Genomic DNA, 56,640 nt, shown 5'->3' with positions numbered 1-56,640 from the left:
GGCTCGTTGGTCTGCAGGACGATGTCGGGATCCAGGCCTGCGCGCCGGAACGCCTCCTGGGTCTCGAACTGCTGGTTCCCCTCCGTGGTGCTGCCGATCGTGATGATCCGGTGTGCAGCGACCTCGGCGAGGCCCACCCGGTCCCGCCCACTCAACGGGTGTCCCTGTGCCGGTACGACCGCCACAAGGGGCTCCTCCCACAGCACGTGGGACGACAGCGGTTCGACGGGGGCCGGGAGGACCGGACGGAGCGCGAGTTCGACCTTGCCCTCGCGCAGCGCCCGCCCCAGCAGCGTCGTCGGCGCTTCCAGCAGCGAGACCGTGACGTCCGGGTGCTTCCGGGTGAACTCGCGCAGGAGCCGAGGCACGAACGCTGCGCCGACACTCGGGTAGAAACCCAGGCTGACGCTGCCGCGCAGGAGGTCGAGGACCGCGGCGACGTCGAGTTCGCCCGCTTCGAGGTGCCGGAGCACCGCGCGCGCGTGCGTCAGGAAGGCGGCGCCCGCCGCCGTGAGTTTCACCGGACGCTCGTGCCGGTCGATCACGGTGGCTCCGAGCCGTCGCTCGAGCTCGGCGATGTGCGTGCTCACCCGCGGCTGCGACCGGTAGGTGGCGTTCGCCGCCGCGGCGAAGCCGCCGTTGTCGACGACCGCGACGAAACTCGTGAGCCATTCCAGCCTCATGCGACCGACCGTCCGCCCTCGCCCCGGCCGGCGGCCGGAATGGTGGCTGCCATGGTTGCGCTCCTCACTGAGCGTTCGCATCTGGCGCGGTCGACTTCCGCCGACCCGGTGACGCTCACCATGCGAGCAGCAGATCTGCACACGCAAGGCGCAGATCTCCACGGCGCTGTGCACAATCGCACGCGTGGTGTCTGCTGACGATCTCCGGTACTTCCTCGCCGTCGCGAGGCGCGGTCGGTTGACGCTGGCCGCTGCCCAGTTGGGCGTGGACCACACCACCGTGGGCCGCCGGGTCGTCGCCCTCGAGCGCGCGCTCGGACAGCGGCTGTTCGACCGCGCAGCGCACGGCTGGCAGCTCACGGAGAGCGGGCACCGGCTGCTCGGTCCGGCAGAGCTGGTCGCGACCGCAGTCGCATCCGCCGAGGAGCTCCTGGGGGGACGGGGCCAGTCGCTGACCGGCGCGGTCCGCATCGTATGCCCCGACGGCTTCGGAGCCTTCCTCCTCGCCCCCGCACTGGGTGCGCTGCAACGGGACCATCCCGCATTGACCGTGGAGCTCATCACCGCCAGCCCGCACGTCGCGCACACGCTGCAGGAGTTCGACCTGGCGGTGATCCAACGCGTACCCAGCTCGCGCAGGGTGGTCCGGCAGCACCTCACGGACTTCTACCTGCGCCTCTACGCCACCCCCGACTACCTGAGCAGCCACCCGAGGGTGCGCTCGGCCGCGGACCTCGCCGACCACGTCGTCATCTGGCACATCGACGACATGCTGGACGTGCCGCCACTGAGCGCACTGCACGCGCTGCTGCCGTCGCGGATCGCCATTCAGTCCACCAACCTCGTCGCGCACTGGCAGGCCGCCGCGGCGGGTGTGGGCATCGCACCCCTACCCCAGTACATCGCCGCACACGACCCGCGCCTGGTCCCGGTGCTCCCCGAGCTCCAGTTCCGCGGCACCTACTGGCTCGCGCTGCGCCGCGAGCACGCGCGGCTCACCCGGGTCCGGGCGGTGGAGGTGCTGATGCAGGAGATCGTCGCCGCTCGTCAGGACGATCTCCTGGGGCCGATCCGCGGTCCACTGCCGCCGCGCTGAACCCGCCTCCGGCCGGGCCTGGAGCGGCCGCCACCGACCCTTGACTCAGACGCAGCGGCTCCTTACAGTTCGCTGCGCAATCGGTTGCGCTATCGATTGCGTAACCGTCCGAGATCGCAGGACGCGTCCTCACACCCACCCCCCACTCGCACTGGCGCGGCGCAGGGAGGAAACCCACATGCCCCTCAGGACACGGGTGCTCGCAACCGGAGCTCTCGCCACCGCACTGCTGGCCGTTGCCGCGTGCGGAGGACAGGGCCCGGCCGGCGGCGGCACCGCAGAGCTGACGTTCGCCTACGAGGGCCCGCTCGGCACGGGGCACGAGCTCGCCGCCGAGATCTTCGAGGACAGCCTCGACGAGGTGTCGAACGGCGCCTTCGAGCTGCAGATGTTCCCGGCTGCGCAGCTCGGCGGCGAACCGGCGCTGCTGGAGTCCGTCCGCAGCGGAGACATCGACTTCGTCCTCTCCTCGACGGCGAACGCCGCGGCGATCGCTCCCGAGTCGGGCGTGCTGTCGCTGCACTACCTCTTCGACGGACCGGACGACGTGATCGCGACCGTCGGCAGCCCCGAGGTCAACGAGGCGTACCAGGCCATGGCCGCGGAGCGCGTCCAGGGCGCGCGGCCGCTGACGCTCTTCACCCTCGACCTGCGCAACATGTACGGCGACTCCCCGGTGCGCTCCGTGCAGGACCTCCAGGGCAGCGCGGTCCGGGTCCAGGCCACCGCCACGGAGGACACCATCTTCAGCGCGTACGGGGCGCAGCCGGTGCACATGGCGTTCCCCGAGCTCTACACCGCGCTGCAGACGGGCACCGTCGACGCGGCCGAGAACGCCGTGACCTACTACGGGCTCAACCGGCACTACGAGGTGGCGCCGGTCATGTCGATGACCGAGCACGCCGGCAACGTGCAGGTCCTCTGGGTCTCGCAGCGCACGTGGGACGGGTTCACGCCCGAACAGCAGACCGCGGTCACGGAGGCGGCCATGCGGGTGCGCGACGAGCAGCCGCGGGCGGCCTTCGAGCTCCAGCAGGAGCTCCAGACGGAGTACCGCGAGCTCGGCGTGCAGTTCGTCGAGGACGTCGACAAGGAGAGCTTCCGCCAGCGCTCGGTCCCCCTCCAGGACCAGGTGGCCGAGGGCCTCGGCCCGCACGCCGTCACCATCCTCGACGCGGTCCGCTCGGTGACGCGGAATGGCTGACGCACGGCGCGGCGACGTGTTCGACCTGGACGGCGCCGTCGCAGTCGTCACCGGCGCGGCCCGCGGCATCGGGTTCGCGGCGTCCCGCGCGATGGCCCGGCGGGGAGCGGTCGTCGTGATGTTCGACCTGCTCGCCGCCGAGCTCGAGGACGCTGCCACCGCGATCCGCGCCGACGGCAGCGAGGTCGTCGCGGTCGCCGGCAGCGTCACCGACGAGGCCGACCTCGACCGGCTCGTCGAGGAGGCCACCGACCGCGGACCCGTCTCCGTGGTCGCGAACTGCGCCGGCGTCATCCGCCGCACCCCGATCGACGAGCTGACGCTCGCGGACCTGCAGGTCATGTGGGACGTGAACGTCGGCGGCACCGTCGGCGTCACCCAGCGGTTCCTGCCCACGATGATCGAGCAGCGCTACGGCAAGGTCATCAACGTCGGGTCGCTCGGCTCGGTCACCGGCCTGGAGCGGCGCACGGCCTACGCCACGACGAAGGGCGCGGTGTCCCAGTACACCGTCAGCCTGGCCTCGGAGGTCGGCGTCCACGGGATCCGCGCGAACGTCGTCGCCCCGGGCTACGTCGACACGGCGATGACCGGCCCCTACATCTGGGGCGAGCCGGCCCGGACCGAGGAGCTGCTCGGGCGGATCCCGCTCGGACGCTTCGCGAAGCCCGAGGACCTCGAAGGGCTGTTCGTGTTCCTCGCCAGCCCGGCCTCCGACTACATCACCGGCCAGGTGCTCGTCATCGACGGCGGATGGCGGGCCCGGTGACCGGCGTGGAAGGAACCCCGGCGACGACACCGTCGGTCGACGTCTCGTCGCACGGCCCGGTCGCGGTCGTCCGGGTCTCGAACCCGCCGTTGAACCTGCTCACCTCGCAGCTGCGCGGCGATCTGCACAGGATCGCGGACGACATCCGCGACGACCGGTCGGTGCGCGCGGTGGTGCTCACCGGCGCCGGCGAGCGCGCGTTCTCGGTGGGGTCGGACATCCGCGAGTTCCCCGTCGACGCGGCCGCGGGCCGGCGCCGCGCGCAGCACGAGCACGCCTGCTACGACGCGATCGCCGGCCTCCCCCAGCCCGTCGTGGCGGCCCTGACCGGCCACGTGCTCGGCGGCGGGCTCGAGCTGGCCCTCGCGTGCGACCTGCGGGTGGCCGACGCCGGCGCCCGGCTCGGCCTCCCCGAGGTCAAGCTGGGCGTGTTCCCCTCGGGCGGCGGAACCTCCCGGCTCCCCCGCCTCATCGCTCCGTCCCAGGCCAAGCGCCTGATGCTCCTCGGCGAGACCGTCGACGCCGAGCGGGCGGCAGCGCTCGGGCTCGTCGACGAGGTCGCGCCGGCCGGCACCGCCGAGGACGTCGCCCTGCAGCTGGCCGGGCGGATCGCGCAGCTGCCCGCCATGGCGGTCCAGGCGATCAAACGGGCCGTGGACCACGGGCTCGCCCACGGCGCCCGTGCCGGCCAGGAGCTGGAGGCGGAGCTCATCGCCGGGCTGTTCGGCACCGCGGACGCACAGGAGGGTGTCCGCGCCTTCCTCGACTCCCGCCCACCCCGGTTCGCGCACCGATGACACCACGAGACCCCGACGCGGAAGGACCCCACCGGTGAACCAGGACTGGTCCGACTACCTGGCGGCAGCCCGACGCGAAGAGCGGCGGACCCGCCGGCACCCCGATCGGCACTACCCCCACTGCAGCGAGAAGGGTGCATGGGAGCTGCTCGACGCCTCGGCGGTCAGTTCGTGGGACGGCGCGAGCTACGAACACGGCAACTGGACCGCCGGGTTCTGGTTCGGGACGATGTGGCTCGCGGCTCGCGGGCTGCAGGACGACGCGCCCGCCGACCGCGCCCGGGCCAAGCTGATCGACCTGCGCGAGCGCGCGTGCGACCACACCACGCACGACCTCGGGTTCCTCTTCCATTCCAGCCTCGCCCTCGGCTACCAGTGCGGCTTCCTGGACGAGAAGGACGTCGCACCCGCCCTCGACGCCGCGCGGATGACGGTGCGACGGTTCAACGAGCCCGGCCGCTACATCCAGGCCTTCGGTCCGGTCGGCGAGCTGCGCGGGGCCGGGACCAGCACCATCGACACGCTGATGAACCTGCCGCTGCTGTGGTGGGCCCACGACCTGACGGGGGACCCCCGCCTCCTCGAGGTCGCCCGGCAGCACGCCCGCACCTCGGCCCGCCTGCTCGTGCGGCCCGACGGCTCGACCGTGCACCTCATGGATCTCGACCCGGTCTCCGGCGCCTTCCTGGCCGAGTCGACGCTGCAGGGCGCGTCGCCGGCCTCCGCGTGGTCGCGCGGCTCCGGCTGGGCGATCTGCGGGCTGGCCTGGGCCTACGCGGCCTGCGGCGAGCCGGAGCTGCTGGCCGCCGCGGAGCGTGCCGCTGCCTACTACGAGCGGATGAGCCCGCTCGACGCCGTTCCCCCGTGGGACTTCGCCGACCGCTCGGCCGAGGCGCCTCCGGACGCGAGCGCGGGCGCCGCCGTCGCTCTCGGGTACCTGATCCTCGGCACCCACCACCCGGACCCGGCGGCCCGCGACCGGTTCGACACCTCCGCACGGCAGCTGCTCGCCACCCTCACCCGATCCGCCCTAAACCGGCAGGACGACGTCGACGGCGTGCTGCTGCACTCGTGCTACTCGGTGCCGCACGGCCGGGGCGTCGACGGCGCCACGGCGTGGGGCGACTTCTACTACGCGCTGGCGATGGCCGTGGCGCACGGGGCGCTGCCCCTGGCCACGGTGCTCGGCGGGCGGGCCGACCGGTGCACCGCACCCGCCGACGCAGCAGGGCGGGGGTGACGCAGGTGGTTACCGTCGCGGAGTTCCTCGCCGGCAACAGCCTGATCTCCCAGGAGGAGCGCCACCTCAAGGTGCGCGCGCTCGACGCGGTCGAGCTCGTCCTCCTGTGCGTGTGCGGGCTGCTCCTGTTCACGTTCACCTGCACCGTCCTGCTCGACGTGCTCACCCGCACGCTCGGCGCACCGTGGTTGTGGCTGCAGGAGGCCACGCTCATCGCCTTCGTGTGGGGCCTGTTCCTCGGCGCCGCGGTGGCCCTGCGCCGCAACGAGCACATCTACCTCACGTCCGTCACGACCTCGATGGCCGGACGCCGCAGGCTCGCCATGGAGACGTTCAACAGCCTGGTGATGATCGGCATCACGGTGACCGTGGCCGTCACCGGGTTCCGCGTCTTCCAGCAGGGTTTCGGCAACCTGCTCCCGGTCACCGGGCTCCCGCTGGCGTACCTCACGGGGGCCGTCCCGGTCTTCGCCGTCCTGTCCGCGGTCTTCGCCGTCGAGCGACTCGTGAAGGGCTGGCGCACGGGCTTCGAGGGCGCCACGCACGACCCCCGCGAGCAGGCGCTGCGCGCCGCCGAACTCGACGGCCCGGTCTCATGAGCAACGACGTCGTCATCCTCGTGATGCTGGGGCTCTTCCTCGGCCTGTCCTTCCTCGGCACGCCCGTCGCGTTCGCGCTGATCGGGGCGGTCCTCGTCGGCACCGCGCTGTCCGGGGCGGGCTTCGAGGCCGTCGTCTCGCAGCTGTTCAACGGCGTCAACAGCGTCCCGCTCCTGGCACTGCCCTTCTTCCTGCTCGTGGCCGAGCTCATGCACTCCACGGACGTCACTGCGAAGATCATCCGGTTCGTGCAGTCCCTGGTGGGCCACATCCGCAGCAGCCTCGCCCAGGTGGACTCCCTGTTCAGCATCCTGTTCGCCGGGGTGTCGGGCTCCTCGACCGCCGATGTCGCCGCCAACGCGAAGGTCCTCCTGCCTGCCATGCGCAAGGAGGGCTACGACATGGCGAGCGCGGCGGCGCTGATCGCCGCCTCGTCGACGATCGCCAACATGATCCCGCCGAGCATCCTCGCGGTCGTCTACGGCGCGGCGGGCGGCGTGTCGATCGCCGGGCTGTTCCTCGGTGGCGCCGTTCCCGGACTCATGATCGGTGCCGGCCTGATGCTGTACGCCTACTTCTTCGTGCACGCGGGCGAGCCCCGGCCACGGGCGTCGTTCCGTGAGATCGCGGGTGCCGCGAAGGGCAGCGCGCTGCCGATGATGATCCCGCTGATCATCATGGGCGGCATCCTGGGCGGGGCCTTCACCCCCACCGAGGCCGGCATGATCGCTGCCGTCTTCGTGATCATCGTGCTGATCCCGCTGACCGCGCGCAAGCACCTCCCCCGGCTCCCGCGGGACTTCGTCAACGCCGCCGTCCTCTACGCGCTCCCGCTCATCGCGGTCGCCGCGGCCTCCGCGTTCGCCTGGCTGTTCACCTACCTCGGCGGGGCCGAGGCCGTGTCCGACGTCGTGCTCGCTGTCGCGGGCGAGGAGTCGATCGGCATCCTGCTCACGGTCGTGGTGATGCTCGTCGTCATCGGACAGTTCGTCGACGCCATCCCCGCGATCATCGTGCTGATGCCGATCATTGCGACGCTGCAGGAACAGGGCGACGTCAACCCGATCCACATGGGCGTGGTCGTCATCGTCACACTCGCGCTGGGCCTGATCACCCCGCCCTACGGCCTCTCGCTGCTGCTCTCCACGTACTTCGCGAAGGTCAGCTTCTACTCCGGGGTGCGGCGATCGGTGCCGCTGTACGGCATCTTCTTCGGCGTCATCGCACTGCTGGTGTTCTTCCCGGAGATCTCGCTGTGGCTGCCGCGCCTGCTCACCCCGCAGGCCGCGGGCTGCTTCCCCGCACCGGGCGGCGATGGCTTCATCTGCCCTTGACGTCGACGACAGGTAGCGAACGGTAGTGAGGAACACATGAAGCTGAGCGGAGTCATCCCGGCGTGCATCCTGCCGATGCACCCCGACGGGAGCATCGACGAGACGGCCTACGCCGCCCACCTGGAGCAGCTCGTCTCCACGCCCGGCGTCCGCGGGCTGACCTGCAACGGGCACGCGGCGGAGGTCTCGACCCTGAGCCGGGGGGAGCGGCGGCGGGCCGTGGACATCGCCGTCGCGACGGTGGCCGGGCGGGTGCCCGTCATCTGCGGCATCCACGCCCGCGACCACCGCGAGGCGGCGGCGTACGCGGGCGACGCGCGCGCAGCGGGCGCCGACGCGCTGCTGGTGCTCCCCCCGGACTCGCTCGCCCACGACGCCGATCCGGCGGCAGCACTGCGCCATTTCGAGCACGTCGCGAGCACGGTCCCGCTGCCGCTGGTCGCCTTCGTCTACCCCGACTTCACGGGGATGCAGTACGGCGCGCAGCTGCTGGAGCGGATCTGCACCCTCGACGCCGTGGTGGCGATCAAGGAGTGGAGCCTGGACATCCGCGTGTACGAGCGCAACCTCGGCATCGCGCGGTCGGCGGGCCACGAGGTCACCATGCTGAGCAGCTTCAGCACGAACCTGCTGCCGACGCTGGCGCTCGGCGCGGACGGCATCCTGTCCGGTCACGGCAGCGTGGTCGCCGGGCTGCAGGCGCAGCTGTACGAGAGGGTCGCCGCAGGTGACCTCGCCGGCGCGCGGGAGGTCTACGGTCGGCTCCAGACGCTCACCGCAGTGGTCTACCGGGACCCGATGCCCAACATGTACGCGCGCATGAAGGAGCAGCTCGTCATGCTCGGCGCCGAGCTCACGACCACCGTGCGGGCGCCGCTGGTCCCGGTCACCGAGGCCGAACGCGCCGACCTGCGGCGGGCGCTCTCCGAAGCCGGTCTGCTCCCGGCCGGTGTCCGGTCGTGACCGATCCCGCACCGGACGCCCCCGCGAAGGGTGCCAAGGCGGTCGCGCAGCGGGCCGGGGTGTCGGTCACCACCGTCTCCCGGGTGCTGCGCGGTCAGGACGTCGCGATCTCCGAGGCCACGAAGCAGCGCGTGCTGGCGGCGGCGAAGGACCTGCGGTACCGCCCGAACTCGCTCGCCGTGGCGCTGCGCAAGGGCCACACGCGGGCGATCGGCCTGCTGGTTCCCGACATCGCCGATGCCTACTTCCACCAGCTCGCCCGCGGTCTGGAGGACGCGGCGCAGGAGGCCGGCTACACCGTCGTGCTGTGCAACACCGACCGCCAGCCGGCGAAGGAACGCTCCTACGTCGAGCTGCTGGCCGACCAGCAGGTGGAGGCGATCGTGTTCGCCGGCGGCGGGATCGACGAGGACGCCCACCTCACCGACTTCCCCTGGCACGGCATCCACGTCGTCGCGATCGGCCCGCACCGCCTGGACTGCCCGTCGGTCCGCGTCGACGACGCCGGCACGATCGAGCTGGCCGTCGACCACCTCGTCGAGCAGGGCAGCACCCGGATCCTGTGCCTCGCCGGGCGGCCCACCTGGCTCATCAACAAGGAGCGCCTGCGCGGGTACCGCCAGGCCGTCGAGCGGCACGGGCTGGAGCTCGACCCGCGGCTCGTGCGGACGGGTGACTTCTCGGTCGAGGCCGGCTACTCCTCGACCCGGGCCGCCCTCGGCGAGGGCGTGGAGTTCGACGGGGTGATGGCCTTCAACGACTACACCGCGATCGGGGCGGTGCAGGCGGTGACCGAGCACGGGCGGCGGGTGCCCGAGGACGTGGTGGTGGTCGGCTGCGACGACATCCCCATCTCGTCGCTGGTCTCGCCGCGGCTGACCTCCGTCAGCTTCCCCCAGTACGAGTTCGGGCGCGCGGCGATGGAGGTCATCCTCGAGATGGCGACCGGAGAGGTCGCCGCGCCCGTCCGGCAGTTCGCCTACCACCTCGAGGTGCGGGAGAGCAGCCGGCGCCCCTGAGGCCGGGCGTCCCGCCCCACCGTCATCGCACGTCGCCCGACGGGTGACGTCTGCCCATCGACCGAGAAGAAGGAGCACAACGTGCAGCAGCCAACAGTCGGGATGGAAACGACCTTCAGCAAGACCGTCGGAGAGGCCGACGTCTACGGCTTCGCCGGGATCAGCGGCGACCTCAGCCCCAACCACGTCGACGAGCAGTACATGAGCGGCACCCGGTACGGGAAGCGCATCGCGCACGGCGTGCTGTCCATCGCCTTCATGTCGACGTGCTCGTCGAAGCTCATCGAGAGCCTGGGCAACCCCCCGACCGTCTCCTACGGCTACGACCGGGTGCGCTTCATCAAGCCGGTGTTCATCGGCGACACCCTGACCGTGCGCTACACCGTCGCCGACGTCGACGAGCAGGAGCAGCGGTGCACGTCCGACGTCAAGGTGTTCAACCAGGACGGGGAGCTCGTCTCCGCCGCCACCCACATCCTGAAGCGGGTCTGACGTGGCGTCTTCCGCGTTCCTGACCGAGGACCAGCGCAGCGCGCGCGACCTCGCCCGGCGGTTCGCCACCGAGCGCGTCGCGAGGCGGGCCGCCGAGATCGACCGGGACGACGCCTTCCCGTGGGACCTCTACGGCGAGATGGCCGAGATCGGCCTGCTCGGCATCACCCTGCCCGAGGAGTTCGGCGGCGCGGGCATGGACGAGGTCTCGATGTGCCTCGTGCTCGAGGAGCTCGCCGCGGCCTCGGGCACCGTGGCCAACGCGGTGCTGCTGGCGAAGCTGCAGAGCGAGCTGATCACGCGCGCCGGCGACGACGAGCAGCGTCGCAGGCTCGTGCCCGCGATCGCCGCGGGCAGGCGCATCTGCCTCATCGCGGTGACCGAGCCGAACGCTGGCACCGACGTAAGCGGGATCGGGACGAATGCCGAGCGCGACGGCGACGGTTGGGTGATCAGCGGGACGAAGGCCTTCATGACCGCAGGCGCGGTCGGCGACGTGGCGGTCGTGCTCGCCAGGACCGACCCCGCGGCGGGCAAGCGCGGCTTCACCACCTTCCTCGTGGAGAAGAGCCCCGACGGCGACCCCTCCCGGGGATTCGTCGTCGGGCACAAGGACGAGCTGATGGGCATGCGGGGCCTCGCCACCGCCGGCATCGTCCTCGACGGGACGCGCGTCCCGGAGTCCGCCGTGCTGGGCGTCCCCGGGGAAGGCCTCCCCAGCGTGCTGCGCTCGTTCAGCAACGGGCGGATCGTCATCGCGTCCCTCGCCCTCGGCCTCGCGACCGGGGCGATGCAGGCCTCCCTCGCGTACGCGCAGGAGCGGGAGGCCTTCGGGCGGCCGATCGGCGACCAGCAGGCCGTGCAGATGATGCTGGCGGACATGGCGACCGAGACCGGGGCCGCCCGCCTGCTCATCCACCACGCCGCGCGGCTCAAGGACCAGGGCCTGCCCTTCGCCGCCGAGGCGTCGATGGCCAAGCTCTTCGCCTCCGATGTCGCCGTCCGCACCGCGAGCAACGCCGTTCAGGTGCACGGAGGGTTCGGCTACACGAAGGAGTCCACGGTCGAGCGGGTCTACCGCGACTCCAAGCTGACCCAGATCTACGAGGGCACCAACCAGATCCAGCGCGTCATCATCGCGCGCGACGCCCTCGGGGCCCGCCGACCCAGCCCTGCCGCCGACCGACCGTCCGTCAGCTCCTGAGGAGGACCAGTGGACCAGTCCCTGAAGCTGCTCGAGGGTGTGCGCATCATCGCCTTCACGCAGTTCCTGCTCGGGCCGGCGGCGGTGCAGTACCTCGCCGACATGGGCGCCGACGTCGTCAAGATCGAACCGCCTGCCGGACCGTACGAGCGGCGGTGGGCGGGCGCGGACGCCTACGTCAACGGGGTCAGCAGCTTCTTCATGCTGGCCCACCGCAACGTCCGCAGCATCAGCCTCGACCTGAAGCGGCCGGAAGGGCTCGAGGTGGCCCGCGAGCTCTGCCGCGGTGCCGACGTGGTCGTGTCGAACTTCCGACCGCGGGTCATGGAGAAGCTCGGGCTCGACCACCCGGAGCTGAGCCGGTTGAAGCCGGACCTGGTGTACGCCTGCGCCTCCGGCTACGGGTCGGACAGCCCGTACCGGGACCTGCCGGGGCAGGACCTGCTGCTGCAGGCCACCACCGGCCTCGCCGCGGCGACCGGCCGCAGCGACGGGCCGCCCGTCGCCGCCGGCGCCGCGATCGTCGACCAGCACGGCGCATCGCTGCTCGCCATGGGCATCCTCGCCGCGCTGCACCACCGGAGGGCGACCGGCGAGGGCCAGCGGGTGGAGGTGACGATGGTGCAGGCCGCTCTCGACCTGCAGCTCGAGCCGTACACCTACCACCTCAACGGCGGGACGGTGGAGCGTCCGACGACGGACCTCGCGTCGTCGTTCCACCAGGCTCCCTACGGCTTCTACGAGGTCGAGGACGGATACGTGGCGCTGTCGGTGTCCCCGATGCGCGCCATCAGCCAGGCACTCGGCGACCCCCAGGAGCTCGCGGACTACCTGGACCCGGAGGTCGCGCTCCCGCAACGCAACGAGATCCACAGCGCGCTCGCCCCCCTGCTCCGCTCCTTCCGCCGGGCCGAGCTGCTCGACCTGCTGCGCGCGCACGGCGTCTGGTGCGCCCCGGTCAACGACTACGACGAGGTGGACCGAGACCCGCTCGTGACCCACCTGAACCCCGTCGAGGAGATCGACCACCCGGAGGCCGGGACGGTGCGCCTGCTGAAGCACCCGATCCGCTACAGCTCGGGAGCGGCCGGAACCCGCCAGGTGCCGCCGGGCCACGGCGAGCACACCGACGAGGTGCTCGGCCAGGCCGGCTACTCCCGTGAGCAGATCGACGAGCTGCGGAAGGTCGGTGCGGTGACGTGAGCCTCGGTCGGACGGAGGTGCCGGCGGTCGACTGGGACGAGGCCCGCGCGCAGGTGCTCGCCCGGATCGACGACATGCTCGGGTCGGAACTTCCCGGCTTCCCGCACTGGGCAGACCCCACGACAGGCGAGTGGTTCTGCACCGAGGACGGCGACTGGACCGGCGGCGCGTGGCCCGGGATGCTCTGGTACGCCGCGGCGCAGACCGGGGACGGCCGCTACCGGGACGCTGCCCGCGCCTGGTGCGCGCGGATGTCGAAACGGGCTGACCGGACCACGGCGTTCAAGGGCTTCGGCTTCTTCCACGGCGTGGCGCTCGGCGACCTGCTCGTGGGCGACGAGCAGGCACGGGAGCTGGCGCTGCGGACCGCCTCGAGTCTCGTGACGATGTACGACGAGCGCCTGGGCCTGCTGCCGCTCGGCGTGCAGGCCGAGGAGTCGCACGCCGTCGGTGCGGCGGCTGCCAGCATCGACTCTCTGCAGGCCACCCCGCTCCTGCTGTGGGCTCATGGGGTGACCGGCGAAGCGCGGTACGCCGACATCGCCAGGGCGCACACCGAGCGGGTGCTCGACCTCCACGTGCGCGAGGACGGATCGGTGGTCCAGTCCAGCGAGCTCGATCCCGCCACCGGCGCCCTGATCCGCACGCACACGCACAAGGGCTACTCCGACACCAGCACGTGGTGCCGCGCCCAGGCCTGGGCGATCCTCTACTCCGCGCTGGCCGCGGCCCGGATGCCGGGAGCGGACGTCTGGTCACCGCACGCGATCCGCGTCGCGGACTGGTGGCTCGAACACGTCCCAGCCGACGGGGTGTCGTACTGGGACTTCGACGACCCCGCCATCCCCGAGACGCACCGCGACACCTCCGGCACTGCGATCGTGGCCAGCGGCCTGCTCCGGCTGGGCAGCGTGCTGGGCGAGCGGGGCGCGCGCTACACCGAAGCCGGCGAGCGCACCGTCGCCGCCCTCGTGGCGCGCCACCTCACGCCGTACCGCCCGGGCAGCGGCACGGCCACCCCAGGTCGGCTGCTCGACGGCTGCTTCAATCCGCGCCCGGAGTCGCGTCCGCAGGACGCGGTGGCGTCGGCCGAGCTGATCTTCGGGTCGTTCTTTCTGCTGGAGTGCCTGCAGATGCTCACCGGGGTCGCGGCGCCCGGCCGGGTCTGACCGGTCGGCACCGCGTCGGCTGCGGCCTCAGTGCTCGTGCAGCACCACGCCCCGGACGTTGCGGCCGTCGTACATGTCCCGGTAGCCCTGCTCGATCTGGTCCACCCGGTAGGTGTTGGTCACCAGCGTGTCGAGGTCGAGCCGCCCGCTTCGGTAGTACTGCAGCAACCGGGGGATGTCGCGGGTCGGGTTGCAGTTGCCGAACAGCGAACCCTTGATCGTCCGCGCGAAGATGGTCACGTCCCACGGCGACAGGTCGATCCCCTTGCCCCACTGACCGACGGCGGTCACCACGCAGGTGCCCATCTTGCTGGTCGCGCGCACCGCCTCCCCGAGCAGCCCGCCGTCCACCCGCCCGACGGTGACGATCAGCTTGTCCGCGCCCTGACCGTTCGTCAGGGCGTGCACGTGTGGCATCGCCTCACCGAGGCTGGGGAACGACGCGGTCGCCCCCAGCTGCTCGGCGACCTCCCGCTTGAGGGCGACCGGGTCGACGGCGACCACGTGCGCCGCGCCGGCCATCGCCGCGCCCTGCACGGCGTTCATGCCGACGCCGCCGGTGCCGAGCACGACGACCACGTCGCCAGCCTCGACCTTCGCGGCGTTGACGGCCGATCCCCAGCCCGTCGCCACTCCACAGGCGACCAGGCACGCGCGGTCGAGAGGGAGGTCGGGGTCGATGCGGATGCACTGCTCCTCGTTCGTCACGAGGTGGTTGGCGAACGTCCCGAGCCGTTGCATTGCGCCGATCCCGCGGCCGTCGCCGAGGTGGAACCGGGGTGTTCCGTCGAGGAGCAACCCCTCGGCCATCCCCTCGCCGTTGTCGCAGACGAACTGCATCCCCCGCGCGCACCAGGGGCACCGCCCGCAGCCCGGGATGAAGGCGGTGACCATGTGATCGCCGGGGGCGACGCGGGTGACCCCCTCCCCGACCGCTTCCACCACCCCGGCACCCTCGTGGCCCATGACGAGCGGCAGCGGCTGGAGGGTGTCGCCGGTGCGCAGGTGCTCGTCGGAGTGGCACATCCCCGACGCGACGACCCGGACCAGCACCTCCCCGGCCTTCGGCTCGTCCAGCCGCAGGTCCTCGACCTGGAACTCACCACCGACCTCGTGCAGCACGGCGCCGTGGACGGACATGGCTCTCCTCTCGTGTCACGTGCGGGACGGGTGGGCGGAGCCGGCGCGAACGACGCCGCGGTCGAGCAGGTCCTGGATCCGCGGCCCGTCGTAGCCGAGCTCGGCGAGCACCTCCCCGGTGTGCTCCCCGAGGCGTGGCGGGTGCCTCCGCACCGGCGGCAGCTCCCCGTCGTAGCGGACCGGGTGCTTCACCACCCGGCCGCTCCAGGAGCCGTCGCCGACCTCCTCGATCAGGCCGTTGTGCACGATCTGGGGGTGCTGCTCGACCTCGTCGTAGCCGAGCACCGGTGCGAACCAGATGCCCGCCCGCGCGAACGCGTCCGCGAGCTCGTCCAGCGTGCGCAGGGCGAGCTGCGCGGCGAGCGCGGCAGCGACCCGGTCCCGGTCGGCAACCGGGTCCAGGGCGACCAGGTCGGCCAGCTCCGGGAAGACCTGGGCCAGCTGGGGCAGCCCGACGAGCGACACCGCGACGTGCGCGTCGAGCGTCGGGTAGATCCCGTAGGGGGCCGGGTGGTACCAGGTGGCGAGCCGGGCGTGCCTGCCGAGCTGCTCCGCCCACGGGCGCTCGTCCCGGTTGAGGTAGAACGTGAACGCCTCCATCTGCAGGTCGACGCCCGCGTTGAGCAGGCTGGCCTCCACCCGGCAGCCGACCCCGCTCGTCGAGCGGCGGATCACCGCGGCGAGCACGCCCATGGCCAGCAGGGCGGCGCCGTGCTGGTCGGCCACCGCCGCACCGGCCGAGGTCGGGCTCGCACCGGACGCCGACGCGAGCCCGGTCAGGGCCTGGACGAGCAGGTCCTGACCGGGCAGGTCGGCCATCGGGCCGGTCGACCCGTACCCGGTGGCCGAGGCGTAGACCAGTCCCGGCCGGGTCGCGCTGAGCTGCTCGTAGGACAGGCCGAGCCGCTCCATGACACCGGGCCGGAAGTTCTCGATGACCACGTCGTAGTCGTCGAGCAGGTCCAGCACCACGCGGGTGCCCGCCGCCGACTTCAGGTCGACGGCGACGCTGCGCTGGTTCCGGTTGGCCGAGACGAACAGCGAGCTGGCCCCGTCCGGCCCGCGGCCGGGCCCGAGCACGCGCCGTTCCGCCGCCCCTTCCAGCGGCTCGATCTTGACGACCTCGGCGCCGAGGTCGGCGAGGTACTGGCAGGCGGCAGGACCCTGCAGCCAATGACAGAAGGACAGGACCCGCACCCCGGCCAGGAGCCGGGGTGCGGCGGACGAACCGTCGGGCATCGAACCTCGTCCAGTCAGTGCTCGTGCAGGACCACGCCGCGGACGTTGCGCCCCTCGCGCAGGTCGTCGTAGGCCTGGTTGATGTCCTGCAGCTGGTATTTGCGGCTGACGAGCTCCTCGAGCCGCAGCTTGCCGGCCTGGTAGTACTTCAGCAGCCGGGGGATGTCGCGGGTGGGGTTGGCGTTCCCGAAGAGCCCGCCGCGAAGCTGCTTGGCGTAGATCGTCAGCTCCAGCGGGTCGATCGGCAGCGGCCCCTCGTTCTGCCCGATCCCGGTCACCACGCAGGTGCCCATCTTGCGGATCGCGCGGAAGGCCTCTCCGATGTGCTCGGGCTCCACCCGCCCGATCGTCACGATCGAGACGTCAGCGCCCTGGCCGTTCGTCTCCCCGTGGATCACCGGCATCGCGTCGGCGATCGAGCCGAAGCTGTGCGTCGCCCCGAGCTCCTCGGCGAGCTCCCGCTTCGCCGCCACCGGGTCGACGGCGACGACGATGCGGGCGCCGGCGTGCGCCGCCCCCTGGATGGCGTTCATCCCGACGCCGCCGGTGCCCATCACGACCACGACGTCGCCGGGGCGAGTGCCGCCGGCGTACACCGCGGACCCCCAGCCGGTGGTCACCCCGCATGCCACCAGGCAGGCGTGCTCGAACGGGATGTCCTTGTCGATCTTGATGCACTCCTGCTCGGGGGCGACCAGGTAGTTGGCGAACGTCCCGAGCCGCTGCATCGCGCCGATCCCACGACCGTCGGCGAGGTGGAACCGCGGCGTGCCGTCGAGCATCATGCCCAGGAACATGTCCTTGCCGCCGTCGCAGATGAACTGCATGCCCTGCGCGCACCAGTCGCAGACGCCGCAGCCCGGGATGTAGGCGGTGGCGATGTGGTCACCCGGCTCGACCCGGGTGACGCCCTCCCCCACCGCGACGACGACGCCGGCGCCCTCGTGCCCGCCGACGAGCGGCAGCGGCTGGTCGAGGTCGCCGGTCGTCAGGTGGTCGTCGGAGTGGCAGAGTCCGGACGCCATCACCTTGACCAGAACTTCGTTCGCCCGGGGCTCCTCCAGCTCCAGCTCCTCGACCGACCACTTCTCACCGACGGCGTGGATGACCGCTCCGTTGATCTTCATCGCTCGAACTCCTTCTCCGGGTTGTGAGATGGTGGCAGCGTTCAGAAACCGGTACCGACGAACTGGGCGACGTTCTCCTTGTTGATCAGCGGCCCCTCCAGGAGGACGCGCTGCGGCAGCTCCTCGCCCAGGCAGGCCTTCGCCGCGGCGGCGATGGCCTCCGGCGCGTCGAGCGGGTAGACGACGCTCGCCTCGTAGTCGCCGGCGTTGACGGCCTCGATGGCGTTCTCCGCCCCGTCGAAGCCGATCACGAACATCTCCGAAGCCCGGCCCGCCTCCTGGATCGCCTGCAGCGCACCGAGGGACATCTCGTCGTTGTGCGTGAACACTGCGTCGATCTCGCCCGGCCCGAACCGCTGCAGGAAGTCCTGCATGACGGTCAGTCCCTGGTCGCGCGCGTAGTCCGCGGTCTGGCTGGCGATGACCTGGATGTTCGGGTGCTGGGAGATGACGTTCTCGAACCCCTGGTGGCGCTCGTTGGTGGCGCTCGCCCCCAGCGTTCCGGTGATCTCGACGATGGTGCCACCGGCGGGGCCGAGTTGGTCGACGATGTACTGACCTGCGGTCTCGCCCGCCTGAACGCTGTCGGCGGCGACGTGCGCGACGACCGGGGCGTTGACCGACCGGTCGTGCGTGATCACCTTGACCCCGGACTCGGTGGCTTCCTTGATCACGGGGGCGAGGGCGTCGCTCTCGAGCGGCGTGATCACCAGGACGTCGATTCCCCGCGTCATCAGGTCCCGCACCTGCGAGGACTGGGTGATGGCGTCGCCCTGCCCATCGGTGGAGAACACCGTCATGTTCGGGAAGTTGCGCTTCGCCGCGTCCTCGAGCGCCGCCTTCTGCGCGACGCCGTACGGGTGGGAGAGGTCGTTCTGGGAGATGCCCACCGTGCAGGCGACGGCGGCCGGGTCACCCTGCACCGTCAACGCCTGCTGGCACTCCGGGCCGCACGCGTTGCTCCACTCGATCGGCTGGGGCGGTCCGCTGCCCTTCGTGCCCTGCGTCGCGCTGTTGGAGCAGCCTGCTGCCGCCAGTGCGGCCACCGCTGCGAAGCCGAGGGCGGCAGTGCGCCACCCAACCGATCTGATCACCATTGATCCTCCTTGGACTGGCCGGTCATCGAGTGCGTGTCCGCCGCCGCATCCGCAGAGCCGTCGACGTGATGACGACGGCGGCGACGATGATCACGCCGCGGACGATCTGCTGGTCGAAGGCATCGACACCGAGCAGATTCAGAAGGTTCGCCAGCACGGCGAGCAGCACGGCGCCCAGGACCGCGCCGGTGACTCCACCGATGCCACCCATCAGGCTCGTGCCGCCGATCACCACTGCGGCGATCGCCTCGAGCTCCATCAAGTTGCCCGCCGTCGGTGCGCCGACACGGAGCCGGGCCGCCGTCATCAGGCCGGCGAGCGCCGCGGTGAGCCCGCTGATCGCGTACACGCTGATCCGGATCCGGTTGACGCGGACGCCCGACAGGCGGGCGACCTCGACGTTGCCCCCGACCGCGTAGACCTTGCGGCCGAACGGCGTGTAGCGCAGCACCACCCAGGCCGCCGCGGCGACCACCAGGAAGATGATCAGGGGCCCGGGGACGGGACCGATCTCCGCGCTCCCGAAGAAGTCCCAGACCGCGCTGTCGATCGTGAACGCCTGCGGCCCACCGCCGGAGATCCGCAGTGCCACACCGCGGGCGATCACCAGCATCGCCAGCGTCATGATGAACGGCTGGACACCGAGGTAGGCGACGCCGAGTCCACTGAGGATCCCGAACGCGAGGCCGATGAGCAGACCGATCAGGAGCACCAGCACCGGCGACATGCCGCTGTCGGCCAGCATCGCGCAGGCCACGCCCACCACCGCGAGGATCGATCCGACGGACAGGTCGATCCCGCCGCTGAGGATCACGAACGTGGCACCGACGGCCACCACGCCGACGATCGCCGCCTGGCGGGCCACGTTGATGAGGTTGTCGAGGCCGAAGAAGTTGGGTGAGAGCACGAAGGTGACGACGAGGAGCACCGCGAAGACGAGCAGCGGGGCGCCACCGGCGAGGACCGTTCGGGCGAGCGCGGTCAGCGCGCTGGGCCGCGGCCCCGTCCCGGGCGCCACGGCCTCGCCCGACCGTCCGCCATCGGGCCCGGACGCATGCGCCCGGGAATCAGTGCTGGTCGTCTGTTCGGTCATGCCGCCACCTCACTCACCATGTGTCGCGCGATGTTCTCCTCGGTGGCCTCCGCGCGGCTCAGCTCTGCGCAGATCCGCCCGCGCTGCATCACCAGGACCCGATCGGAGTTGAGCAGGATCTCGGGCAGCTCCGAGCTGATCAGGAGCACGCCGAGCCCCTGGTCGCAGAGCTGCCGGATGAGCTTGTAGATCTCCCCCTTGGCGCCGACGTCGACGCCTCGCGTCGGCTCGTCGAGGAGCAGCACCTCGACGCCCGCCCCGACCCACTTGGCGATGACGACCTTCTGCTGGTTGCCGCCGGACAACGTGTCCACCCGCGTCGCGGTGTTCGGGGCGCGGACCGAGAGGTCGGCCATCAACCGCTCGGCCGTCGCGCGCTCGGCCCGCCGGGCCAACCACCGCCGTCGGCCGACGGCGACGTCCACCATGGTCATGTTCTGCGCCACCGACATGTTCATCAGCAGGCCCTCGGCCTTGCGGTCCTCGGTCACGAACCCGATGCCCGCCGCGATCGCTTGGTCGGGGCGACCCGGCGGCAGCTCCTGGCCGCGCACGACGACCCGCCCGGCGGCGGAGCGGTCGATGCCGAACACCGCACGCGCGACCTCGGTGCGACCCGCCCCTCGCAGGCCGGCGACCCCGACGACCTCCCCGGCGTGCACGGTGAAGCTGGCGTCGGTGAAGCCCGCCCCGCTGAGCCCCTCGACCCGCAGGAGTTCCGCACCGCGGTCGTGCCCGACATGGGCGATCTCCCGGCGCTCGCTGACGGCCCGCCCGACCATCGCCGTCACCAGCGCATCGCGGTCGGTGTCGGCCACCCGCCCGGCAGCGGTGTGCCGACCGTCCTTGAGGACGAGGTAGGTGTTCGCCACGCCGAAGATCTCGTCGAGCCGGTGGGAGATGAAGATGACGGCGACGCCCCGCTCGCGCAGCGACCTGATGAGGTCGAGCAGCCGGTCGACGTCGTGCCCGCCGAGGACGGCCGTCGGCTCGTCGAGGACGACGATGCGGGCCCGCATGTGCAGGGCCTTCGCGATCTCCAGCATCTGCTGCTCAGCCACGGTCAGGTCCCGGACCGGCCGCCGGGGCTCGAGGTCGACGCCCAGCTCACGCAGGACGGCGACGGCGTCGGCGCGCAGTCGGGACCACGAGAGCGGGCGCCTGCTGACGGCGATGTCGTTGAAGAACAGGTTCTCGGCGACGCTCAGCGCCGGGAAGAGGCTGAACTCCTGGTACACGGTGGCGATGCCGTGTCCGGTCGCGTCCAGCGGGGCCGCGATGTCGATCGCCTCGCCGTCGATGCGAACGGTCCCGGCGTCCGGGCGGACTGCGCCGGAGAGAATCTTGATGAGTGTCGACTTGCCGGCGCCGTTCTCGCCGACCAGGGCGAGTACCTCCCCCGCGCGCACGGTCATGCTCACGCCGTCCAGGGCGCGTACGCCGGGATAGGACTTGCTCACCTTCTGCATCTCCAGGAGGGGTGGCGCCGTCGCCTCGCCGCGCTCGGTCGGGCGCTTCGCGCGGGCGCTGTGTTGATGATCCGCTCGCTGACGCTCGCTCATCTGTCGCTCCTCTTCCGTCAGCGGTCGGTGTGGGTGAGGAACCGGGCCCTGCGCTGCACGCTGTCGGCCCGACCGCGGCACACCGCCATGCCCGCCCGTTCCGCGCCGAAGCCGGCGTCCCGGCCGGCGCGCTGCCCGGCGGCCATCGCCTCCTTCACCGCCCGCGACACCGCGACGGGGGCGGCGGAAAGGCGCGCGATCCACTGCCGGGTGGTCTCCTGGAACAGCTCGTCGTCGGCGACCTCGTCGACGAGACCGAGCCGCAGCGCCTCCGCGGCATTGACCCGCCGCCCGGACAGGAAGAGGCCCAGCGCAGTGGCCCAGCCGACGAGGCCGGGGAGCCGCTGCGTCGCACCCCATGCCGGTAGGTGACCCAGCCCGGACTCCGGCTGCCCGAGGAACGCGGAGCGTGCCGCCAGCCGCACGTCGCAGGCCATCGCCAGCTCGAGGCCGCCGCCCAGCGCGTAGCCGTGCACGCACGCCACCGCGACGAGCGGGCCGGTGGCGATCCGGTCGAAGACCTGCTGCCCCCGGCGGGAGAAGGCATCCCCGCCTGCGTCGTCGAGCCGGTCGATCTCGGCGACGTCCGCACCCGCGCAGAATGCGCGGCCGGCGCCTTCGATCACGAGCACGCCCACCGTGGGCTCGGCGTCGAGGTGGTCGAGCACCGCAGCGAGCTCGGTCAGGGTCTGGCTGCGGATCGCGTTGAGCCGGTCCGGGCGGTCGAGGGTCACGTGTGCGACGCCGTCGACCACGTCGAGACGAACGTCCTGTCCAAAGGCTTGAGGCACCGTTGTCCTGCCTTTTTCTGATGGATGGAATCTTTCATCCGTTCAGTGGAACTGAGGCTATGGCGCGTCGGGTTCGCGTGTCAACGCATCCACGCGTTCCCGCCGACGCCGCCGGCCGGTCGCACCGGCGAGCACGGTCGGCCGCTCGACGCTCATCGCGTCGATCCCGCCCGGCTCGAGCAGCACGCTCGTCAGGGGCCGAGCACGCCCGCGGCGCGCAGCTGCGCGCCGCGGTCCGGCGAGACGCCGAACTCGCGCAGCACCTCGTCGGTGTGCTGGCCGAGCCGGGGCGGGGAGCGGCGAGGATGGCGCGGCACGCCGGACAGGTGCAGTGGGCTCCCGGTGGTCCGCACCGGCCCGGTCGGAGTGTCCAGCTCCCAGATCATGTCGTTGCGCGCCAGCTGGGCGTGGGCGAGCAGCGCGTCGTAGTCGTAGACCGGAGCGCACAGGATGTCCACGGCACCGAGCCGGTCCAGGCAGTCCTGCACCGGGTGCCGGGCGAAGACCGCGTCGAGCAGCGGCATCAGCCGGGCCCGGTTCTCCCGCTCCAGATCGGGCGTGGCGAACTCGGGCCGCAGGCTCAGATCCTCGACGTCGAAGGCGCGGCACACCGTGCGCAGCGGCTGGTCGCGGAACAGCCCGACGAGGGTGAACCACCCGTCAGCGGCCCGGAAGACCCCGGCGAGGTACTGGTTCACCCAGTTCGTCTCGAAGCGCCGCATCGTCCACTGGGTGATCTCCTGCATCTGGGCGGCCACCATGGTGTCCAGCAACGAGACGTGGACGTGCTGTCCGGCACCGGTGCGTTCGCGCTGCAGTAGCGCCAGCAGGATCCCCTGCACGAGCACCATCCCGCTGCAGAAGTCCGCGAGTGGCACCGGATGCAGGGTGGGGCGCCCGCCGTCGTCTCGGGAGTGCATCGCCACCCCGGACACCGACTGGGCGAGCATGTCCTGGCCGCCCCACGACGCCAGCGGCCCGTCGCTGCCGAACCCGGAGCCCGAGGCGTGGACGAGGCGGGGGTGCTCCGCGCACAGCTGCTCGTGCCCCAGCCCCAGCCGCTCCGCGACGCCGGGCCGGAAGTTGTGCACGAGCACGTCGACCTGACCGACCATCTGCTGCACGAGCTCGCGGCCGGCCGCTGCCTTGAGGTCGATCGTGATCGACCGCTTGTTCCGGTTGAGGCACAGGAAGTAGGCGCTCTCACCGCCGTCGGAGTTCGCCAGCTGATCGATGCCGCGGATGATGTCGCCGACCTCCGGGCGCTCCACCTTGATCACGTCGGCGCCGTGGTCGGCGAGGACCTGGGTGGCCGACGGGCCGAGCATCACCTGGGTGAGGTCGAGGACCCGGACACCGGACAGCGGCAACACCAGGGCGGTCATGCGGCCCTTCCCGTTCCCGCCGGCAGGAACTGCAGGATGTGGCGGGCGACCGCCACGGTCTCCCCGTGCTGATTCCTCGCCTCCACAGCAGACACCGCGCGCCGGGCGTCGTCGAGCCGCTCGGTGATCTCGTAGCGGACCGTCACCGTGTCGCCGATGAAGACCGGGCGGACGAACCGCACGCGGTCGTAGCCGTAGGAGACGGCGACGCCGCCCAGCTTGTCGATCATCATCGTGGACGCCGTCGACATGAAGCCCACGGTGAGTACACCGTGCGCGATGCGCCGGCCGTACCGGGTTCCCGCCATCGCCTGCTCGTTGACGTGGATGGCGTTCAGGTCGCCGGTGATCCCGGCGAAGAGGTAGACGTCCGACTCCCCGACCGTCTTGCTGAACAGGACGTGGTCACCGACCGTCACTCGCTCGAAGCTGTCCATGCCTGTCCCTCTCGGTCAGGGCCGCGGCAGCGCTGCCGATAGATGGAAGTTTAATGCCGTATGTTGGAATCGTCAACGCGGTCGGTCACACGAGCAGGCGTGGATACTGGGCGGCGACAGGACGATCCGACGATGCAGACAGGGACGATGTGACGAGCGAGAGCGTGGGCGCGGCGAGGAAGGCGTTCGCCGTGCTGTCCCGGCTGAGCACGTACCGCGACGGGGCGAGCCTCACCGAGCTCGTGACCGCGGTCGGCTACCCGCCCTCGACGATGCACCGGGTGCTCCGCGACCTCGTGGAGGCGGGCTTCGCGATCCAGGACCCGGTGACCAAGCTGTACTGGATCGGGCCGGAGGTCACCCGGATCGCCCGCCGGCGGCCCCAGGACGACCTGCTGCGCGCGATCGCCCGACCGCATCTGCAGCAGCTCGCGGACCGAACCGGCGAGACGGTGTTCATCTCGGTGCTCGGGGGGTTCGAGGTGCTCTCGGTCGACTGCGTGCTGTCCGGGCGCCGGTTGCGCATGTGGGGCGAGCCCGGGTCACGCGGGCCGCTGCACGCCACCGCGCAGGGCAAGGCCATGCTCTCCCGGATGCCCGAGACCGCCCGTGCCCGCGTCATCGCGGCGCTCCCCCTCGACCGGTACACCCGCAACACCATCACGAGGAAGGCCGAGCTGGAAGCCGACGTGGTGGCCGCCGCCGAGCGCGGTTTCGCGATCAACAACGAGGAGCGCGACGAGGGCTCCGTCTCGATCGCGGCCCCGATCGTCCATCCGGCAGGCCGGCTGATCGGCGCCATGTCGATCGGAGCACCGTTGCAGCGGTGGACGCTCGAGGAGATGATCCGCGAGTTCCGGCAGGACCTCCTGGAGACCGCGGCGCAGATCGCCGATCGGATGTCGGCGCTTGCGCACTCGCCGGGCGAGGGCGGGACGATCGAACTCCTGGCCGACGAGCCGACCGCTCGCACACCGACCGCCGGTAGCGGCTGAGGCGTTCACGTCCGGGATCAGGGCATCAGCCGGACCCCGAGCTCGTGCTCGACGACCCCCGGGTACCCGGCGGGCGCGGGCTGGTCGACGATGTCGTCGTAGTGGTTGTCGGCGAGCGGCTCGGAATCCGACGCGGTGAGCGAGAGCCCCACGGCGGCGACGTGCTCGCGGTGGTGCGGGAGCCGGGCGGCCCGCACCATCCCGTCCGGCGGGACGTCGAGCGTGACGGCGTCGGTCTCCCGCCGCCCGTCGTGGCACAGCACGCTCCAGCTGAGCGTCGCTCCCGGCAGGCCGCGCAGCAGGTCGTTGACCACCCGGACGTCCAGTCCGTCGGCGGTGACGTCCAGCAGCACGGCCACCGGTCGGCCGACCTCGCGGAACGCCCGCAGCGCGCCACCCGCCCCGTCGACCTTGGGGCAGCCCCAGTGGTCGAGGACGCCGTACCAGCTCTGCGGGCACGCGTCGATCCACATGAACTGGATGTAGCCCCCGTTCGGCCGCCACCGCTCCAGCCGGCACCGCTCGATGTAGAACTTCGTCAGGCGGTACTGGTAGTCGTGGTGGTCGGTGACGCGGTCGGGCTCCCGGCGCAGGCGCGCGGCGATCGGCCCGTCCGATCCGTACCGGGCCCGCGGCGGCGGCGCGTCCACCCCGAACTCGGTGAGCAGCCGGAACCGGGCGTCCCGCACGTCGGCGTAGGCCCCGCCGGTCAGCGAACCGGCGTAGACGTGCTCGTCGCCGCTACCGGGGTCCTCGGTGTCCCACGAGTTCGCGATCGTCGGCCGGGTCGGGTCCAGGGCCGCCACCACTGCGGCCAGGTGGTGGGCGAGGCGGCGGGTGGGCTCCCGCATCTCCTCCACGAGGATCCCGCCCTCGTTGACGCAGACCCACGCGGCGATGCTCGGATGCTCCCGCAGCGACCGCACCATCGCGCCGACCACGGCGGTGGCGCGATCGACGAACTCCTCGGTGTCCGGCACGACCCAGTTGAGGTCGGAATCCTGCACGACGAGCACGCCCAGCTCGTCGCACACGTCGTAGAAGGCCGGCTGCTCGACGTGCACGTGCACCCGCAGGCAGTTGACGCCCGCGGCGACGGCGGCGCCGACGTCACGCCGGTAGCGGCCCTCGTCCATGCTGCTCAGGTAGAGGTCGGGGAAGTAGCTGGTGCCCCGCAGGTAGTAGGGACGGCCGTTGAGCAGCAGGGCCGTGCGCTCCGGGCCCCGCTCCAGCTCGACCGTCCGGAACCCCACCCGGGACTCGTCGCGGGCGAGCACCTCGCCCCGCTCGCCCACCAGCTCGACGACCACGTCGTAGCGGTCCGGCGCGCCGCGGTCCCACGGCTGCCACAGCCGAGGACGGCTCACCCTCGCCGCTCCCGTCAGCCGGTTGCGGGCCGGGTCCAGGCGTGCGGGCGCCTCCGAGACGATCGCGGGCCGCATGCGGTCGGCCGGCGCGAGCGACACCCGCCACCGGAGGTCGTCGCGGGCACGCACCGACTCGACGTCCCACTCCACCGCGACCTCGCCCGTGGTGAGGTCGTCGGACAGCGTCGCGGTCACCTGCAGTTCGTGCGACCACACCTCGCCGACGCCCAGCTCGAGGACGGCGGGCCGCCAGATCCCGACCGGGTTCACGTCGCGGGGCACCAGCCCGTCCATGTGCTCGTAGGTACCCTTGACCATGGCGCGCTCGACGCCGAAGGCACGCTGGTCCTCCGTGCCCGCCACGATTCGCGCGTCCCACGGGGACGCGACCCGCACGACCAGCACGTTCGGCCGGCCGATCGTGAGCAGCTCCGCCACGTCGAAGTTGAACGGCTCGAAGTAGCCCTCGTGCTCGCCGAGGCGGTGACCGTTGAGCCAGACCGTGGCGTGGTAGTCGACGCCCTCGAACCGCAGCCGCGCGAACCGGAGCCGATCGCCGTCACCGGCGGGATCGACCGGGAAGTCGAGCCGGTACCACCACGCGTGGTCGTTGAACGACCGCAGCTGCCGTCCGCCCGCGTAGGGGTCGTCGGCGAGCAGCAGCTGCAGGTGGCCGAGCTCGGGGATCTCCTCCCAGCCCGACACCCCGTTGGCCGTGGTCGCGGCGAACCCCGGCTCGAAGATCCCGAGCCGCTCCCCGTTGTCGTGGACGTCCTGCAGGACGCGCCACCCGTCGCGCAGCTCGATCGTGCGCCGTCCCCCGACTCCGACGTGCTTCATTCCTGTGCGTCAGCCCTTCAGGGACCCGGCGAGGATCCCGTCGATGAACCGCTTCTGGAAGATCAGGAAGATGACGATGACCGGGAGGGTCCCGAGGAACGATCCGGCCATCAGGCTCCCGTAGTGCTGGCTGTACGGCGAGATCAGCGCCGGCAACCCGAGGCTCACCGTGAACATCGAGGAGCTCGTCACGGTGATCAGCGGCCACAGGTAGTCGTTCCACGAGGCCGTGAAGAAGAGGATCCCCATGACGGCGATGGTCGGCTGCGACAGCGGCACGATGACCCGCCGGAAGATCGCCCACTCGCTCGCGCCGTCGATCCGGGCCGCCTCGATCAGCTCGGTCGGGATCGTCGTCATGTACTGCCGGGCGAGGAACACGCCGATCGCCTGCGCCGTGAACGGCAGCACCAGCGCCCAGTACGTGTCGGTCCAGCCCAGCGTGGACATCATGTTGAACAGGGGGATGAGGATGACGTAGATCGGGAGCGTCAACGTGCCGATGACCAGGGCGAACAGCAGCTTCTTGAACCGGAACTCGAACTTCGCGAACGCGTAGCCTGCGGCGAGGGAGAGCGCGATGGCCAGCACCGTGCGCGCGAGCGCGATGATCGCGCTGTTGACGAACCACTGCACGAACCCGGTCTCCTGCAGCAGGTGCGCGTAATTGCCGAGGTAGACGCCGCTGGGGAGCAGGCGGAACGGCACGCTGAAGATCTCGTCGTTCGACATCAGCGATGCGCTCAGCACGTACAGGAACGGCACGAGCGTCACGACGACCGCCGCGATCAGCCACCCGTTGCCGAGGATGCGGACCAGCAGGGGACCGTCCGCCCGGGGTCTCGAGGTGGTCGTCATCTTCGCTTCCTTTCCGGTCTCAGTCGTCATGGGCCAGCGCGCGGAAGAGGAACAGCTGGATACCGGTGAGCACCAGCGCGATGAGGGCGATCACCCAGCCGATCGCCGACGCGTAGCCCTGGTCGAACTGCACGAACCCGACCTGGTACAGGTAGATCCCCAGCGTCAGCGCGGCGTCGGACGGGCCGCCCCCGGTCAGCAGCCACGGCAGTTCGAAGATCTGGAACGAGAAGATCGTGGCCTGCACCGCCACGAAGAGGATCGTCGGCCGCAGCAGCGGCAGCGTGACCCGGAAGAACGTCGTGCCCCGCCCTGCGCCGTCCAGCGCCGCCGCCTCGTACAGCTCGTTCGGGATGCCCTGCAACCCGGCGAGGAAGTAGAGGCTGTTGAGGCCGAGGTAGGTCCAGACCGCGATCATGATGATGCTGGGGAGCACCATCGCCTCGGACCGCAGCCAGTTCGCCGGCTCGACGCCGATCGCGCCCAGCACGGCGTTGGCCATGCCGAAGCGCGGTTCGAGCAGGAAGCTGAACATGATCGCGATGACGACGAGCGAGGTGACGTTCGGCAGGAACAGCGCGATCCGGTAGAAGCTGCGCAGCCGCTCGGAGCGCAGGACGAACGACTGCAGCGTCACCGCGAGCAACAAGGCCAGCGGCGACAGCACGAAGACGGTGCCGCACGCGTAGAGGGTCGTGTTCAGCAGCGCCCGCCCGAACCGGGCGTCCGACAGCAGCGCCACGAAGTTCTGCAGCCCGACGAACGAGGGCGCTTCGAACCCCGACTTCTCGTACATGCTGGTCTGCAGGGCCGAGAGCACGGGATAGAGCAGGAAGCACGCGTACACCACGAAGAACGGGAGCAGGAACAGGTACGGGGTGGCGCTCCCGCGCGTGCTGCGGCGCGCGACCGGGGGCCGGGCGCGCGGCACTCCCTGCACCGGGGTACCGGTCCGGATGGTCATCGGGGCTCCTTCCTCGGCGGTCGGGCCGGGCTACTGCTGCCGTGCCAGTTCCTCGCGCACCTGGCCCAGCGCGGCGGCGGGTTCGGCCCTGTCGTTCAGCACCGGGGTGATCGCCAGCCGGACGATGGCGTCGACGCCCCTGTAGAGCTGGGGCGACGTGCGCCACGGCGGGATCTGGTCGGCCACCTCCTGGTAGAGCGCGCCGATGTTCTGCCCGCCGTAGTACGCGGTGGGCGCCTGCAGCCACGACTCGGCGAGCGCCGGCTTGTAGGTCGGGAAGACCCCGCGCTGCTCGTACTCGAAGCGGGAGGCGTCCAGCGAGAAGTTGGTGAGCCGGACGATGTCCCAGCAGGCCTCGACGTTGCGGCTCTGCGCGGTGACGGCCTGGCCGGTGCCGCCCGCGAACGCGGTGGGCCTGCTCGCGCCGAGACCGGTCGGCAGGGTCTGCATCCGCCACTTCCCGGCCTGGTCGGGAACGTTCTTCAGCAACCCGGTGAACAGCCACGCCGGGCCGAGGATCGCCGCGTACCGGTTGGCCTGGAACGCCGCCCAGTACTGCGGGCCGTTGTAGTTGTTGTTGGCGTCGGCAGGCGCGATGTCGGCGATCCCGTGCAGGTGGACGAGGTCACGCAGCCAGGTGAGGGCCTGCTCGCCGGCCTCGCTGTCGCCGGCGTACCCGCCGTTCTCGTCGAAGAAGGTGCCGCCCATGATCTGGGTGACCATGTCCCAGTCGAACACCGAGAGGTCGTGGACACCGAACATCTTCATCTGCCCGGACGCGCTGACGACCTTGCCGGCCGCGATCACGTCGTCCCACGTGGCGAACGGCGTGGTGATGCCGAGCGAGCTCATGACATCCTCGCGGTAGGTGAGCGTGACCGCGTTGAGCTCCGTGCCGACGCCGTAGATCTTCCCCTGCCAGGACCACGGATCCACGGCGGCGGACCGGGCGAGGTCGGAGATGCTCGGCCCGATCCGCTCGGTCAAATCGAGGAAGGGCACCTCGCCGCTGCCGATGAACTGCGGGAACCGCTGGATCTCGATGTCGGCCATGTCCGGGGCCCCGCGACCGCTGACGAGCGCCGCGAGCAGCTTGTCGTGCATCTGCGCCCAGGTGAACTGCTGGAAGTCGACCGTGACGTCCGGGTGCAGCTGCGTGAACGCATCGGACTCGACGACGTGCTTGGCGATCGCGACGCGGCCCTCGTCGAAGCTCCAGTAGACGAGGTCCGTCGCCTGACCGCCCCCGGAGCCACCGCTCCCGCAGCCGGCCAGGCCCAGGGCCGCGGTGCCGGACACCGCGAGCGTGCCTGCGAGGAAGCCGCGCCTGGAGAGGGGGTGCGCTCTCGTCGCGGTGGAGGTCCGTCCGCGCTCTGGTGCGCCCATGTCCAACCCCTTCGTCGTCGGGTGCCGTTCCGGCCGTCGTGGATGTCGTGCGGTGTCGCGCTCAGCCGGTCCTGCGCCAGTCGCCGTGCGCGCCGACGGACCATCCGCCGTCGGCGACACCGGGGGGCGTGTGGCTGGTGACCTCGCAGAACGTGATGGAGTGCGGCGGCAGCGACGTCACGCCCTGCTCGAACGTGATCGCTTCCTTCTGCGGCTCGACGCGGCGCGGTTCCTCGACGCTGTTGTGGGCGTCGACGTGGTCGCCGGCCAGCACGGTGCCGGGGTGGGTGCCGGAGAGCGGGGTGTCCCCGATCTGCACGCTGCACGTCATCGCCTCGTCGGGGTGGCGGTTGACGAGCACGAGGACGACCCGGCTGCGCTCGGGGTCGCACGTCGCCACCCCGTCGACGACCGGCACCTCGGTGTCGCCGTGGCGCAGGGCGTCGGACACGAGCGAGCTGTCGGCCACCTCCGCGGGCAGGATGGTGGCGTACATGCTCATGACGTGGAAGGTCGTGCGCCGCACCAGGCCCTCCGGGTGCACGAAGAGCGGGCCACGCGTGTTGACGAGCGGGGCGAGGTTCGCCATCCGCACCGTGCGGGCGTGGCGCAGGCACGAGTTGAGGAAGCCGGCCGAGAACACGGCGTCGGCCATCGTGTAGGTGGAGTTGTCGTCGTTGCGGTCGCGCGCCGCGATCGCCTCGGGCGAGGACCCCCACGGGTGGTGCCAGCCGCGCAGGTTCCACTCGTCGAACGCGACGGCCACCCGGCCCTCGAGGCCCGCGACGCCGATCATGTTCTCCACGCGCCGGATCGCGGCGTCGGGCTCCAGCGACCGGCTCATGCACGTGAGGTAGTCGCTCGGCTCGTCGACGCTCTGCAGGTCGTCCCAGTAGCCGTGGATCGAGACGTAGTCGAGGAGGTGACCCGCCGACCGCAGCAGCGGAAGCGTCCAGTCCGGGTCCGGCCGCGCGGCGGCGAGCAGCGAGATCGACGGGTCGACCCGGCGCATCATCTTGGCCGCCTCGGTGACGAACCGGGCCCACTCGGCGGGCGCCTTGGCCCCCATCTCCCAGTGGCCGTAGTTCTCGTTGCCGATGCTCCAGTACGGCACGGCATGCGGCTCCGGGGTGCCGTTCGCGATGCGCCGGCGGGTGTCCGGTGCCGAAGAAGTTGAGCCACTGCCAGCGTGTCTGAGCCATCGGATGGAGCGCTGCCAATAAGTTGAGCCACGTCGTGTCGACGACGGATCGGATGGCAGCGACCGTGGCAGGCGAGTTGGCGGCAGTACCGCTGGACGCTTCGTTGCCGTCTGAGGTCGAGGCGGAGTTCTCCGGGCCGGAAGGCAAGGTGCGGCGCGAGCCGCTGCGGAGTTGCTGGGACGTACGGTTCGAGCGGGTCGCGCCGGTGCGGACGTTCCCGTCGTTCCGAGGTCAGCGGAACTGGCCGGGGCTGTGGTGGTTCGCCCGGACCGGCGAGCACGTCGGCTTCGAGTCGTGGGTCGAACGCGATCGGTTGATGGCCTTCGACGCGGATCCGTTCGTCGTCGGAGTTGCCGCGCAGCCGATGTGGCTGCACTGGACCGACGTCGAGTCCGGACGGTCGGTGCGGCATGCCCCGGACTACTTCGCGCGCCGCGCTGACGGCACGGGGGTGGTCGTTGATGTGCGCCCCGATGAGCGGGTCCGCGCGCAGGACGCCGCGGTGTTCGCGGCCACCGCGCGGTTCTGCGCGCGGGTCGGCTGGCAGTACCTGCGGGTCGGTGAGCTCGGGCCGGTGTGGGCGGCGAATCTGCACTGGCTGGCCGGCTACCGCCACCCGCGCAACGCCCGCCCGACGGTGATGGCCCGTCTGCGGGACACGTTCGCCACACCGACCGCGCTGCTGGACGGCGCGGCCGCGGCGGGCGAGCGGACAGCCACCCTGCCGGTGCTGTTCGGCATGCTCTGGCGCTGCGAGCTGACCGCCCCGGTGGAGACCGACCGGCTCGGCCCGTCGACCGTGGTCAGCCTCGGCACCTCGGCGGCACGGGGCAACGCCGAGCTCCCGGCTTTCGGTTCGGCCGGGTGACCAGGATGGGGTTGCCGGTCCTGGCGCCGGGCGACGAGATCCGCCTCGACGGCGACAGCTACCGGGTCGTCGCGCTGGACGGGACGGCGGTGCGGCTGGTCGACGTGACCGGCGCGGCCACGGCGATGCGGATCGGGCACCTGATGGCCGATGCGAGCTTCGAGCTGGTCACCGCGAACCGGCCGAGACTGTCCGGCCAGGCCACGATCGAGCAGCTCCCGCAGGAGGCGCGGGCGCGCGCGCAGTGGTGGGAACAGCACCTGGTCGAGGTGCTCACCGGTGTCGGGCCCGACGCTGCGCCGGGCGCCGCCCCGCGCCCCGAGTACGACCCGGCCCGACACTCGCTGCGGCAGCGAGAACTGGCCAAACACGCCGCCCTGACCGCCGCCGGCCATGAGGTCGGGTTGTCCACACTCAAGCGGCTACGCCGCCGCTACGAGCGCGACGGGCTCTGGGGCCTAATCGATCAGCGCCACGCCCGCGCCGCCCGCGGCCGGGCGCCCGGAGGGCGCACCGACCCGCGGGTGATCGAGGCGACCCGACAGGCGATCGCCGAGCAGACCGACCGGTCGACCGGCACCGTCGCCCGGCTGCGCCGGCGGGTCGAGCAGCTCGTGGCCGCCGACCCGGACCCGCCGGCGCTACCGGCCGAGCGCAGCTTCTATCGGCTGGTGGCCCGCCTGTCCGCGGGACAGCACACCTTCGGGTCGGCGCGGACCCGCCGCTCGCTGGCCAAGCAGCCCGACGGTCCGTTCGCCGCGGTGACGGCGTCCCGGCCCGGTCAGTGGACGCAGATCGACTCCACACCGCTCGATGTCCGGGTGGTCCTCGACGACGGCACCGTGGACAGGGTGGAGCTGACCGGGCTGGTCGACCACGCCACCCGCACCATCGCCGCCGCAGTGCTGCGCCCGACCACCAAGGCCGTCGACGCCGCGCTGCTGCTGGCCCGAGCGGTGACCCCGGAGCCGATGCGCCCGGGCTGGGCCGACGCGCTGCGGATGACTCGCTCGGTGCTACCGCACGAACCCCTGACCGCCATCGATGCCCGCCTCGAGCACGCCGCAGCCCGCCCGGTGATCGTCCCGGAGACGATCGTGTGTGACCACGGCAAGGCCTACCTCTCGGCCACGTTCCGGGCGGCGTGTCGCTCGTTGGGGATCAGCCTGCAGCCCGCGCACCCGGACACCCCGACCGACAAACCGATCATCGAACGCACCCTGGGATCGGTGTCGACGCTGTTCGCCCAGTACGTGGCCGGCTACGTCGGGCGCAGCGTCGAGCACCGCGGCCGCGACGCCGAGCAGCAGGCCGTGTGGTCGATGGCAGAACTGCAAGCGCTGCTCGACGAGTGGATCGTCGCGGTCTGGCAGAACCGGCCGCACGAGGGGCTGCGCGACCCGCTGACACCGGGCCAGGCGCTGACCCCGAACGAGCGCTACGCCGCCCTGGTCGCGGTCGCCGGCTACGTCCCGGTCCCGCTCGGCCCGGACGACTACATCGAGCTGTTGCCGACCACCTGGCGGGCGATCAACTCCTACGGGATCAAGCTCGGCCAACGGCGCTACGACAGCGCCGCGCTGAACCCCTACCGCGGCCAGGACTCCGGGGTGAGCACGAACAACGGCCGTTGGGAGATCCACCACGACCCCTATGACATCTCCCGGATCTGGGTGCGCAACCACCACGAGCAGGGCTTCCTCGAAGCCGCCTGGACCCACCTACGCAGCGCACCAGTCCCGTTCGGGGAGCTCACCTGGGCCCACGCCCGCGAGATCGTCGCCGCCCGCGGCAGCGACCCGGTCACCGAGTCCGAGATCGCCGAGGCCGCCGCCCGCCTGCTTGACACCGCCGAACACGGCCCTGACCAGCCAGAGCCTCACGAGGCGAAGCGCCGCCGATCGGCCCGCACCCGGCGGGTCGTCGGGCGCACCCGCGCCACCGCCGTCGACCGGCCCGTCCCCGCTCCGGACACCTCGACCGAGCCTGCGGCGGAAACCGCGGACGACACCGACGGCGACACGGCAGAGGTGATCGCGCTGCCGTTGTTCGACGCCCGAAAGGAAGCCGAGAAGTGGTGGTGACATCCAGTGGTAGTGCCATGACCGTTGAGGCCGACCCGAGCCAGGCCGAGTCCGGTGCCGGTGACGCCGGCCAGCTCGAGGACCGCCGGCTGCCCACCAGCACCCTGGACGGGTGGCGGCGATTCGTCCACGCCGACCCCTCCATCGTCGAGCTGCTGCACGCCGATCGCTGGTCGGAACTCTCCGAGGCGCAGCGGCGCGACTACGACGAGGCCCGCATCGCCCACCACGCCGAGCTGGTCGTAGTCACCACCTCGGCCATCTCCGAGATCACCGAGGAGGGCCGGCTGCTCACCCTGATGAACCAGCGCGAGATCGGCGCCCGGCGCGGGCTGATGGTCTCCGGCGCGGCGGCCACCGGCAAGACGACCGCGATCAAGCAGCTCGGGAGGGTGCACGAGCTGCGGACCCGAGCCCGGTTCCCGCGCAGTGACCGGATCCCGATCGTTTATGTCACCTGCCCACCCAAGGGATCTCCGCGCAAGCTGGCCATGGAGTTCGCCCGCTTCCTCGGCCTACCCCCGGTCGGGGCCCGGCAGAACGTCACCGACATCGCCGACGCGGTCTGCCGGGTGCTCATCGATGCCCGCACCGACCTGGTGATCGTCGACGAGATCCACAACTTGAACCTGCAGACCTCGGCCGGGGAGGACCTCTCCGATCACCTCAAGTACTTCACCGAGCACCTGCCCGCCACGTTCGTCTATGCCGGGATCGACGTCGAGCGCTCCGGGGTGTTCACCGGCACCCGCGGCCGTCAGCTCGCCGGGCGCTGCAGCCTGATCCCCACCGGCCCGTTCCCCTACGGCGACGAATGGCGCCAGCTGGTCGCGGCCATGGAAGCCACCCTGCGGCTGCACCAGCACCGGCCCGGCGCCCTGGTCGAGCAGGCCAAGTACCTGCACGCCCGCACCGGCGGCATGATCGGCAGCCTGGCGCACCTCACCCGAGCCGCGGCGATCCGGGCGATCCTGTCCGGCACCGAGGCCCTGACCCAGCCGCTGCTGGACAAGGTCCGCATCGACCACGCCGCCGAGTCGGCGACCCGGCGCGCCAGCAGCACCCGGTGACGGTCAACCCAGCCGGGCACGTCCGGATCCGCGACTGGATGACCGCGCTGCCGCCCGCGCCGTTGCCCCAGACGGTCGCGCCGCTGCCTTACGAGGCAATCCACCACTACCTGCGCCGCCTGGCCAACGCCAACCACCTGACCGTCACCCAGCTCAGCAACCTGATCCACGTTCGCCGCCCACCCGGGCACGCCGGCCGTGGCTTCGGAGAGCAGACCCGCGAGCGTCTCGCCGCCGCGACCGGGCAGCCCCTCGACCGCATCACGCGGCTCTACTGGGGGCCAGGCCCCGACGACCGGGACGCCTTCGGGCGCCGGCAGCCCTACGGCCACGGGCTCCGCCCGGCCTGTCGTCGCTGCGCCGCCCGCCACGGCCTGCTCGACCCGGTGCCCTGCAAGTTGCCCGACCACTACATGATCTGTCGGCGTCACCGGCTCTGGATCGGGCCCAGCATCCGCAACCCCGCCAGCCAGCTCGACCTCGCCGATATCCCCGAGCTCGCTCGGTCTCAGCGCCGCCAAGAACGGCTGCTGCGCGACCACGCCAGGGCCGTGGTGGCCGGCACGCACCACCATGCCTCGCAGATCTGGCGTTCTCGCATCCTCCGCCGGCCCACCTTGACCCCGCTCCAACGGCACCGCCTAGACATCCTCGCCCGCAACGGCGCCGCGATCCCGCTCATGGTCGACACGAAGCTCCTCGGCCACGACATGGTCAACAGCCTTGCCGTCCGGATCGCGATCTACCCCGAAGTCGTGCGACTCACCGAGCTTCTGCTTGACCTGCGCGGCGAGTCGCGCTGGGCCTGGATCTGGAACCGCCGCCGGTGACCCTGGGCGGACACGCTGCCGGATGAGCCGCACGTGGTTCGGCACGGTGGGCAGGCACGATTGACTGGCCCGTATGCACGCCCGCATCGCCGAGATCAAACCCGCTGCCCCGACCCCGACGCCACCATTTCGGCGCTGACGCCGAACCTGGGCGGGCCGATCTCGGCTACCCCGTTGTTCGTTCAACGGCCGCGTCCGCGGCCGCGGCCGCGGCGGTACCGCCGACCGGAGCTCCGACACACGGTTATCAGATCGGTGGCTTCTCGGCGATGACGTCCACGGGTTCGATGGTGGGCTGGGCGAACAGGGTGCCGGTGTTGTCGGCGAGGGCTTGGGCGACCTGGCCCGAGAGGTGGGCCTGGCGACCGGAGTCGTCGGGAAAGGCGTCGTAGATGCCGAAGGACGAGGGCCCGAAGCGGATGGCGAACCACCGCACCGTGTTGGGCTCCTGCTCCACGATGCCGAGCCCTTGCTGCAGGAAGTCCTCGACGTCGCTTTCTCGGCCTGGCAGCGCCTCGATACGCACGAGAAGCCCCACGGTCACTGGTTCAGCCATGATCGATCTCCTTCGAAAGACGTCGTCGCGTGCGGGGTGCTGTCACGACGACAGCGGTTGATCCGAGCGAGCCGGCGGCGTGGCGGCGGGTGCTCGCACGCCGTAGAAGCGCTCGGCGGTGTGGGCCCAGAATGAGTCGACCCCGGCGGGTCCCAGCTCGGGGACGAGCTGGTCGGTCAGCGCGACCACGTCGGTGTAGCCGAGTAGCTGGCTGGAAACCGGCCAGTCGCTGCCGAACATGACGCGGTCGGCGCCGAAAGTCTCGAACAGGAAGTCCGCGTACGGCTGGAACTGCGCCGCCGACCAGCCGCGGCCGACTTCGGTGAGCATCCCGGAGAACTTACACCACGTGTTGGGCCGCTCGGCCAACCGCAGCATCCATTGGCGCCACTGGTCGTCGGCGTCCGGCCGGTAGGTGGGCTTGGACAGGTGGTTGATCACTGCCGGCAGCTCCGGGACCGCCTCCAGCGCGGCAGCGACGGCGGACAGGTGCTCGGTGCGGGTGAGGGCCTCGAACCGCAGCCCCAGCTCGTGGAGCCGCTCGAGGTTGGCGCGCACCTGCGGGCGTGTGACCCAGTTCGGGTCAGGCAGGTCGTGGATCATGGGTCGCACCGCCCGCAGATACTCGTCGGCGGCGAGCTCGGCCAGCAGCTCGGCGTCCTCGGGCCGGTCGAGGGCCACCCACCCGGTCACCCCGAGCACGAAGTCGGTGGCGTGGGCGAGCTCGAGCAGGAACCGGGTCTCCTCCACCGTCGGTGCGGCCTGCACCACGATCGTCCCGCCGACCCCGGCGGCCTCGAGGGCCGGGGCGAGGTGCTCGGGCAGGTGATCCCCGCGCAGCGGCCCGTCGGTCGGCATCCAGTGGTAGTCGCCGCGCTCGACCCGCGCGGCGCTCCACAGGTGGTGGTGGGCATCCAACCGCCTGCCGGGCAGAACCTCGGGGGGATGAGTCATCGGCACTCCTGGCGGGTCCGGGACGGTCGGCGGGCGCGGGGTCAGAACGCGGCCATGGCAGCCTCGGCGACGATCTGGTCCTGCTCGCCGGTGCCCCCGGAGACTCCGACCCCGCCGACGACGGTCCCGTTGTTGCCGCGCAGCGGCAGACCTCCGGCGAAGATCATCACGCGGCCGTGGTTGGAGTCGCTGATGCCGTAGAACTGCTCGCCGGGCTGGGAGTTCTTCGCGAGGTCACCGGTCGAGGTGTCGAAGGCCCGCGCGGTGAACGCCTTGTTGATCGAAATGTCGATGCTGCCCATCCAGGCGTCGTCCATCCGGATGTGTGCGACCAGGTTCCCGCCCGCGTCGACCCCGCCACGTTGCTCGGAGACCCGATCTCGCGGGCCTTCTGCTCGCCCGCGGCGATCACCCTGCGGGCATCGTCGAGGGCCACCGTCTCGACCTGTCTCATCGTTGTTCCCCTTCCCTTTCCGTTTCTCGCGGCACCTGGCTCTCGGCCCGGTGGTTCACGCGGGGTTGAGCACGACCTTGGTCCAGCCGTCGTCGCGGGCGTCGAAGTGCTGGTAGGCCTCCGGCGCCTGGTCGAGGGTCAGGTTGTGGGACACGATCCAGGAGGGCGTCATCTTGTTTTCGGCGATCAGGTCGCGCAGGTGGCGGTTGTAGCGCTTGACCGGGGCCTGGCCGCAGCCCATCTGCTGGCCCTTGAACCAGAAGGTGCCGAAGTCGAAGCGGGCCTTGCCCTGTTGGGCGAGCTCGTCGGGGGCGCCGGGGTCCTGGGGGATGAACACGCCGACGGTGCCGATGCCGCCAGTGAATTTCACCGAGGCGACCAGGTTGTTGAGGGTCAGCGCGTTGTCCTCGTTGCCCTGGGGGTCGTGGGCCTGGTAGCCGACGCACTCGGCGCCGCGGTCGGCGCCGCGGCCGTTGGTCTGTTCCATGACCTGGTCGACCGGGGAGCCCTTGGAGTCGTCGATCGGGATCGCGCCGACCTGTTCGGCCAGCTTGAGCCGGTCGGGGTGGCGGTCGACGACCATCACCTTCGCCGCGCCCTTCACCGACGCCGACAGCGCGGCCATCAGCCCGACCGGGCCGCCGCCGTAGATCACGATGGTCTCGCCGGGGACCAGGCCCGACATCTCCACGGCGTGCCAGCCGGTGGGCAGGATGTCGGAGAGCATCGTGTAGTCGTTCTGCTTGTCCTTGGCGTCCTCGGGCAGGCGCAGGCACTGGAAATCGCCCCACGGGATGCGCAGGTACTCGGCCTGCCCGCCGGCCCAGCCGCCCATGTCGGCGAACCCGTAGGCGCCCCCTGCCATGTCGGGTTCGTTGGCGGTCAGGCAGTAGTTGGTCAGTCCGTGTTCGCAGTTGCGGCAGTGCCCGCAGCTGACGTTGAACGGGGCGGAGACCATGTCCCCGACCCTGATTTTGTCGACGCCGTCGCCGACCTCGATGACCTCGCCGAGGTTCTCGTGGCCGAAGATGCGGCCCTGCTCGAAGTCGGTGCGGCCTTCGTACATGTGCAGGTCCGACCCGCAGATGTTCGTTGCCGTGATCTTGACCAGGACGTCGGTGGGCTTCTCGATCCGGGCGTCGGGAACCTCGTCGACGCTGACCTGGCGCGGACCGTGATAGACGAGAGCCTTCATGAGCAATTCCTTCCCAGGTTCGGGTGCCGTGGCGGTCAGTGGTGGGGTCAGGTTGCAGCCGGGACGGCCGCGAACTGTTCGACGATCGCCGCGCAGAAGGCGGGCAGGTCGAACGGGGATCGGCTGGTGGTGAACTGGCCGTCGATGCAGACCTCCTCGTCGACGACCTCGGCGCCGGCGTTGCGCAGGTCGGTGCGGATCGAGGCCCACGACGTGAGTCGCCGCCCGCGGATCACGTCGGCCTCGGCGAGGGTCCAGGGGCCGTGGCAGATCGAGGCGACCGGTTTGCCGGTGGCCACGAAGGCGCGCACGAACTCCACCGCGGTGGGGTCGGTGCGTAGCTGGTCTGGGTTGACCGTGCCGCCGGGCAGCAGCAGCGCGTCGTAGTCGCTGACCGACGCCTCGCTGACCTCCCGGTCGACCGTGATCGTGCCGGCCGGGTCCTTGTCCCACTCCCGTGCCCACAAGGAGCCGGTGTGCAGTGAGAGAACCTCGACGGTGGCGCCGGCGCCGTAGAGGGCGCCGCGGGGCAGGTCGAGCTCGACGCGCTCGACCCCGTCCGCGGCCAGGGTCGCGATCGTCCGGCCGCGCAGTTCGTGGGCCATGGCTGTTCCTCCTTGATCATCGGGCGGGCCCGGGCTCAACGGGAATCGCACTGCGTCTACCCCGTTCGCCGGGAGCCACACCCTGTGGCGTTCATCAAGAGTCGGATGGTCCCGATTCACCGGCGATCGGTGCCCGTGTCGGGGTGGTCGCGGTGGGGCGGTGCACGGTCAGGGCGGAGTCGAGCCCGGTGAGCTGCAGCAGCCGCCGGGGTGTCCGGTCGGGTGGGTGAGCACCAGCCAGCCCGGGCAGGCGCGGAACTGGCGGTCGGCGCGCACGAGCACCCGGAGGCCGATCGAGTACGCCGGTCCAATCGCGCATCGCTTCAACACGCCGAGCCGGCCCGGGCTGCCGTCGCGGGCTGGAGTGGCTCAGATCGGATGGCAAACCGACGGTCTGTCGTCGCCAGTCGATCCGAGCCACCGCAGGCCAAGGACGCATAGTGGCTCAGATCGACTGGCACCGGACAGCGGGCCCACCGGCCTGCGGCGGGCAGGTTGCAGTACTCGAGCCAGTCGCTCATCTCCTCCGCGGTGCCCGTGCCCGCGTTGGTGCAGATGTAGGGCGTGGTGCCGACGGCGCGGCACCACTCGATGAACTCGTCGGTGCCGAAGGTGTTGGGGTCCTCGACGCGCCACGCCTTGTCCCAGGACGGAACGCGGTCCGGACCCACCCCATCGAGCCAGTGGTAGCCGGAGACGAAGCACCCGCCGGGCCACCGGACGACGTCGGGACGCAGCTCCTGGATCGCTTCGATCACGTCCGTGCGGAAGCCCTGCTGGTCACTGAGTGGCGAGCCGGGGTCGAACAGGCCGCCGTAGATCTGCCGGTGGAAGTGCTCGATGAAGTGACCGAAGATCCCGCGGCTGTACTCCACCGCGGGACGGTTGAGGGCCACGTGCATCCGGGCGTTCACGGCGTCGGGCAACGGTCCACCTTCCGAGGGCGTGCGGCGGCCCCCTGGAGCCCTGCCGGCACTGACGACTGCGATCGGCCGTTCGGGGAGGAGTAACCCGACGGCGGGGAAGACGGCCGGAACGCTACCTCGGTGTTCCACCGATACACAAGAGTCTGTTTCAGTCTTGTTCCGATCACGTTCGCAGCCGTTCCACGCCGCCCACCTGCTCATCCGCGGATCGGTCCCGGGAACCGGCACGACTCGGCGCCGGATCGACCATGAGCCCAGGCGATCACGTAAGCTCTTGTTCTTGTCTGTTCTCGTCTTGTTCAGGTCGCCGTGAATTCGCTGCTCGGGCGGGAACGGCGGGCCGTACCATCCCGGAGGTGGTTCCGACGGACACCGACGACATCCCGGTCGCACGGCGGGCGACCCTGCGCGACGTCGCGTCGGCGGCCGGGGTCTCCGTCTCGGCCGTGTCGCTCGTGCTCAACGGTAAGTCCGGGGTCTCCGCCGAGCGGCGCCGACGGGTGCTGGATGCGGTGGAGTCGCTGAACTACACCCAGGCCGCCCGGCCCACGCCCGGCAAGCGCACGGCGGTGCTCGGCCTGCTGATGGAGAACCTCTCCGCTTCTGCCAGCAGCGACGGCTTCATCGCCGAGATCGTGTCCGGGGTGGAGGAAGCGGCGCGCGATGCGGGCTTCCAGATGCTCCTGCACCTCTACCGGCCCGGCGCCGACCCGATCGGCGACATCCGCGCTCTCATGGGCCGTGACGTCGACGGCCTGCTCGTGGCGAACGGCGGCGACATCGGCGAGGCCGTCATCGACGGGGTGCTGCAGACCCACGTGCCGGTCGTCCTGATCGAGAACTACGTGCCGGCCCCGTCCCACGCCGTGGTCGCGGACAACCACACCGCGGGGCTCGCCGCCACGCGCCACCTGATCGGGCTCGGCCACCGCCGCATCGGGTTGCTCGCCGGCTCGCCCCGCTACGTCAGCCTCCTCGACCGGCGGCGCGGTCACCTGGCTGCGATGGAGGAGGCGGGCCTGCCCGTCGACCCGGCGCTGATGCCGCCGCAGGAGCCGGGCCACCCGAAGAAGGGCTACGCCCAGATGCAGCGGCTGCTGTCGCTCCCCGAGCCGCCGACCGCGGTCTACGCAGTCAGCGACAAGAGCGCGATGGGTGCGCTCGACGCGGTCCGGGAGGCGGGGCTGCGCGTACCCCACGACATCTCGATCGTCGGCACCGACGACGTGGCCGAGAGCGCGTACACCTCTCCCCCACTCACCACCTTCCACGTGCCGAAACGGGCGATGGGCCACGCGGCGGTGGCGATGCTGCAGCACCTGCTCGGCGCGGAGCGGCCGCCCCCGTCGCGGCTGGTCCTGCAGGGGCGGATCGTCGAGCGTGGGTCCGCCGGGCCACCCCCGCAGGGGTGACTCGGCGTGCACCCTGCTACTTGAGCATGAAGCCCGCATCAACGCGGACCTCGGTGCCCGTGACGTAACGGGCGTCGTCGGACACGAGGAAGGCGATCATCTTCGACACATCCTCCGGCTGCACGACGTCGACCGGCATGAGGTTGCCGCGCATCGGGCCCGCGAGCCGATCGTGCTCCTGGATCCATTGCGCGAACCACTCGTTGTTCGACATCTCGGTGTTCACACCGGTCGGGTGCACGACGTTGACCCGGATCATCTCCGGCGCGAGCTCCCAGGCGAGCGTGCGCATGAGCGCGATGCACCCGTGCTTGGCCACGTTGTAGTGGGTGCAGCCGGCCACCGAGCGCAGCCCGCCGGTGGAGCCGGTGATCGTGATCGCGCCGCCGCGCTTGCCCGCGATCATATGCGGGACGATCGCCCGGCAGACCTTCCACACGCCCGTGACGTTGACGTCGAGCATGTCGCGCCACTGGTCGTCGGTGAGCTCCCAGGTGCTGTCGGCCGCGCTCATCACGCCCGCGTTGCAGACCAGCGCGTCGACGCGGCCGAGCTCGTCCATCGTGCGTTCGGCGAGCCGCGCCATGTCCGCGGTGTCGCGGACGTCCGCCTCGACGGCGACGCAGCGGCGCCCCGCCTTCTCGACCAGCCGCACCGTCTCCTGCATGTCCTCGGCCGTCGCCATCCCGTACTCGATCGTGGCGATGTCGCCCGGCGCGTCGCAGATGACGATGTCGGCGCCTTCCGCCGCGAGCGTCACGGCGTGGGCGCGGCCCTGCCCGCGCCCACCGCCGGTGATGACCGCAACCTTGCCGTCCAACCTGCCCATCCTTGCCTCCGTCACTTCAGCAGGAACCCGGCGTCCACCGGGAGCGTCACGCCGGTGATCCACTTGGCCTCGTCCGAGCAGAGGAAGGAGACGACCGCGGAGACGTCCGCCTCCGGCATCGCGTCCACCGGCATGAGGTTGCCGCGCATGGCGTCGCCGAGCTCCTTGTGCTCGTCGAGCCACGGTGGGAAGTAGTCGTTGTTGGACATCGGGGAGTCCACACCGGTCGGGTGCAGCGTGTTGACGCGGATGCCCTCGGGTGCGAGCTCACGCGCGAGCGCCCGCATCAGCCCGACGATCCCGTGCTTGGCCGCCGTGTAGTGGGTGCAGCCCGCGACGCCCTTCAGCCCGGCGATCGACGACGTGATGATGATCGACCCGCCGTTGCCCCCGGCCCGGATGTGCGGGACGACTGCCCGGCAGGCCTTGAACACGCCCGTCAGGTTGATGTCGATCATGTCGTCCCACTGCTCGTCGGTGAGCTCCCACGTGGTGTCCGACAGGCTGAGGATCCCGGCGTTCGCCAGCAGGAAGTCGATGCGCCCGAACTCGTTCACGGCGGTGTCGGCGAGCCGGTTCATGTCCGCGGTGCTGCGGACGTCGGCTTCGATCGCCACGCACCGGCGGCCGGTCTTCTCGACCTCGGCGACGGTCTCGTCCAGGTCGCCGGGGCGGCCGGTCGGGAACATGACCGACCCCACCTGCTCGGTGATGTCGCAGACCACGATGTCGGCGCCCTCCGACGCGAGCCGCACTGCGTGCGACCGCCCCTGCCCGCGTCCACCGCCGGTGATGACCGCGACCTTGCCGTCCAACTTGCCCATCTGTTTCCTCTCAGTCCTTCCCGGCCGGCAGGCAGGAACGCACGTAGGCGTCCGCCTTGGCCAGTTCGTCCGTGACGCGGTGCAGCGGCCAGCCACCGGTGCCGTGGCACTTGAGGCTGGCCGGTCCGCGGTAACCCACCCGCGCGAGCGCAGCGAGCGGTACGGCGTGGTCGAGCGTCCCGTCCAGGCGGGGCAGCTGCTTCTCCCCCGGCCCGAAGTTCAGCCCGTCGGCTCCGCGGCGGTAGGCGCGGTCGATGTCCCAGATGTAGTAGTAGAAGAGCCGCTTGCGCTCGGCGAGGAACGTGATGGCTTCGCTGATGCCGTCACCCACCACCCACAGGTGCGGAGGGGCGAGGCAGATCCCCAGGTTGGGGTGGTCGATGTCGGTCACGAGCCGCGTGATCTGCGCGAGGGTGTCCACCCCCTCGTCCCAGCGCCGGTCCTCGCCGCCGCCGGACTCGAAGCCGGCGTGGAACGGCACGGTGAGGTGGTTCTCCACGGCGATCCGCACGCCGTTGCGGGCTGCCGTCTCGACCAGCGGCGGCAGGAACGTCGCGACGAAGTCGGGGTAGTTCGCCTCGCAGTCGAAGATGACCGTGTCGATACCGAGCTCACGGGCGAACTCGATGCGCTCGGCCATCTCGTCCTGGGTCTTGCCGTACATCGTGAGGCCGCAGGGCCGCATCCCGTACCGGTCCAGGACCGCGAGGATGCGCGCCGGGTCGTCGCCCGGGTTGACGTGCGCGGCGAGCGGCTCGGCCGAGGACCACAGGTTGATCTCGCGGAACCCGAGCCCGGCGAGCTCCCGCACGGCCACCTCGAAGGGGTAGTCGTGGTACGGGAGGATCTCCGCGGTGTAGCGCAGCATTCTCCAGTCGCTCCTTACTACTTGACGGCGCCGAAGGTCAGTCCGGCGACGATCCGGCGGCGCATGACGAGGGTGAGCACGAGGATCGGCGCGGTGATCACGGTGGCGGCGGCGGTCAGGTTCCCCCACTGCGTGCCGAACATGCCGGTGAACTCCTGGATCCCGACCGGCCCGGTCTTCGCGTCGGCACGGGTGAGTGACAGCGCGAACAGGAACTCGTTCCAGGCCAGCACCGCCGAGAGGATCGCGACGGTCGCGACTGCGGGCACCAGCAGCGGCCAGATGACGTCGCGCAGGATCCGCCCGGTCGACGCCCCGTCCACCATCGCGGCCTCCTGGATCTCGTAGGGGATCTGCAGGATGGTGCTGCGCAGGATCCAGACCGCGATCGGCAGGTTGAACGCCGCGTACGGCACGATCAGCACGATGTAGTTGTCGATCAGTCCCAGGTAGCCGGCGGCGATGAAGACGGGGATCACCGCGACGATCGGCGGGAACAGGTACGTCGACAGGATCCACGACGACAGTGCTTTGCGGGCACGAAAGTGCCGCATCGACAGCGCGTAGGCGGCCGGGACCGCGAGCAGCACGGTCAGGACGGTGGCGCCGGCCGTGACGACCATGCTGTTGAGCAGCAGGCGGTCGTAGCCGACGGAGGTGCCTGCGGCGCCGGTGAGCACGTCGCGGTAGTGCTGCAGGGTCGGTGTGAAGAGCCACGCGGGCGGCAGCTGCTTGGCGATCTCGTCGGGCTTGAACGAGGTCGTCAGCATGAACACGACCGGCACGAGACCGAGCAGGAGCCAGGCCCACAGCAGGACCCGGCCGACCACGGACGCGGGCGATCGCATCAGGCCTCCTCGGGCCGGGCGTAGCGCCCGATCACCCGCAACATCGCGGGCACCAGCAGCGACAGGACGATGAGCAGCAGGATCGCGGCGGCCGAGGCGGCGCCGATCCGGAAACTCTGCAGGGCGACCCGGTGGATCCCGAGATTCACGATCTCGGTCGCCTCACCGGGCCCCCCGTTGGTGAGGATCTTGAACGAGTCGAAGGTCTTGAACGCCTGGATCGTCCGCAGCACCACGGCGATCGCGAGGAACGGCATGAGCTGTGGCAGCACGACGTGCCGGAAGGTCTGCCAGCGGCCGGCGCCGTCGAGGGCGGCCGCCTCGAGCGGCTCGCTCGGCACGGCCTGCCGCCCCGCGATGAGGATCAGTACCACGAACGGCGTCCATGCCCACACCTCGAGGCCGACGAGCGCCACCCACGCCGTGACGGGCTGGGCGAGCCACTCGGTGCCGATCCCGAGGTAGTGGTTCACCCACCCGTAGTTCGGGTTGAGCAGCTCCCGGAACACCAGGCCCGAGACGGCGGGGGTGATGGCGAACGGCACCAGCAGCAGGAGCGTGCCGACCGTGTTGGCCCTCGTCCGCGCCGCGAGCGGCATCGCCAGCAGCATCCCGAGCCCCACCTGCAGCGCCACCGAGACCGCGACGAAGGCCAGCGTCGTGAGCAGGCTCTGCCGGGCGACGGGGTCGGTGAGCACGAACGCGTAGTTCTCCAGGCCGACCCAGTCGGTGCGCCCGCCCAGGAGGTTCTCGTCGCGGAAGCTCGCCCGCAGCAGGTAGACCGCCGGGAAGACGGTCATGAGGAGCAGCACGACCAGCGCCGGCGCCATCAGCAGCCAGGGGCGGCCGGACCGTGGGCCGCGCGCGGCCGCGCCCGCCCCGGCGGGCGAGTGCGGCCCGGCCGGCCGCGGACGGGTCGGGGTGCTGGTGCTCATGGGGTTCCCTCCGGCAGCCTGTAGCCGGCCTGGCGCAATCGCCGGTTGACGTCCTCCGCCGCCTTGTCCAGCGCCGCGCGCGGGGTGGCCGCGCCGCTCGCGGCAGTGTTGACCGCGACGGCGATGGCCCGGCTGATCTCGGTGTAGTTGGTCAGGCGCGGTCGTCCGACGCCCTCGGCGAGCGACTCCCCGAGCGCGGTGTAGAACTCGTCGCCCGCGAGCTGCTGGTAGACGGACGTGCGGCTGGGGTGCAGACCCTCCGCGGTCATCGCTAGCTGCTGCTCGGGCGCGGTGAGCCAGCTGATCGCGCGGTAGGCCCACGCCTTGTTCTGCGAGTACTTGTTGATCGAGAGCATCCAGGTGCCGAAGTGCGGGCCGCGGCCCACGCCCGTCGGCACCGGGGCGTAGCCGATCTCGCCGCCGACCGCCGCGTCGAGCTCGAGCGAGTGGTAGTTGAAGGTCATCGCGGTCAGCCCGCTGTCGAACGAGGACGCCGCCTCGTCCCAGGACGCGGCCGTGGTGCCGGGCGGGACGCTCTTCTTCCCGCTGATCAGGTCGTGGTACCAGGTCAGCGCCTTCTCCCCGGCGCGCCCGGTGAAGTCGAGCGACAGGTCGTCGTTGATCATTCGGCCGTTGCCGCCGAAGCCCGCGAGCAGCGACTTGAAGTCGTCAGTGGCCCAGTCACCGACCCCGGCCATCATCGTGGTGCCGTAGAGGCGCTGCTCCGGGCGCGTGAAGAACTCCGCGACCTGCGCGAACTCGTCCCACGTCGCCGGGACGGTGAGAGGGCGCCCGTAGCGCGTGCGGAACGCCTCCCGCTCGGCCGGGTTCGCGAACAGGTCCTTGCGGTAGGCCATCACCATCGCGTTGGCCTGCAGCGGCATCCCGTAGACCTCGAAGCCCTGGCTGCGTACCGACCCCAGGTCCGCGGCCGTCTCCGGCGTCGGGAACTGGCGCACCTCGTCGTCGGCGTCGTAGACCGCGGTGTCGGCGAGGACCTTCGGGATCATGTCGTCGAGCCGGGCGGGGGCCACGTCGCCCAGCGCCGGGTTCTCCAGGTACGGGCCGAGCGGCTCCAGCGCCCGCACGAGGGCCGGCGCCCACGGCGTGTCGACGACGAGGATGTCGTAGTGCGAGCTGCGGGTGGCCACCTCGGCGTAGACGCGCTGCTGCAGCGCGTCGTAGGGCTGGGTGTCAATCTGCAGGTCGAAGCCGAACACCTCGCGGAACCGCGGCAGGATGCTCTGCACCGCGGTCGCGTTGGCCTCCGCGGTGGCGTAGAGCATCCGCAGTTGCGGCGGCTTCGGGCTGGCCGGGTCGGTGCCACCGCCGGACGCGGCACCCGCGCAGCCTGTGATGAGGACTGCGGCGACGAGCACGGCGACGGCCCTGCTCGACCACGCTCGGGGGCCCCACCGGTGACGGGGGAAACGAACCACGGCGTCCTCTCCTCTCATCGCGTGTGCCGGTCAGCGCCTCGACGCCGTGCTCGCCCGCCCATGCCGCGATCCGGTCCAGCGACTGGCCGGGCAGGCAGGCGGTGAGGAATCCGAGCTTCACGAGGGACGAACCTCCACCCAGGCTCCGAAGGAGGTGGAGTCGATGACGGCGTCGGTGAGCACGGCGGCCCGCAGGCCGTCGGCGAACGTCGGGAGGCCGTCGGGGGCCTCGTCGGCCATCGCCGCGTAGGTGTCGCCGACGAAGGCGTTGAAGCAGTCCTGGTAGCCCTGCGGGTGCCCCGGCGGCAGCAGCGAGTACCGCGCCGCGGCCGGGGAGGCGGAGGGCGATCCGCGATGCACGGCCCGGTTCTCGGCGAGGCCGCCGACGTGCAGGGTCTCCGGAAGCTCCTGGTCGAACTCGTACGCGGCGGCCGCGCCGTCGAGGGAGAACCGCAGGACGTTGCGCCTGCCCACGGACGTCTGGCTGACCAGCATCGAGCCGGACGCGCCCGCGTCGGTCTCGAAGAGAACGGTCGTCGCGGTGCCCCCACCCGAGGTCCGCGCGGACAGGCGGGTGATGCGGTGCCCGGTGGTGAACTCGACGAGGTCGCACCAGTGCACGCCGATGTCGGCGAACGCGCGGTGCTCCCCGCCCTCGGCCGCCTCGCCCCGCCAGCCGGCCGGAGCCCCGCCCGCCTGCCAGTCCTGCAGGTAGGCCCCGTGCAGCAGGTGCAGCGGACCCGCCTCACCGGCCGCGATCCGGGCCCTGGCCTCGCGGACCGCGGGGTAGAAGCGGTAGACGAACGGCACGGTCGCCACGCGGCCCGCGGCGGCCGCGGTGAGGTCGGCGGCGTCGGCCAGGGTCATCGCGAGCGGCTTCTCGCAGACCACGGCCTTACCGGCGGCGAGCGCCCGGCGCGCGAGCGGCACGTGCAGGGAGTTCGGGGTGCAGATGTGCACCACGTCCACGTCGCCGGACTCGATCAGCTCCTCCGCCGTCGCCGCCGGCGCCAGCGCGCCCAACCGGCGGGCCGCCTCCGCCGAGCGGTCCGGAGTGGACGCGGCGACCCGTGCCACCACCGCTCCGGCCGCCCGCACGGCGTGCGCGTGCACCGCCCCGATGAATCCGGCTCCGACGATCCCGGCTCGTACCTGGTCGCCCATCACTTCTTCCTGGCCAGCGCGACCGCCACGATGATGATCAGTCCCCGGATGATCTGCTGCTGGCTGTTGTCGAGGCCCGCGAGAATCAGGCCGTTGTTGATCAATCCGATGAGCAGCGAGCCGAACAGCGCACCGATCACACTGCCCGCGCCGCCGAAGAGGCTGGTGCCGCCGAGGATCACCGCGGCGATCACCGACAGCTCGTCGCCCGTGCCCCACTGGTAGCGGCCGGACTCCAGGCGCCCGGCGTAGAGCATCCCGGCGATCGCGGCGACCACCGAGGACACGAGCATCACCGTGAAGGTGATCCGCTTGGTGTTCACGCCGCTGTACTCGGCGGCCACCCGGTTGCCGCCCGTCGCGAGCACCTGCCGGCCGTACCGGGTCTTCGCGAGCACGACCGCGCCGATCGCGACGGCGACCGCGGTCCACACGAGCAGTCCGGGAATCGGCCCGATGTTCCCGCCGCCGAACAGGGCGTTGAACGTGTCGTCGAGGATCGGGACCGGCGCCGACGCCGTGATCAGCTGGGCCAGCCCGAACGCGATCCCGAGCATCGCCAGGGTCACCAGGAACGACGGCATCCCCAGGAACGTCACGAGCCCGCCGTTGACGATCCCCACGACCAGCCCGACGCCGAGCCCGGCGAGCACGCCGAGCAGCGTGCTGCCGGTGGACCCGATCGCGAGGGCCGTCGCCACGCTCGCGAGCCCTGCCACCGAGCCGACGGACAGGTCGATCTGCGCCGCCGCGATCACGAACGTCATCGCGACTGCCATCACCGAGATGATCGCCGTCTGCCGGACGATGTTGAGCAGGTTCGTCCCGGTCAGGAAGCCGTCGCCGCTCAGGAAGATCGCGAAGAGCAGGAAGACGACGGCGAAGCCGATGTAGATCGCGTAGTTGCGCCAGTCGATCCCGCGCAGCCCGGCACGGGTGGTCTCCGGTTCGCGCGTCGTGGTCATGTGCGGACTCCTTGGATGGCGAGCTGGAGGGACTCCTCGTCGGGGATCTCGCGACGGTCGAGGTCGGCGGTGACGGCGCCGCCGCGCAGCACGAGGACCCGATCGCTCACGGCGAGCAGCTCGGCGAGCTCGGACGAGATGACGATGACGGCCTTGCCGGCGTCGGCCAGCTCGCGGATGTGCTGGATCATCTCGGTCTTGGTGCCGATGTCGACCCCGGCCGTGGGCTCGTCGAGGATCAGCACGTCGGGGTCGCGGCCGAGCCATTTACCGAGCACGACCTTCTGCTGGTTGCCTCCCGAGAGCAGCCGCACCGGGCGCTTCGGGGAGACGAGCCGGATGCGCAGCCGTTCGACGAGCCGGGTGACGATCCCGTCGCCGCGCCGGTCGTCCACGACACCGCCGCGGGTGAGCCCGCCGAGCACGGGGAGCAGGAGGTTCTCCCGCACCGAGTGCTCCAGCACGAGCCCCTGCCTGCGCCGGTCCTCGGGCACGAGCGCGATGCCCTTCGCGATGGCGATGCGCGGGTTGGTGATCCCGGCGGGCTCGCCGCGCAGCAGGATCTCGCCGGCCTCGGGCCGGTCGATCCCGAAGATGACCCGGGCCAGCTCCGTGCGCCCGCTGCCCATCAGCCCGGCCAGGCCGAGGATCTCACCGGCGCGCAGGGTGAAGGAGACGTCCTGCACGACGGCGCCGGAGCACAGCCCGCGCACCTCCAGGAGCGGTGGTGCGTCCGGGCCGGGGGCGGCGGGGCGCTCCTGCCACGCCAGCGCACTCTCCATCCGCCGCCCGACGATCGCCTCGACGATCCGCTCCGGGGTGAGGTCGGCCAGCGGCTGCGACAGCACCACGCCGCCGTCGCGCAGCACGGTGATCCGGTCGCAGATCTGGTAGATCTCCTCCATCCGGTGTGAGATGTAGACGATCGAGACGCCGCGTTCCTTCAACCTCCGGATCAGCGCGAACAGCGCCTCCGACTCGGTCTTCGTCAGGCTCGCCGTCGGCTCGTCCATGATCAGCACCCGGGCGTCGAGCGCGAGCGCCTTCGCGATCTCGGTGAGCTGCCAGTAGCCGGTGGGCAGGCCGGCGACCTCACGGCGCGGGTCGAGGTCCACGCCCATCCCGGCGAGGATCTCCCCCGCCCGGCGCACCATCGCCGCGTCGTCGATGAGCCCGCGGCGCAGCGGCTCGTGGTTGAGGAAGACGTTGCGCGCCACCGACAGCGTAGGCACCAGGCTGAACTCCTGGAACACCATGCCGATTCCGGCCGTCTCGGCCGCGGCGGTCGAGGTGAGGGAGACCTCGCGCCCGCCGACGGCGATCGTCCCACCGTCGGGCCGGTGCACGCCCTGGAGGATCTTCATCAGGGTGGACTTGCCGGCGCCGTTGCCGCCCGCGAGCGCGTGCACCTCGCCGGGCGCGAGGGTGAAGTCGACCCCGGTCAGCACAGGGGTGCCGCTGAAGGACTTCTCGATCCCGCGCATCTCGACGGCCGGCGGAGCTGCCGTGGTCGCGGTCGTCGGAGTCCCGGTCATCGCGCTCCCCCCTCCACCGACTCCACCAGGGCGGCGGGCGGTTCGGACCGGTACACCTCACGCCAGGCGTCCAGCACGTTGTCCTGGGTGACCGGCAGTGCGTCGAGCGCCACGTAGGGCGGGGCCTGCTTGCCGAGCAGGGCGTACGCCGCGAGGGTGGCCTCGGTGACGCCCTGGTCGTACGGGCGCTGGGCGCCCAGCCCCGCGACGAGCTCGCCGGAAGCCAGCGCGATCGCGACGTTCGGCCCGAGATCCTCCGTGGTGATCACGAGGTCCTGGCGGTCGATGGACCGGGCGGCGGCGATGATCCCCTCGGTCGGCACGTCCCACACGCCCCAGATCCCGGCGAGTTCCTGGTGCTTGACCATCATCGCGATGGCCGCGGCCTGGGCCTGGCCTGCGAAGTCGGGTCCGGTCACGCCCTTGCGGTCGACGATGCGGATGTCCGGGTAGTCCCGCTCGATCGTCTGCGTGAAGCCCTCGTAGCGCTGGCGGGTGACCTGGAAGTCGGCCTCGTGGTAGATCACGCCGATCTCGCCGCGGCCGCCCAGGGCGTCGGCCATGAGGTGCGCGGCCACCACGCCGTTGCCGACGTTGTCCGCCGACACCGCGGAGACGTAGTCGCGGCCCGCGACCATCCCCGACGGCGCGTTGTCCATGAACACGAGGCGGACGCCCGCCGCCGCGGCCTGCTCGTAGGCGCCCGCAGTGGCCACGGGGTCGGTCGGGATGGACACGATGATGTCGGGTTGGCGCGCGAGCACGGTCTCGATGTCGGAGACCTGCCGGTCGGGCTCGAAGCCCGCGTCGGTCACGGCGATGATCTCGATCCCGAGCTCGCCGAACCGCTGCCGCAGGCCCGCGATCTGGGCGTCGGTCCAGCCGTCGCCCGTGTAGTGCATGACGATCGCCGCGGTGGCCCCGATCTCACGCACCTGCGCGACCTCGGCGTCGGTGAGGGTCACCGAGTCGGCCCGGGCCGGGGCCTCCCCGCCCGGCCCCGTCGCGAGCACCTGGCCCTGCAGCGCGGCGAGCGCCGCCTGCGCGGGCGGGTAGCCGCCCTGCGGCCGCTCCCGCACGCTCGCGGCCCCGGCGCACCCGGTCAGCGCCACCAGGAGCAGCGCGCCCAGCGCGCCCGCGCACCGCACCGCGGTCCGGCGGCTCACGCGAGCGCCTTGTCGAGGAACGCCTTGCTGATCCGGGCGGCCTCGGCGGGATCCCCGTCGTAGGAGTCGAGCTCCACCAGCAGCCAGCTGTCGTACCCCACCTCCTCCACCGCGGCCAGCACGTCGGTGAAGTCGATGTCGCCGTGGCCGAGCGGCAGGAAGGTGGTGGTCGCGCGGTCCAGGTCCTTGAGGTGCACGTGCCGGACCCGGTCGGGGTAGCGGCGGATCAGCGCGGCGGGGTCGCCGCCGCCCGCGGCGAGGTGCGCGGTGTCCGGGCAGAACCCGATCCGCGACCGGGACATGACCTTGTCGACCTCGTCGGGGCTCTCGACGATCGTGGTCAGGTGCGGGTGGTAGCAGGCCGACAGCCCATGCTCCTCAGCGATGTCGGTGACGGTGTCGAGCGCCGCGCCCAGCCGGTCGTAGTCGCTGTCCGGGGTGCCGGCCGCCCGGCGGGCCCCGCCGCCGACCACGAGCTGCTCCGCCCCGAACAGCGCCGCCAGCTCGGCCGCGCGCCGCACCCGGTGCAGCTCGTCGGGAAGGATCTCGCGATACACGAAGTTCGCCCCGGTGTACACGCTGACCAGCGCCAACCCGGTCTCGCCGAGCAGGTCGCGCAGCTCGGCCGGGTCGTCGGCGAAACCCGCGACGCTGCCGTCGAACATCTCCACGCCCTCGTAGCCGGCCGCGGCGATGTCGCGCAGCGCCCGGTGCATCGAACCGGGGACCCGGTAGAAGAGGTCCTTCACGCTGGTCACGCCGGTCGCGTCGCCGGTGACGCCGCCCCACGTGATCGAGTGGTAACCGAGCCGCATCTCGCCCTCCTTTGGACCGACGCGAGCAAACTATTGCTCACGACATACAGAAGTCAATGCTCTACGCTCGGCTGTGGTCGCGCGGAGGCGCACGGGAGGGAGCGAGCACGTGGTGGCGCCGGTCGATCGCGGGATGGGTGCCGACCAGCTCGACTCGCTCGTCGCAGTGCTCGACCTGGTCCGGTTCCAGACCGCTCGCACCAGACCCGAGCTGGTCCAACGCAGTGGCCTCGGACGTACGGTGGTCACCCAACGCCTCGCCCAGCTGACGAGCAGCGGCCTTGTGGCCGAAGGCGCGCTCGGCCCTTCGACCGGCGGCCGCGCCCCACGTGAGCTGCGGTTCCGCGCCGAGGCCGCCGTCGTACTGGTGGCCGAGCTGGGCGCCACGAGCATCAGCGTCGGCCTCACCGACCTAGCCGGACAGTTGGTCATGCAGCGCGAGGAGCAGTGGGACATCGCCGTCGGCCCGGAGCCGACGCTCTCCCGGGTCGCGGAGCTCTTCGACCGCATGCTCGCGGCGCAGCCGGACACACCGCCATGGGGCATCGGCGTGGGCGTTCCCGGGCCCGTCGAGTTCGCATCCGGGCGGCCGGCCGCCCCGCCGATAATGCCGGGCTGGGACGGCTACCCGATCCGCGACCGGTTCGCCGCCCGCTTCAACGTGCCCGTCTGGGTGGACAACGAGGTCAACACGATGGCACTGGGCGAATACCGCGCCGGACTCGGCCGCGGCGCCGACGACCTCATCCACGTCAAGATCGGCACTGGTATCGGGGCCGGGCTCATCTCCGGTGGCCGGCTGCACCGAGGCACGCAGGGCTGCGCCGGCGACATCGGCCACATCGCGCTGGTCTCCGAGCTGATCGAGACCGGCCCCGGCGCAACCCAGCAGATGTGCCGGTGCGGCAAGTTCGGCTGCCTCGAGGCGCTCGCCAGTGGGTCCGCGCTCGCCCGCGACGCCACCGCGGCAGCCGAGGCCGGCCGCAGCCCCGCACTCGCCCGCTGCCTCGCGGAGGCCGGCTCGCTCACTGCGACGGATGTCGTGCACGCCGCTGAGTTCGGCGACCCGGTCGCGGTCGAACTGCTGCAGCGCGCCGGCCGCCTGGTCGGCGAGACACTCGCGGCGCTGGTCAGCTTCTTCAACCCATCGATGGTGCTGCTCGGTGGCGGCGTCGGGATGTCCGGCGACCTCCTGCTGGCGACCATCCGGCAGGCGATCTACCGACGCTCGCTGCCGCTCGCCACCCGTGACCTGCGGATCGCCCGTTCCCAGCTCGGCGACCGGGCCGGCCTCATGGGCGCCGGCTTCATGGTCGTCGACGAGCTGTTCTCGCGGGCGCTGCTCGGCCGCTGGCTCTACCAGGGCACTCCGGTCGGTCAGCCGACGCTCGCCGCCGGCTGACCAGCGTCGGCGGAGCAATCCCGGTTCGCGGGCCGCTCGGCATCGCCCCGGGGAAGCACGGGAGTGGCGCCCACGCCGAAGTCGTCATCGAGGATTTGGCGGGCGCTGGAGCGCCGTGGACCGTGCTCTCGTCGTGCGCGGCTCCTGCCGGGCCGGCGAGCAGTGGCCAGCGCGGGTCGTGCCGCAGGTACAGCACGATGCCACGCCCCTCCCGTCCGAGGCTGATCGAGGATGCGCACTGCACCTCCTCGCACCCGCACCCGCTGGGCCGGACACCTCGCCGAGCAGCCTGCACTAGGCCCAAAGCCGTTCAGTTAGGCCGGTGGCTGCGCTGTCAAGATCGGCTCTATCTCGATGGTGATCAGAGCGGGGCGGCTGAGACCGCGGTGGCGGCCCTTGGCGGTGCTGGCGACGTACTTGGAGATCGGGCGTTTGACCACGCGCGGGTTGGTTCGGACTCGGCGGGCGGGCAGGAGCTGGTCCAGGACGTGGCGGCCGATCGTGCCGACGAGATCGAGCACGGTGTCGGCTATGACCCCGGCGGCGGCGATGAGCTGGTCACGGGCGGCGTGGCGGGCGACGGTGAAACTGCCGCGGTCGGGATCGACGTCGGCGCGGTGCAGGGTGGTGTCGCTAATCGCGAGCCGCAGCACCTGGTAGGTGATCAACAGGGCGTAGATCTCCTGGGCGACCCCGGACGGGCTGCGTGAGCGCAGGACCCGCCCGCCCAGACTGGTGGACTTGAGCTCGGCGAAGCAGGTCTCGATCTCCCAGCGTTCGTGGTAGAGCCCGACGATGTCCACCGCCGGCACGGCGGGGTCGAGCACGGTAGTGACCAGCCGGTAGGTCTCGGTCCGGGCGCCCTCGCTGGTGGTGATCGTGACGGCGGCGGTGACCACCCGGACCTCGACCCGCCCGATCCGAGACACGAACGACCCGTCGGCCAGCGTGCGGCAGATCGGGAGCCGACGATCGTTCTTGACCCGCACGAGCAGGTCGGCACCGGTCGCAGCGAGCGCGGTGAGGAACTCGGCGGCGGCGAAGTTGCGGTCGGCCAGCACGATCATCCCGGCCCGGGCCGACACCAGCAGCTGATGGGCGTAGCCGAGTTCACCGACCCGGTCGGTGCCGAACACCGCGTCGATGACCGTACGCGTGCCACACGCCACCAGCGCCAGGACCCGGATCATCGGATAACCGGTCCTGGTGCCACGTGAGCTGCCGCCCTTGCAGAACTCCGTCAGGTTGGCCGGGCTGTCCGGGCAGCACAAGATCGTGCCGTCCACCGCGGTGACCAACCGGCCCCGCCAGAACACTCCCGGGCGGCCCGCGCGTGCGGCCCCGACCTGTGCGCAGCCGGTCTCTGCGCCGCGCAGCAGGTCGAACAACGCCCGCAGCGGCGCCACCCCCACCCGGGCCCGGGTGGACCGTTCCCGATCTTGTAGACACTCGGTCGTAGACTGCCGCTGATCGCAGCGGAGGGGATCGCGTGGCGACACGCCGTCATTTCACCCAGGAGTACAAGGACCAGGCCGTTAGTACTGCAACGGCAGTTCATGTCCGCGGTGGTCGGTGGCCGCGACGTCGGTAGTGGCATGCGCGTGCCTGGTGTTGGCGGCGTCGTCGCCAGATCGACCAGTT

The 56,640-nt window shown here is 71.3% G+C and carries 52 protein-coding genes and 1 pseudogene (1 of these 53 only partly in view); 20 read left to right on the top strand and 33 right to left on the bottom strand.

Features of this window, described 5'->3' with window-relative positions:
- Nucleotides 1-683, bottom strand: partial view of a LysR family transcriptional regulator gene (locus tag CFP66_RS33185; RefSeq protein ID WP_158228302.1) — the 5' portion only. It extends 253 nt beyond the left edge of the window; only the first 683 of its 936 coding nucleotides appear in the window; it begins with the start codon at nt 681-683; its stop codon lies off the left edge, out of view.
- 184 nt (nt 684-867) lie between these two features.
- On the opposite strand from CFP66_RS33185, the gene CFP66_RS33180 reads away from it, so the two are divergent.
- The 13 genes from CFP66_RS33180 to CFP66_RS33120 all read left to right on the top strand — a co-directional run bounded on the left by CFP66_RS33180 (nt 868) and on the right by CFP66_RS33120 (nt 13,772).
- Nucleotides 868-1,779, top strand: coding sequence for a LysR family transcriptional regulator (locus CFP66_RS33180; RefSeq protein WP_094929197.1), 912 nt, complete (start codon nt 868-870; stop codon nt 1,777-1,779).
- Between the two features lie 178 nt (nt 1,780-1,957).
- A complete protein-coding gene (locus CFP66_RS33175) occupies nt 1,958-2,983 on the top strand; it encodes a TRAP transporter substrate-binding protein (protein ID WP_094929196.1) in 1,026 nt (341 codons plus the stop codon).
- A complete protein-coding gene (locus CFP66_RS33170) occupies nt 2,976-3,752 on the top strand; it encodes an SDR family NAD(P)-dependent oxidoreductase (RefSeq protein ID WP_094929195.1) in 777 nt (258 codons plus the stop codon). Before CFP66_RS33175 ends, CFP66_RS33170 begins: the two co-directional genes overlap by 8 nt.
- Nucleotides 3,737-4,549: an enoyl-CoA hydratase/isomerase family protein gene (locus CFP66_RS33165; RefSeq protein WP_094929194.1), complete on the top strand. Its 813-nt coding sequence runs from the start codon at nt 3,737-3,739 to the stop codon at nt 4,547-4,549. Before CFP66_RS33170 ends, CFP66_RS33165 begins: the two co-directional genes overlap by 16 nt.
- Nucleotides 4,550-4,583: 34 nt before the next feature.
- A complete protein-coding gene (locus tag CFP66_RS33160; protein ID WP_158228301.1) occupies nt 4,584-5,789 on the top strand; it encodes a glycoside hydrolase family 88 protein in 1,206 nt (401 codons plus the stop codon).
- Entirely contained in the window at nt 5,786-6,388 is a 603-nt protein-coding gene (locus tag CFP66_RS48110) for a TRAP transporter small permease (RefSeq protein WP_158228300.1), read from the top strand. Before CFP66_RS33160 ends, CFP66_RS48110 begins: the two co-directional genes overlap by 4 nt.
- On the top strand, nt 6,385-7,722 hold the full coding sequence (locus tag CFP66_RS33150; RefSeq protein ID WP_094929191.1) for a TRAP transporter large permease: 1,338 nt from the start codon (nt 6,385-6,387) through the stop codon (nt 7,720-7,722). Before CFP66_RS48110 ends, CFP66_RS33150 begins: the two co-directional genes overlap by 4 nt.
- 36 nt (nt 7,723-7,758) lie before the next feature.
- On the top strand, nt 7,759-8,685 hold the full coding sequence (locus CFP66_RS33145) for a dihydrodipicolinate synthase family protein (protein WP_094929190.1): 927 nt from the start codon (nt 7,759-7,761) through the stop codon (nt 8,683-8,685).
- Nucleotides 8,682-9,704, top strand: coding sequence for a LacI family DNA-binding transcriptional regulator (locus CFP66_RS33140; RefSeq protein ID WP_094929189.1), 1,023 nt, complete (start codon nt 8,682-8,684; stop codon nt 9,702-9,704). The genes CFP66_RS33145 and CFP66_RS33140 overlap by 4 nt, the downstream gene beginning before the upstream one ends.
- 81 nt (nt 9,705-9,785) lie before the next feature.
- Nucleotides 9,786-10,196, top strand: coding sequence for a MaoC/PaaZ C-terminal domain-containing protein (locus CFP66_RS33135; protein WP_233159929.1), 411 nt, complete (start codon nt 9,786-9,788; stop codon nt 10,194-10,196).
- A gap of 1 nt (nt 10,197) precedes the next feature.
- Complete coding sequence (locus CFP66_RS33130) at nt 10,198-11,400, top strand: acyl-CoA dehydrogenase family protein (RefSeq protein WP_094929187.1); 1,203 nt, start codon at nt 10,198-10,200, stop codon at nt 11,398-11,400.
- Between the two features lie 9 nt (nt 11,401-11,409).
- On the top strand, nt 11,410-12,603 hold the full coding sequence (locus CFP66_RS33125; protein WP_233159928.1) for a CaiB/BaiF CoA-transferase family protein: 1,194 nt from the start codon (nt 11,410-11,412) through the stop codon (nt 12,601-12,603).
- The gene (locus CFP66_RS33120; protein ID WP_094929186.1) at nt 12,600-13,772 is read left to right on the top strand and encodes a glycoside hydrolase family 88 protein; all 1,173 of its coding nucleotides are present in this window, start codon (nt 12,600-12,602) and stop codon (nt 13,770-13,772) included. The genes CFP66_RS33125 and CFP66_RS33120 overlap by 4 nt, the downstream gene beginning before the upstream one ends.
- Before the next feature lie 27 nt (nt 13,773-13,799).
- Here CFP66_RS33120 and CFP66_RS33115 read toward each other — a convergent pair whose 3' ends face one another.
- From CFP66_RS33115 to CFP66_RS33075, 9 genes are all read right to left on the bottom strand, one after another.
- Entirely contained in the window at nt 13,800-14,912 is a 1,113-nt protein-coding gene (locus CFP66_RS33115) for an NDMA-dependent alcohol dehydrogenase (protein WP_094929185.1), read from the bottom strand.
- A gap of 15 nt (nt 14,913-14,927) precedes the next feature.
- Nucleotides 14,928-16,151: a CaiB/BaiF CoA-transferase family protein gene (locus CFP66_RS33110; protein ID WP_094929184.1), complete on the bottom strand. Its 1,224-nt coding sequence runs from the start codon at nt 16,149-16,151 to the stop codon at nt 14,928-14,930.
- A 14-nt stretch (nt 16,152-16,165) separates the two neighbouring features.
- Entirely contained in the window at nt 16,166-17,278 is a 1,113-nt protein-coding gene (locus CFP66_RS33105) for an NDMA-dependent alcohol dehydrogenase (RefSeq protein WP_094929183.1), read from the bottom strand.
- Between the two features lie 41 nt (nt 17,279-17,319).
- A complete protein-coding gene (locus tag CFP66_RS33100; protein WP_094929182.1) occupies nt 17,320-18,375 on the bottom strand; it encodes a substrate-binding domain-containing protein in 1,056 nt (351 codons plus the stop codon).
- Nucleotides 18,376-18,397: 22 nt separating this feature from the next.
- Complete coding sequence (locus CFP66_RS33095) at nt 18,398-19,468, bottom strand: ABC transporter permease (protein ID WP_094929181.1); 1,071 nt, start codon at nt 19,466-19,468, stop codon at nt 18,398-18,400.
- A complete protein-coding gene (locus CFP66_RS33090) occupies nt 19,465-21,030 on the bottom strand; it encodes a sugar ABC transporter ATP-binding protein (RefSeq protein WP_094929180.1) in 1,566 nt (521 codons plus the stop codon). Before CFP66_RS33090 ends, CFP66_RS33095 begins: the two co-directional genes overlap by 4 nt.
- Before the next feature lie 17 nt (nt 21,031-21,047).
- The gene (locus tag CFP66_RS33085; protein WP_255413909.1) at nt 21,048-21,785 is read right to left on the bottom strand and encodes an enoyl-CoA hydratase/isomerase family protein; all 738 of its coding nucleotides are present in this window, start codon (nt 21,783-21,785) and stop codon (nt 21,048-21,050) included.
- Between the two features lie 227 nt (nt 21,786-22,012).
- Entirely contained in the window at nt 22,013-23,206 is a 1,194-nt protein-coding gene (locus CFP66_RS33080) for a CaiB/BaiF CoA-transferase family protein (RefSeq protein ID WP_094929178.1), read from the bottom strand.
- Complete coding sequence (locus CFP66_RS33075) at nt 23,203-23,643, bottom strand: MaoC family dehydratase (protein ID WP_094929177.1); 441 nt, start codon at nt 23,641-23,643, stop codon at nt 23,203-23,205. The genes CFP66_RS33080 and CFP66_RS33075 overlap by 4 nt, the downstream gene beginning before the upstream one ends.
- 164 nt (nt 23,644-23,807) lie before the next feature.
- Here CFP66_RS33075 and CFP66_RS33070 point away from each other — a divergent pair, with 164 nt between their 5' ends.
- On the top strand, nt 23,808-24,638 hold the full coding sequence (locus CFP66_RS33070; RefSeq protein WP_158228298.1) for an IclR family transcriptional regulator: 831 nt from the start codon (nt 23,808-23,810) through the stop codon (nt 24,636-24,638).
- 17 nt (nt 24,639-24,655) lie between these two features.
- On the opposite strand, the gene CFP66_RS33065 is transcribed toward CFP66_RS33070, so the two are convergent.
- The 5 genes from CFP66_RS33065 to CFP66_RS33045 form a co-directional block, all read right to left on the bottom strand.
- Nucleotides 24,656-26,845, bottom strand: a complete 2,190-nt coding sequence (locus CFP66_RS33065) for a glycoside hydrolase family 2 protein (RefSeq protein ID WP_094929175.1) — start codon at nt 26,843-26,845, stop codon at nt 24,656-24,658.
- Nucleotides 26,846-26,854: 9 nt separating this feature from the next.
- Nucleotides 26,855-27,703, bottom strand: a complete 849-nt coding sequence (locus CFP66_RS33060; RefSeq protein ID WP_158228297.1) for a carbohydrate ABC transporter permease — start codon at nt 27,701-27,703, stop codon at nt 26,855-26,857.
- Between the two features lie 19 nt (nt 27,704-27,722).
- On the bottom strand, nt 27,723-28,667 hold the full coding sequence (locus tag CFP66_RS33055) for a carbohydrate ABC transporter permease (RefSeq protein WP_094929173.1): 945 nt from the start codon (nt 28,665-28,667) through the stop codon (nt 27,723-27,725).
- 30 nt (nt 28,668-28,697) lie between these two features.
- A complete protein-coding gene (locus CFP66_RS33050; protein ID WP_094929172.1) occupies nt 28,698-30,053 on the bottom strand; it encodes an ABC transporter substrate-binding protein in 1,356 nt (451 codons plus the stop codon).
- 61 nt (nt 30,054-30,114) lie between these two features.
- Nucleotides 30,115-31,167 carry an alpha-L-arabinofuranosidase C-terminal domain-containing protein gene (locus CFP66_RS33045; RefSeq protein ID WP_094929171.1) on the bottom strand — a complete coding sequence of 351 codons (1,053 nt, stop codon included), beginning with the start codon at nt 31,165-31,167 and terminating at the stop codon, nt 30,115-30,117.
- Between the two features lie 140 nt (nt 31,168-31,307).
- Between CFP66_RS33045 and CFP66_RS33040 the strand changes: the two genes are divergently transcribed.
- Genes CFP66_RS33040 through CFP66_RS33025 form a run of 4 tightly spaced genes read left to right on the top strand, consistent with a single transcriptional unit; the run spans nt 31,308 to nt 36,107 of the window.
- On the top strand, nt 31,308-32,123 hold the full coding sequence (locus tag CFP66_RS33040; protein ID WP_094929170.1) for a TnsA-like heteromeric transposase endonuclease subunit: 816 nt from the start codon (nt 31,308-31,310) through the stop codon (nt 32,121-32,123).
- A gap of 5 nt (nt 32,124-32,128) precedes the next feature.
- A complete protein-coding gene (locus CFP66_RS33035; protein ID WP_198961827.1) occupies nt 32,129-34,207 on the top strand; it encodes a Mu transposase C-terminal domain-containing protein in 2,079 nt (692 codons plus the stop codon).
- Nucleotides 34,208-34,224: 17 nt separating this feature from the next.
- On the top strand, nt 34,225-35,277 hold the full coding sequence (locus tag CFP66_RS33030; RefSeq protein ID WP_094929169.1) for an ATP-binding protein: 1,053 nt from the start codon (nt 34,225-34,227) through the stop codon (nt 35,275-35,277).
- A 38-nt stretch (nt 35,278-35,315) separates the two neighbouring features.
- Entirely contained in the window at nt 35,316-36,107 is a 792-nt protein-coding gene (locus CFP66_RS33025; protein WP_143517442.1) for a hypothetical protein, read from the top strand.
- 247 nt (nt 36,108-36,354) lie between these two features.
- Here the strand turns inward: CFP66_RS33025 and CFP66_RS33020 are convergent, their stop codons facing one another.
- From CFP66_RS33020 to CFP66_RS32995, 6 genes and pseudogenes are all read right to left on the bottom strand, one after another.
- Nucleotides 36,355-36,663 (bottom strand): putative quinol monooxygenase, encoded by a 309-nt coding sequence (locus tag CFP66_RS33020; RefSeq protein ID WP_094929167.1) that lies wholly within the window; start codon nt 36,661-36,663, stop codon nt 36,355-36,357.
- A gap of 42 nt (nt 36,664-36,705) precedes the next feature.
- Nucleotides 36,706-37,617, bottom strand: coding sequence for an amidohydrolase (locus CFP66_RS33015; protein ID WP_094929166.1), 912 nt, complete (start codon nt 37,615-37,617; stop codon nt 36,706-36,708).
- 41 nt (nt 37,618-37,658) lie between these two features.
- Nucleotides 37,659-38,071 (bottom strand): annotated as a pseudogene (locus CFP66_RS33010) (heme-binding protein).
- A gap of 55 nt (nt 38,072-38,126) precedes the next feature.
- The gene (locus CFP66_RS33005; RefSeq protein ID WP_094929165.1) at nt 38,127-39,266 is read right to left on the bottom strand and encodes a glutathione-independent formaldehyde dehydrogenase; all 1,140 of its coding nucleotides are present in this window, start codon (nt 39,264-39,266) and stop codon (nt 38,127-38,129) included.
- 47 nt (nt 39,267-39,313) lie between these two features.
- Nucleotides 39,314-39,871 carry a type 1 glutamine amidotransferase domain-containing protein gene (locus CFP66_RS33000; RefSeq protein ID WP_094929164.1) on the bottom strand — a complete coding sequence of 186 codons (558 nt, stop codon included), beginning with the start codon at nt 39,869-39,871 and terminating at the stop codon, nt 39,314-39,316.
- A gap of 323 nt (nt 39,872-40,194) precedes the next feature.
- The gene (locus CFP66_RS32995) at nt 40,195-40,797 is read right to left on the bottom strand and encodes a hypothetical protein (protein WP_198961826.1); all 603 of its coding nucleotides are present in this window, start codon (nt 40,795-40,797) and stop codon (nt 40,195-40,197) included.
- A 356-nt stretch (nt 40,798-41,153) separates the two neighbouring features.
- Between CFP66_RS32995 and CFP66_RS32990 the strand changes: the two genes are divergently transcribed.
- The gene (locus CFP66_RS32990) at nt 41,154-42,209 is read left to right on the top strand and encodes a LacI family DNA-binding transcriptional regulator (RefSeq protein WP_158228296.1); all 1,056 of its coding nucleotides are present in this window, start codon (nt 41,154-41,156) and stop codon (nt 42,207-42,209) included.
- Between the two features lie 16 nt (nt 42,210-42,225).
- Here CFP66_RS32990 and CFP66_RS32985 read toward each other — a convergent pair whose 3' ends face one another.
- The 11 genes from CFP66_RS32985 to CFP66_RS32935 all read right to left on the bottom strand — a co-directional run bounded on the left by CFP66_RS32985 (nt 42,226) and on the right by CFP66_RS32935 (nt 53,597).
- Nucleotides 42,226-43,038 (bottom strand): mycofactocin-coupled SDR family oxidoreductase, encoded by an 813-nt coding sequence (locus CFP66_RS32985; RefSeq protein ID WP_094929162.1) that lies wholly within the window; start codon nt 43,036-43,038, stop codon nt 42,226-42,228.
- A gap of 11 nt (nt 43,039-43,049) precedes the next feature.
- Entirely contained in the window at nt 43,050-43,862 is an 813-nt protein-coding gene (locus CFP66_RS32980) for a mycofactocin-coupled SDR family oxidoreductase (protein ID WP_094929161.1), read from the bottom strand.
- A gap of 10 nt (nt 43,863-43,872) precedes the next feature.
- Nucleotides 43,873-44,730 carry a sugar phosphate isomerase/epimerase gene (locus CFP66_RS32975; RefSeq protein WP_094929160.1) on the bottom strand — a complete coding sequence of 286 codons (858 nt, stop codon included), beginning with the start codon at nt 44,728-44,730 and terminating at the stop codon, nt 43,873-43,875.
- Nucleotides 44,731-44,747: 17 nt separating this feature from the next.
- A complete protein-coding gene (locus CFP66_RS32970) occupies nt 44,748-45,578 on the bottom strand; it encodes a carbohydrate ABC transporter permease (protein WP_094929159.1) in 831 nt (276 codons plus the stop codon).
- Entirely contained in the window at nt 45,578-46,513 is a 936-nt protein-coding gene (locus CFP66_RS32965) for a carbohydrate ABC transporter permease (RefSeq protein ID WP_094929158.1), read from the bottom strand. The genes CFP66_RS32970 and CFP66_RS32965 overlap by 1 nt, the downstream gene beginning before the upstream one ends.
- On the bottom strand, nt 46,510-47,952 hold the full coding sequence (locus CFP66_RS32960; protein WP_158228295.1) for an extracellular solute-binding protein: 1,443 nt from the start codon (nt 47,950-47,952) through the stop codon (nt 46,510-46,512). Before CFP66_RS32960 ends, CFP66_RS32965 begins: the two co-directional genes overlap by 4 nt.
- 117 nt (nt 47,953-48,069) lie before the next feature.
- Nucleotides 48,070-49,116, bottom strand: coding sequence for a Gfo/Idh/MocA family protein (locus CFP66_RS32955; RefSeq protein WP_094929156.1), 1,047 nt, complete (start codon nt 49,114-49,116; stop codon nt 48,070-48,072).
- A complete protein-coding gene (locus CFP66_RS32950) occupies nt 49,116-50,081 on the bottom strand; it encodes an ABC transporter permease (protein ID WP_094929155.1) in 966 nt (321 codons plus the stop codon). The genes CFP66_RS32955 and CFP66_RS32950 overlap by 1 nt, the downstream gene beginning before the upstream one ends.
- The gene (locus tag CFP66_RS32945) at nt 50,078-51,616 is read right to left on the bottom strand and encodes a sugar ABC transporter ATP-binding protein (RefSeq protein ID WP_198961825.1); all 1,539 of its coding nucleotides are present in this window, start codon (nt 51,614-51,616) and stop codon (nt 50,078-50,080) included. Before CFP66_RS32945 ends, CFP66_RS32950 begins: the two co-directional genes overlap by 4 nt.
- Entirely contained in the window at nt 51,613-52,782 is a 1,170-nt protein-coding gene (locus CFP66_RS32940; protein WP_198961824.1) for a substrate-binding domain-containing protein, read from the bottom strand. Before CFP66_RS32940 ends, CFP66_RS32945 begins: the two co-directional genes overlap by 4 nt.
- On the bottom strand, nt 52,779-53,597 hold the full coding sequence (locus CFP66_RS32935; RefSeq protein WP_094929154.1) for a sugar phosphate isomerase/epimerase: 819 nt from the start codon (nt 53,595-53,597) through the stop codon (nt 52,779-52,781). Before CFP66_RS32935 ends, CFP66_RS32940 begins: the two co-directional genes overlap by 4 nt.
- Nucleotides 53,598-53,730: 133 nt before the next feature.
- Between CFP66_RS32935 and CFP66_RS32930 the strand changes: the two genes are divergently transcribed.
- Nucleotides 53,731-54,999 (top strand): ROK family protein, encoded by a 1,269-nt coding sequence (locus tag CFP66_RS32930; RefSeq protein ID WP_094929361.1) that lies wholly within the window; start codon nt 53,731-53,733, stop codon nt 54,997-54,999.
- Between the two features lie 314 nt (nt 55,000-55,313).
- Here CFP66_RS32930 and CFP66_RS32925 read toward each other — a convergent pair whose 3' ends face one another.
- The gene (locus CFP66_RS32925) at nt 55,314-56,498 is read right to left on the bottom strand and encodes an IS4 family transposase (RefSeq protein WP_233159927.1); all 1,185 of its coding nucleotides are present in this window, start codon (nt 56,496-56,498) and stop codon (nt 55,314-55,316) included.
- Between the last annotated feature and the right edge of the window lie 142 nt (nt 56,499-56,640).

It is taken from the genome of Pseudonocardia sp. MH-G8, from assembly GCF_002262885.1.
Classification (GTDB): domain Bacteria; phylum Actinomycetota; class Actinomycetes; order Mycobacteriales; family Pseudonocardiaceae; genus Pseudonocardia.
The sequence above is the reverse complement of the archived record's forward strand: the minus strand, read 5'-3'. Positions and strand labels throughout refer to the sequence as shown.

Coding starts and splice junctions, on each gene's coding strand:
- CFP66_RS33175 (WP_094929196.1), top strand. CDS start 1,958: ATGCCCCTCAGGACACGGGTGCTCGCAACCGGAGCTCTCGCCACCGCA.
- CFP66_RS33100 (WP_094929182.1), bottom strand. CDS start 18,375: ATGGTGATCAGATCGGTTGGGTGGCGCACTGCCGCCCTCGGCTTCGCA.
- CFP66_RS33020 (WP_094929167.1), bottom strand. CDS start 36,663: ATGGCTGAACCAGTGACCGTGGGGCTTCTCGTGCGTATCGAGGCGCTG.
- CFP66_RS32945 (WP_198961825.1), bottom strand. CDS start 51,616: ATGACCGGGACTCCGACGACCGCGACCACGGCAGCTCCGCCGGCCGTC.
- CFP66_RS32930 (WP_094929361.1), top strand. CDS start 53,731: ATGGGTGCCGACCAGCTCGACTCGCTCGTCGCAGTGCTCGACCTGGTC.
- CFP66_RS33170 (WP_094929195.1), top strand. CDS start 2,976: ATGGCTGACGCACGGCGCGGCGACGTGTTCGACCTGGACGGCGCCGTC.
- CFP66_RS33005 (WP_094929165.1), bottom strand. CDS start 39,266: ATGAAGGCTCTCGTCTATCACGGTCCGCGCCAGGTCAGCGTCGACGAG.
- CFP66_RS32965 (WP_094929158.1), bottom strand. CDS start 46,513: ATGAGCACCAGCACCCCGACCCGTCCGCGGCCGGCCGGGCCGCACTCG.
- CFP66_RS33115 (WP_094929185.1), bottom strand. CDS start 14,912: ATGTCCGTCCACGGCGCCGTGCTGCACGAGGTCGGTGGTGAGTTCCAG.
- CFP66_RS33150 (WP_094929191.1), top strand. CDS start 6,385: ATGAGCAACGACGTCGTCATCCTCGTGATGCTGGGGCTCTTCCTCGGC.
- CFP66_RS33080 (WP_094929178.1), bottom strand. CDS start 23,206: ATGACCGCCCTGGTGTTGCCGCTGTCCGGTGTCCGGGTCCTCGACCTC.
- CFP66_RS33060 (WP_158228297.1), bottom strand. CDS start 27,703: ATGACGACCACCTCGAGACCCCGGGCGGACGGTCCCCTGCTGGTCCGC.
- CFP66_RS33025 (WP_143517442.1), top strand. CDS start 35,316: ATGACCGCGCTGCCGCCCGCGCCGTTGCCCCAGACGGTCGCGCCGCTG.
- CFP66_RS33050 (WP_094929172.1), bottom strand. CDS start 30,053: ATGGGCGCACCAGAGCGCGGACGGACCTCCACCGCGACGAGAGCGCAC.
- CFP66_RS32955 (WP_094929156.1), bottom strand. CDS start 49,116: ATGGGCGACCAGGTACGAGCCGGGATCGTCGGAGCCGGATTCATCGGG.
- CFP66_RS33145 (WP_094929190.1), top strand. CDS start 7,759: ATGAAGCTGAGCGGAGTCATCCCGGCGTGCATCCTGCCGATGCACCCC.
- CFP66_RS33035 (WP_198961827.1), top strand. CDS start 32,129: ATGGGGTTGCCGGTCCTGGCGCCGGGCGACGAGATCCGCCTCGACGGC.
- CFP66_RS33090 (WP_094929180.1), bottom strand. CDS start 21,030: ATGAGCGAGCGTCAGCGAGCGGATCATCAACACAGCGCCCGCGCGAAG.
- CFP66_RS33095 (WP_094929181.1), bottom strand. CDS start 19,468: ATGACCGAACAGACGACCAGCACTGATTCCCGGGCGCATGCGTCCGGG.
- CFP66_RS32985 (WP_094929162.1), bottom strand. CDS start 43,038: ATGGGCAGGTTGGACGGCAAGGTTGCGGTCATCACCGGCGGTGGGCGC.
- CFP66_RS33000 (WP_094929164.1), bottom strand. CDS start 39,871: ATGGCCCACGAACTGCGCGGCCGGACGATCGCGACCCTGGCCGCGGAC.
- CFP66_RS32950 (WP_094929155.1), bottom strand. CDS start 50,081: ATGACCACGACGCGCGAACCGGAGACCACCCGTGCCGGGCTGCGCGGG.
- CFP66_RS33075 (WP_094929177.1), bottom strand. CDS start 23,643: ATGGACAGCTTCGAGCGAGTGACGGTCGGTGACCACGTCCTGTTCAGC.
- CFP66_RS33165 (WP_094929194.1), top strand. CDS start 3,737: ATGGCGGGCCCGGTGACCGGCGTGGAAGGAACCCCGGCGACGACACCG.
- CFP66_RS33110 (WP_094929184.1), bottom strand. CDS start 16,151: ATGCCCGACGGTTCGTCCGCCGCACCCCGGCTCCTGGCCGGGGTGCGG.
- CFP66_RS33015 (WP_094929166.1), bottom strand. CDS start 37,617: ATGACTCATCCCCCCGAGGTTCTGCCCGGCAGGCGGTTGGATGCCCAC.
- CFP66_RS33065 (WP_094929175.1), bottom strand. CDS start 26,845: ATGAAGCACGTCGGAGTCGGGGGACGGCGCACGATCGAGCTGCGCGAC.
- CFP66_RS33040 (WP_094929170.1), top strand. CDS start 31,308: ATGGCAGCGACCGTGGCAGGCGAGTTGGCGGCAGTACCGCTGGACGCT.
- CFP66_RS32970 (WP_094929159.1), bottom strand. CDS start 45,578: ATGCGATCGCCCGCGTCCGTGGTCGGCCGGGTCCTGCTGTGGGCCTGG.
- CFP66_RS32980 (WP_094929161.1), bottom strand. CDS start 43,862: ATGGGCAAGTTGGACGGCAAGGTCGCGGTCATCACCGGCGGTGGACGC.
- CFP66_RS32935 (WP_094929154.1), bottom strand. CDS start 53,597: ATGCGGCTCGGTTACCACTCGATCACGTGGGGCGGCGTCACCGGCGAC.
- CFP66_RS33105 (WP_094929183.1), bottom strand. CDS start 17,278: ATGAAGATCAACGGAGCGGTCATCCACGCCGTCGGTGAGAAGTGGTCG.
- CFP66_RS32975 (WP_094929160.1), bottom strand. CDS start 44,730: ATGCTGCGCTACACCGCGGAGATCCTCCCGTACCACGACTACCCCTTC.
- CFP66_RS33055 (WP_094929173.1), bottom strand. CDS start 28,667: ATGACCATCCGGACCGGTACCCCGGTGCAGGGAGTGCCGCGCGCCCGG.
- CFP66_RS33030 (WP_094929169.1), top strand. CDS start 34,225: ATGACCGTTGAGGCCGACCCGAGCCAGGCCGAGTCCGGTGCCGGTGAC.